61 protein-coding genes and 3 pseudogenes (2 of these 64 running past the window's edge) are annotated in these 57,671 nt (G+C 34.2%); 40 read left to right on the top strand and 24 right to left on the bottom strand.

What is annotated here, in order from left to right; genetic code table 11:
* On the bottom strand, positions 1–1,029 hold the 5' portion of the coding sequence (locus ACW8TM_RS03250) for an aldehyde ferredoxin oxidoreductase family protein (protein WP_491531840.1). The gene continues 729 nt to the left of window position 1, outside the view; the window shows 1,029 of its 1,758 coding nt (coding positions 1–1,029); its start codon is at positions 1,027–1,029; its stop codon lies off the left edge, out of view.
* Between the two features lie 72 nt (positions 1,030–1,101).
* Positions 1,102–1,320, bottom strand: coding sequence for a TRAM domain-containing protein (locus tag ACW8TM_RS03245; RefSeq protein ID WP_491531839.1), 219 nt, complete (start codon positions 1,318–1,320; stop codon positions 1,102–1,104).
* Between the two features lie 426 nt (positions 1,321–1,746).
* Here ACW8TM_RS03245 and ACW8TM_RS03240 point away from each other — a divergent pair, with 426 nt between their 5' ends.
* The 7 genes from ACW8TM_RS03240 to ACW8TM_RS03210 all read left to right on the top strand — a co-directional run bounded on the left by ACW8TM_RS03240 (position 1,747) and on the right by ACW8TM_RS03210 (position 6,421).
* Entirely contained in the window at positions 1,747–2,934 is a 1,188-nt protein-coding gene (locus ACW8TM_RS03240) for an NfeD family protein (protein ID WP_491531838.1), read from the top strand.
* A gap of 42 nt (positions 2,935–2,976) precedes the next feature.
* A complete protein-coding gene (locus ACW8TM_RS03235; RefSeq protein ID WP_491531837.1) occupies positions 2,977–3,987 on the top strand; it encodes a D-cysteine desulfhydrase family protein in 1,011 nt (336 codons plus the stop codon).
* A gap of 68 nt (positions 3,988–4,055) precedes the next feature.
* The gene (locus ACW8TM_RS03230; protein ID WP_491531836.1) at positions 4,056–4,367 is read left to right on the top strand and encodes an ArsR/SmtB family transcription factor; all 312 of its coding nucleotides are present in this window, start codon (positions 4,056–4,058) and stop codon (positions 4,365–4,367) included.
* Complete coding sequence (locus tag ACW8TM_RS03225) at positions 4,367–4,705, top strand: hypothetical protein (protein ID WP_491531835.1); 339 nt, start codon at positions 4,367–4,369, stop codon at positions 4,703–4,705. The genes ACW8TM_RS03230 and ACW8TM_RS03225 overlap by 1 nt, the downstream gene beginning before the upstream one ends.
* Positions 4,698–4,832, top strand: coding sequence for a hypothetical protein (locus ACW8TM_RS03220; RefSeq protein ID WP_491531834.1), 135 nt, complete (start codon positions 4,698–4,700; stop codon positions 4,830–4,832). Before ACW8TM_RS03225 ends, ACW8TM_RS03220 begins: the two co-directional genes overlap by 8 nt.
* Positions 4,832–5,611: a bactofilin family protein gene (locus ACW8TM_RS03215; RefSeq protein ID WP_491531833.1), complete on the top strand. Its 780-nt coding sequence runs from the start codon at positions 4,832–4,834 to the stop codon at positions 5,609–5,611. The genes ACW8TM_RS03220 and ACW8TM_RS03215 overlap by 1 nt, the downstream gene beginning before the upstream one ends.
* 102 nt (positions 5,612–5,713) lie before the next feature.
* Positions 5,714–6,421 carry an HAD family hydrolase gene (locus ACW8TM_RS03210; RefSeq protein WP_491531832.1) on the top strand — a complete coding sequence of 236 codons (708 nt, stop codon included), beginning with the start codon at positions 5,714–5,716 and terminating at the stop codon, positions 6,419–6,421.
* On the opposite strand, the gene ACW8TM_RS03205 is transcribed toward ACW8TM_RS03210, so the two are convergent.
* Both ACW8TM_RS03205 and ACW8TM_RS03200 read right to left on the bottom strand, forming a co-directional pair.
* The gene (locus ACW8TM_RS03205) at positions 6,418–6,894 is read right to left on the bottom strand and encodes a hypothetical protein (protein WP_491531831.1); all 477 of its coding nucleotides are present in this window, start codon (positions 6,892–6,894) and stop codon (positions 6,418–6,420) included. The two genes, ACW8TM_RS03210 and ACW8TM_RS03205, sit on opposite strands and share 4 nt — an antisense overlap.
* 37 nt (positions 6,895–6,931) lie before the next feature.
* Positions 6,932–7,240, bottom strand: coding sequence for an FUN14 domain-containing protein (locus ACW8TM_RS03200; RefSeq protein WP_491531830.1), 309 nt, complete (start codon positions 7,238–7,240; stop codon positions 6,932–6,934).
* A 91-nt stretch (positions 7,241–7,331) separates the two neighbouring features.
* On the opposite strand from ACW8TM_RS03200, the gene ACW8TM_RS03195 reads away from it, so the two are divergent.
* From ACW8TM_RS03195 to carB, 4 genes and pseudogenes are all read left to right on the top strand, one after another.
* Positions 7,332–7,763, top strand: coding sequence for a hypothetical protein (locus ACW8TM_RS03195; RefSeq protein ID WP_491531829.1), 432 nt, complete (start codon positions 7,332–7,334; stop codon positions 7,761–7,763).
* Positions 7,764–7,821: 58 nt separating this feature from the next.
* Positions 7,822–8,742, top strand: a complete 921-nt coding sequence (locus ACW8TM_RS03190) for a CBS domain-containing protein (RefSeq protein ID WP_491531828.1) — start codon at positions 7,822–7,824, stop codon at positions 8,740–8,742.
* A gap of 112 nt (positions 8,743–8,854) precedes the next feature.
* Positions 8,855–10,087 (top strand): glutamine-hydrolyzing carbamoyl-phosphate synthase small subunit, encoded by a 1,233-nt coding sequence (gene carA, locus ACW8TM_RS03185; protein WP_491531827.1) that lies wholly within the window; start codon positions 8,855–8,857, stop codon positions 10,085–10,087.
* Positions 10,063–13,286: pseudogene (gene carB, locus ACW8TM_RS03180) on the top strand (carbamoyl-phosphate synthase (glutamine-hydrolyzing) large subunit). Before carA ends, carB begins: the two are co-directional and overlap by 25 nt.
* 40 nt (positions 13,287–13,326) lie before the next feature.
* On the opposite strand, the gene ACW8TM_RS03175 reads toward carB, so the two are convergent.
* The 4 genes from ACW8TM_RS03175 to dapF form a co-directional block, all read right to left on the bottom strand.
* Entirely contained in the window at positions 13,327–13,845 is a 519-nt protein-coding gene (locus ACW8TM_RS03175; protein ID WP_491531826.1) for a trypco2 family protein, read from the bottom strand.
* Between the two features lie 108 nt (positions 13,846–13,953).
* Positions 13,954–15,564 (bottom strand): N-acyl-D-amino-acid deacylase family protein, encoded by a 1,611-nt coding sequence (locus ACW8TM_RS03170; RefSeq protein ID WP_491531825.1) that lies wholly within the window; start codon positions 15,562–15,564, stop codon positions 13,954–13,956.
* A 133-nt stretch (positions 15,565–15,697) separates the two neighbouring features.
* Positions 15,698–17,281, bottom strand: a complete 1,584-nt coding sequence (locus ACW8TM_RS03165) for an ABC transporter substrate-binding protein (RefSeq protein WP_491531824.1) — start codon at positions 17,279–17,281, stop codon at positions 15,698–15,700.
* Positions 17,282–17,319: 38 nt separating this feature from the next.
* Positions 17,320–18,177: a diaminopimelate epimerase gene (gene dapF / locus ACW8TM_RS03160; RefSeq protein ID WP_491531823.1), complete on the bottom strand. Its 858-nt coding sequence runs from the start codon at positions 18,175–18,177 to the stop codon at positions 17,320–17,322.
* A gap of 91 nt (positions 18,178–18,268) precedes the next feature.
* On the opposite strand from dapF, the gene ACW8TM_RS03155 reads away from it, so the two are divergent.
* Together ACW8TM_RS03155 and ACW8TM_RS03150 are read left to right on the top strand one after the other, a co-directional pair.
* Positions 18,269–19,879, top strand: a complete 1,611-nt coding sequence (locus ACW8TM_RS03155; protein ID WP_491531822.1) for an amidohydrolase — start codon at positions 18,269–18,271, stop codon at positions 19,877–19,879.
* A 50-nt stretch (positions 19,880–19,929) separates the two neighbouring features.
* The gene (locus ACW8TM_RS03150) at positions 19,930–21,285 is read left to right on the top strand and encodes an acetyl ornithine aminotransferase family protein (RefSeq protein ID WP_491531821.1); all 1,356 of its coding nucleotides are present in this window, start codon (positions 19,930–19,932) and stop codon (positions 21,283–21,285) included.
* Here the strand turns inward: ACW8TM_RS03150 and ACW8TM_RS03145 are convergent.
* Positions 21,277–22,605: a hypothetical protein gene (locus ACW8TM_RS03145; protein WP_491531820.1), complete on the bottom strand. Its 1,329-nt coding sequence runs from the start codon at positions 22,603–22,605 to the stop codon at positions 21,277–21,279. The genes ACW8TM_RS03150 and ACW8TM_RS03145 overlap by 9 nt on opposite strands.
* A gap of 224 nt (positions 22,606–22,829) precedes the next feature.
* On the opposite strand from ACW8TM_RS03145, the gene ACW8TM_RS03140 reads away from it, so the two are divergent.
* From ACW8TM_RS03140 to ACW8TM_RS03125, 4 genes are all read left to right on the top strand, one after another.
* Positions 22,830–24,431 (top strand): glutamate synthase-related protein, encoded by a 1,602-nt coding sequence (locus ACW8TM_RS03140; protein ID WP_491531819.1) that lies wholly within the window; start codon positions 22,830–22,832, stop codon positions 24,429–24,431.
* Positions 24,432–24,523: 92 nt separating this feature from the next.
* Positions 24,524–25,162, top strand: a complete 639-nt coding sequence (locus ACW8TM_RS03135) for a VIT1/CCC1 transporter family protein (RefSeq protein ID WP_491531818.1) — start codon at positions 24,524–24,526, stop codon at positions 25,160–25,162.
* A gap of 12 nt (positions 25,163–25,174) precedes the next feature.
* On the top strand, positions 25,175–25,453 hold the full coding sequence (locus tag ACW8TM_RS03130; RefSeq protein WP_491531817.1) for a DUF211 domain-containing protein: 279 nt from the start codon (positions 25,175–25,177) through the stop codon (positions 25,451–25,453).
* A gap of 34 nt (positions 25,454–25,487) precedes the next feature.
* Positions 25,488–26,591, top strand: a complete 1,104-nt coding sequence (locus ACW8TM_RS03125; protein WP_491531816.1) for a DmpA family aminopeptidase — start codon at positions 25,488–25,490, stop codon at positions 26,589–26,591.
* 6 nt (positions 26,592–26,597) lie between these two features.
* Here the strand turns inward: ACW8TM_RS03125 and ACW8TM_RS03120 are convergent, their stop codons facing one another.
* From ACW8TM_RS03120 to arcC, 4 genes are read right to left on the bottom strand one after another with little or no spacing between them, the layout of a single operon-like run.
* Entirely contained in the window at positions 26,598–27,767 is a 1,170-nt protein-coding gene (locus tag ACW8TM_RS03120) for a DUF763 domain-containing protein (RefSeq protein WP_491531815.1), read from the bottom strand.
* 56 nt (positions 27,768–27,823) lie between these two features.
* Positions 27,824–28,234 carry a toprim domain-containing protein gene (locus ACW8TM_RS03115; RefSeq protein WP_491531814.1) on the bottom strand — a complete coding sequence of 137 codons (411 nt, stop codon included), beginning with the start codon at positions 28,232–28,234 and terminating at the stop codon, positions 27,824–27,826.
* Positions 28,234–28,752, bottom strand: coding sequence for a MogA/MoaB family molybdenum cofactor biosynthesis protein (locus tag ACW8TM_RS03110; protein WP_491531813.1), 519 nt, complete (start codon positions 28,750–28,752; stop codon positions 28,234–28,236). Before ACW8TM_RS03110 ends, ACW8TM_RS03115 begins: the two co-directional genes overlap by 1 nt.
* 5 nt (positions 28,753–28,757) lie before the next feature.
* The gene (gene arcC / locus ACW8TM_RS03105; RefSeq protein WP_491531812.1) at positions 28,758–29,711 is read right to left on the bottom strand and encodes a carbamate kinase; all 954 of its coding nucleotides are present in this window, start codon (positions 29,709–29,711) and stop codon (positions 28,758–28,760) included.
* A gap of 138 nt (positions 29,712–29,849) precedes the next feature.
* Between arcC and ACW8TM_RS03100 the strand changes: the two genes are divergently transcribed.
* The 3 genes and pseudogenes from ACW8TM_RS03100 (at position 29,850) to ACW8TM_RS03090 (ending at position 30,687) form a co-directional block, all read left to right on the top strand.
* Complete coding sequence (locus tag ACW8TM_RS03100; RefSeq protein ID WP_491531811.1) at positions 29,850–30,200, top strand: hypothetical protein; 351 nt, start codon at positions 29,850–29,852, stop codon at positions 30,198–30,200.
* A pseudogene (locus ACW8TM_RS03095) lies at positions 30,148–30,432 on the top strand (hypothetical protein); the annotation flags it as partial. The gene ACW8TM_RS03100 and the pseudogene ACW8TM_RS03095, both read left to right, overlap by 53 nt.
* A gap of 87 nt (positions 30,433–30,519) precedes the next feature.
* On the top strand, positions 30,520–30,687 hold the full coding sequence (locus tag ACW8TM_RS03090) for a double zinc ribbon domain-containing protein (RefSeq protein ID WP_491531810.1): 168 nt from the start codon (positions 30,520–30,522) through the stop codon (positions 30,685–30,687).
* A gap of 40 nt (positions 30,688–30,727) precedes the next feature.
* Here the strand turns inward: ACW8TM_RS03090 and ACW8TM_RS03085 are convergent, their stop codons facing one another.
* Entirely contained in the window at positions 30,728–31,735 is a 1,008-nt protein-coding gene (locus ACW8TM_RS03085) for a DHH family phosphoesterase (RefSeq protein WP_491531809.1), read from the bottom strand.
* Positions 31,736–31,886: 151 nt separating this feature from the next.
* Between ACW8TM_RS03085 and ACW8TM_RS03080 the strand changes: the two genes are divergently transcribed.
* From ACW8TM_RS03080 to ACW8TM_RS03070, 3 genes are read left to right on the top strand one after another with little or no spacing between them, the layout of a single operon-like run.
* Entirely contained in the window at positions 31,887–32,195 is a 309-nt protein-coding gene (locus ACW8TM_RS03080) for a hypothetical protein (protein WP_491531808.1), read from the top strand.
* Complete coding sequence (locus ACW8TM_RS03075; RefSeq protein WP_491531807.1) at positions 32,192–32,902, top strand: hypothetical protein; 711 nt, start codon at positions 32,192–32,194, stop codon at positions 32,900–32,902. The genes ACW8TM_RS03080 and ACW8TM_RS03075 overlap by 4 nt, the downstream gene beginning before the upstream one ends.
* Positions 32,899–33,366: a hypothetical protein gene (locus ACW8TM_RS03070; protein ID WP_491531806.1), complete on the top strand. Its 468-nt coding sequence runs from the start codon at positions 32,899–32,901 to the stop codon at positions 33,364–33,366. Before ACW8TM_RS03075 ends, ACW8TM_RS03070 begins: the two co-directional genes overlap by 4 nt.
* Here the strand turns inward: ACW8TM_RS03070 and ACW8TM_RS03065 are convergent.
* Together ACW8TM_RS03065 and ACW8TM_RS03060 are read right to left on the bottom strand one after the other, a co-directional pair.
* A complete protein-coding gene (locus ACW8TM_RS03065) occupies positions 33,356–33,535 on the bottom strand; it encodes a hypothetical protein (protein WP_491531805.1) in 180 nt (59 codons plus the stop codon). The two genes, ACW8TM_RS03070 and ACW8TM_RS03065, sit on opposite strands and share 11 nt — an antisense overlap.
* Before the next feature lie 35 nt (positions 33,536–33,570).
* On the bottom strand, positions 33,571–34,116 hold the full coding sequence (locus ACW8TM_RS03060) for a ribonuclease H-like domain-containing protein (protein ID WP_491531804.1): 546 nt from the start codon (positions 34,114–34,116) through the stop codon (positions 33,571–33,573).
* A 69-nt stretch (positions 34,117–34,185) separates the two neighbouring features.
* Between ACW8TM_RS03060 and ACW8TM_RS03055 the strand changes: the two genes are divergently transcribed.
* Positions 34,186–34,809, top strand: coding sequence for a LysE family transporter (locus ACW8TM_RS03055; protein ID WP_491531803.1), 624 nt, complete (start codon positions 34,186–34,188; stop codon positions 34,807–34,809).
* A 15-nt stretch (positions 34,810–34,824) separates the two neighbouring features.
* Here the strand turns inward: ACW8TM_RS03055 and trpS are convergent, their stop codons facing one another.
* A complete protein-coding gene (trpS, locus tag ACW8TM_RS03050) occupies positions 34,825–35,916 on the bottom strand; it encodes a tryptophan--tRNA ligase (protein ID WP_491531802.1) in 1,092 nt (363 codons plus the stop codon).
* A gap of 105 nt (positions 35,917–36,021) precedes the next feature.
* On the opposite strand from trpS, the gene ACW8TM_RS03045 reads away from it, so the two are divergent.
* Complete coding sequence (locus ACW8TM_RS03045; RefSeq protein ID WP_491531801.1) at positions 36,022–36,387, top strand: hypothetical protein; 366 nt, start codon at positions 36,022–36,024, stop codon at positions 36,385–36,387.
* Between the two features lie 136 nt (positions 36,388–36,523).
* Here the strand turns inward: ACW8TM_RS03045 and ACW8TM_RS03040 are convergent, their stop codons facing one another.
* Together ACW8TM_RS03040 and ACW8TM_RS03035 are read right to left on the bottom strand one after the other, a co-directional pair.
* Positions 36,524–37,600 carry a branched-chain amino acid ABC transporter permease gene (locus tag ACW8TM_RS03040; protein ID WP_491531800.1) on the bottom strand — a complete coding sequence of 359 codons (1,077 nt, stop codon included), beginning with the start codon at positions 37,598–37,600 and terminating at the stop codon, positions 36,524–36,526.
* Positions 37,600–38,532, bottom strand: coding sequence for a branched-chain amino acid ABC transporter permease (locus ACW8TM_RS03035; protein WP_491531799.1), 933 nt, complete (start codon positions 38,530–38,532; stop codon positions 37,600–37,602). The genes ACW8TM_RS03040 and ACW8TM_RS03035 overlap by 1 nt, the downstream gene beginning before the upstream one ends.
* Before the next feature lie 238 nt (positions 38,533–38,770).
* Between ACW8TM_RS03035 and ACW8TM_RS03030 the strand changes: the two genes are divergently transcribed.
* The 3 genes from ACW8TM_RS03030 (at position 38,771) to ACW8TM_RS03020 (ending at position 41,705) form a co-directional block, all read left to right on the top strand.
* The gene (locus ACW8TM_RS03030) at positions 38,771–40,129 is read left to right on the top strand and encodes an ABC transporter substrate-binding protein (protein ID WP_491531798.1); all 1,359 of its coding nucleotides are present in this window, start codon (positions 38,771–38,773) and stop codon (positions 40,127–40,129) included.
* A gap of 101 nt (positions 40,130–40,230) precedes the next feature.
* Positions 40,231–40,989, top strand: coding sequence for an ABC transporter ATP-binding protein (locus ACW8TM_RS03025; protein ID WP_491531797.1), 759 nt, complete (start codon positions 40,231–40,233; stop codon positions 40,987–40,989).
* Between the two features lie 5 nt (positions 40,990–40,994).
* On the top strand, positions 40,995–41,705 hold the full coding sequence (locus ACW8TM_RS03020) for a branched-chain amino acid ABC transporter ATP-binding protein (RefSeq protein ID WP_491531796.1): 711 nt from the start codon (positions 40,995–40,997) through the stop codon (positions 41,703–41,705).
* Here the strand turns inward: ACW8TM_RS03020 and ACW8TM_RS03015 are convergent.
* Positions 41,682–42,512, bottom strand: a complete 831-nt coding sequence (locus ACW8TM_RS03015; protein WP_491531795.1) for a hypothetical protein — start codon at positions 42,510–42,512, stop codon at positions 41,682–41,684. The genes ACW8TM_RS03020 and ACW8TM_RS03015 overlap by 24 nt on opposite strands.
* An 86-nt stretch (positions 42,513–42,598) precedes the next feature.
* Between ACW8TM_RS03015 and ACW8TM_RS03010 the strand changes: the two genes are divergently transcribed.
* The 4 genes and pseudogenes from ACW8TM_RS03010 (at position 42,599) to ACW8TM_RS02995 (ending at position 45,717) form a co-directional block, all read left to right on the top strand.
* Positions 42,599–43,510 (top strand): pantoate kinase, encoded by a 912-nt coding sequence (locus ACW8TM_RS03010; RefSeq protein WP_491531794.1) that lies wholly within the window; start codon positions 42,599–42,601, stop codon positions 43,508–43,510.
* A gap of 95 nt (positions 43,511–43,605) precedes the next feature.
* A complete protein-coding gene (locus tag ACW8TM_RS03005; protein WP_491531793.1) occupies positions 43,606–44,910 on the top strand; it encodes a Clp1/GlmU family protein in 1,305 nt (434 codons plus the stop codon).
* A 63-nt stretch (positions 44,911–44,973) separates the two neighbouring features.
* Positions 44,974–45,252 (top strand): annotated as a pseudogene (locus ACW8TM_RS03000) (alanine--tRNA ligase-related protein); the annotation flags it as partial.
* Positions 45,253–45,276: 24 nt separating this feature from the next.
* A complete protein-coding gene (locus tag ACW8TM_RS02995; RefSeq protein WP_491531792.1) occupies positions 45,277–45,717 on the top strand; it encodes an alanyl-tRNA editing protein in 441 nt (146 codons plus the stop codon).
* Between the two features lie 10 nt (positions 45,718–45,727).
* Here the strand turns inward: ACW8TM_RS02995 and ACW8TM_RS02990 are convergent, their stop codons facing one another.
* The 3 genes from ACW8TM_RS02990 to ACW8TM_RS02980 all read right to left on the bottom strand — a co-directional run bounded on the left by ACW8TM_RS02990 (position 45,728) and on the right by ACW8TM_RS02980 (position 48,132).
* Complete coding sequence (locus ACW8TM_RS02990; RefSeq protein ID WP_491531791.1) at positions 45,728–46,045, bottom strand: hypothetical protein; 318 nt, start codon at positions 46,043–46,045, stop codon at positions 45,728–45,730.
* Positions 46,046–46,085: 40 nt separating this feature from the next.
* Positions 46,086–46,967 (bottom strand): polyamine aminopropyltransferase, encoded by an 882-nt coding sequence (gene speE, locus ACW8TM_RS02985; RefSeq protein ID WP_491531790.1) that lies wholly within the window; start codon positions 46,965–46,967, stop codon positions 46,086–46,088.
* 91 nt (positions 46,968–47,058) lie between these two features.
* Complete coding sequence (locus tag ACW8TM_RS02980) at positions 47,059–48,132, bottom strand: aminopeptidase (protein WP_491531789.1); 1,074 nt, start codon at positions 48,130–48,132, stop codon at positions 47,059–47,061.
* Between the two features lie 711 nt (positions 48,133–48,843).
* On the opposite strand from ACW8TM_RS02980, the gene ACW8TM_RS02975 reads away from it, so the two are divergent.
* From ACW8TM_RS02975 to ACW8TM_RS02945, 7 genes are all read left to right on the top strand, one after another.
* Positions 48,844–49,227 (top strand): hypothetical protein, encoded by a 384-nt coding sequence (locus ACW8TM_RS02975; RefSeq protein ID WP_491531788.1) that lies wholly within the window; start codon positions 48,844–48,846, stop codon positions 49,225–49,227.
* Between the two features lie 151 nt (positions 49,228–49,378).
* Positions 49,379–50,332: an ABC transporter ATP-binding protein gene (locus tag ACW8TM_RS02970; protein WP_491531877.1), complete on the top strand. Its 954-nt coding sequence runs from the start codon at positions 49,379–49,381 to the stop codon at positions 50,330–50,332.
* Positions 50,316–51,311 carry an ABC transporter ATP-binding protein gene (locus ACW8TM_RS02965; protein ID WP_491531787.1) on the top strand — a complete coding sequence of 332 codons (996 nt, stop codon included), beginning with the start codon at positions 50,316–50,318 and terminating at the stop codon, positions 51,309–51,311. The genes ACW8TM_RS02970 and ACW8TM_RS02965 overlap by 17 nt, the downstream gene beginning before the upstream one ends.
* Before the next feature lie 158 nt (positions 51,312–51,469).
* On the top strand, positions 51,470–53,575 hold the full coding sequence (locus ACW8TM_RS02960; RefSeq protein ID WP_491531786.1) for an ABC transporter substrate-binding protein: 2,106 nt from the start codon (positions 51,470–51,472) through the stop codon (positions 53,573–53,575).
* A 68-nt stretch (positions 53,576–53,643) separates the two neighbouring features.
* Complete coding sequence (locus ACW8TM_RS02955; protein WP_491531785.1) at positions 53,644–54,642, top strand: ABC transporter permease; 999 nt, start codon at positions 53,644–53,646, stop codon at positions 54,640–54,642.
* 4 nt (positions 54,643–54,646) lie between these two features.
* Complete coding sequence (locus ACW8TM_RS02950) at positions 54,647–56,086, top strand: ABC transporter permease (protein WP_491531784.1); 1,440 nt, start codon at positions 54,647–54,649, stop codon at positions 56,084–56,086.
* 3 nt (positions 56,087–56,089) lie between these two features.
* Positions 56,090–56,959 (top strand): hypothetical protein, encoded by an 870-nt coding sequence (locus ACW8TM_RS02945; RefSeq protein ID WP_491531783.1) that lies wholly within the window; start codon positions 56,090–56,092, stop codon positions 56,957–56,959.
* Here ACW8TM_RS02945 and ACW8TM_RS02940 read toward each other — a convergent pair.
* Positions 56,913–57,464 carry a hypothetical protein gene (locus ACW8TM_RS02940; RefSeq protein WP_491531782.1) on the bottom strand — a complete coding sequence of 184 codons (552 nt, stop codon included), beginning with the start codon at positions 57,462–57,464 and terminating at the stop codon, positions 56,913–56,915. The genes ACW8TM_RS02945 and ACW8TM_RS02940 overlap by 47 nt on opposite strands.
* A 105-nt stretch (positions 57,465–57,569) precedes the next feature.
* Here ACW8TM_RS02940 and ACW8TM_RS02935 point away from each other — a divergent pair, with 105 nt between their 5' ends.
* Positions 57,570–57,671 carry the 5' end (the start) of a TldD/PmbA family protein gene (locus tag ACW8TM_RS02935; protein ID WP_491531876.1) on the top strand. Its footprint extends 1,230 nt past the window's final position, so the window shows 102 of its 1,332 coding nt (coding positions 1–102); its start codon is at positions 57,570–57,572; the stop codon falls past the right edge of the window.

The following is a 57,671-nucleotide window of genomic DNA, read 5'->3' as shown; positions in this document are numbered from 1 at the left end:
ACTTATAGTGTCAAGTCCATATTCGTTGCATAGGTCGTTTAGATATATTACGTGCTCCAATTTTTCCAACTGACAGTTTATTCCTAGAGACCATATTGATTCAAATTCTGGGCCGTACACTTCAGTCTCATTAGTTTTAGTTATGATTTTACATGCAATTGGACAATAAATACAGGCTTTATGCTTTACGATATAGCTACAGACTTTATCTCCAGAGAATTTCTCTGCCCTCATCCATTTTTTCTTTTGGAAGTTTTTTGTGGGTAATGCTTCTATGTTGTTAATTATATTTGTCAGAAATGATGTTCCAAATTTTGGTAGAACCTTTCCTGTTAGAGGATTTATACTTAATCTTTCTATTGCTTTTTCTCTTAGTTTTAACAGTTCTTCTTTATTGTATACTTTGATTTCTTCATTTCCTCTAATTGCTATTGCTTTAAGTTTTTTTGATCCCATTATTGCTCCTAGTCCACCTCTACCAAAGAAATTTCCACTACATGTAGCTATACATGAGTATAGAACTAAATTTTCACCTGCGGGTCCTATACATGCGATTTTAAATTCTTTTCCATAATCTCTCTTGATTGAACTTATAGTTTCTGAAGTTTTTAATCCCCATAAACCCTCAGCATTTTCGAATTTTATTTCTCCATTATCTATGATGATTAAAGCTGGTTTTTCACTTACACCCTCTATTATAATGATGTCATATCCAGTATGCTTTATTTCAGGTCCAATGTATCCTCCCGCATTGGAATCGAATATAGTTCCAGTTAATGGTGATTTACTTATAACTGTACATCTGCCACTTGATGGTGTTAATGTTCCTGTCAATGGACCTGTGGAGAATATGATTAGATTCTCATGTGAAAATGGGTTAACTTTTGCCTTTATGAATTTAAATAAAATGTAGGCTCCCAGTCCCCTTCCGCCTAGAAATTTCATTAATGTATCTTTCCTTATTTCTATTACTTTCAGCTTTCTATTCGTTAAGTTTACTTTCAACATTCTACCTTTCCATCCGTACATTGTAATCCCCAATGTTTATTTCTTAGTATTACTTTAAAGTAATAATGTTAATTAACTTGCTAGGCTATACCTTTACTCTACAACCTTTGCAGTTGCAAATCTACTTCTAATGCTTGTTATTTCTATCTTAACACGGTCTCCAGGCTTTGTTCCTGGAACGAATATTACAAAGCCTTGAATACGAGTTAATCCTTCTCCACGTTTACTTGTCTCAGTAATTTCAACATCGTATTGCTTTCCTAATTCGACAGGTTTTCGAGTTGAAAAAGGCCTTCTTCTCGGTTTATACATTTATTTCCCTCCTTTACGTTAAATCAATCCTGGTTAGAAGAAGAATTATTATTGCCTCAACCAACCAGCCATTTAACATTGTTTTCCAATAATATAAGGGTTTTGTATCATGATTTCATTAATCATAAAAATTATCATGCGTATAATTTTGTAGGATGTTTTCATAAATCTTTGGTACAATAATTTCTTAGCATCCTGTTTTGATTATAATATATGTTTATGGGTAAGTGAATTTATTTAATGAGTTTATGGGGTTTTAGTGATTCAAAACGTAGAGAGATATAAATATATTAATATTTTAGAGTATAAATGATTGGGAATTTTATGAAAAATAATGTGGTGAGATACAGTTATAATCATGGTAAAAGGTTCTTAATCATTTTTTCACTAATTCTGTTATTTTCACTTAAATTTTATGTTGCTTCGATGAGTGAAGCAATAAATAAAGTTTACTTGGCTGAAATTGAAATGACAATTGATCATGGTGCTAGAACTTTCGTTGAAAGTGCTTTAAGTAAAGCTGAGAGTGATGGTGCACCATTAATTTTAAGGTTAAATACATATGGAGGTTTTCTAGACAGTATGGATGCCATTATAGATATGATATTAAATGCAAAGGTTCCCACTCTAGCCTGGGTTGCCCCTAAAGGTGCTAAGGCCGCTTCTGCAGGGACTTTCATTGCTCTGGCTACAGATTATATTGCAATGGCTGATGGCTGTGTTATTGGTTCATGTCAACCTAGACCTGAAGATCCAAAAATTATCAATTATGCTGCCGCTAGAATGAGAGCTCTTGCCGAAAAGAAATATGGTTTAAATGACAGTAGAATTGATATTGCTGTAAAATTTGTAACTGAAAACCTTGATTTAACAACTGAGGAGGCACTTAACTTTAAAATTGTCGATTTTAGGGCTAATTCCATTGATGAGCTATTAGAGGTGTTAGGCTGGAAGGGAGCACAGGTAATCACTCTTAAGCCAGGTTTAATTCAAAGATTCTATTCCTTCTTGAATGATCCTATGGTTATAGGTTTATTCTTTGAATTGGGTTTTTGGCTGATTTTAGTTGACATTTTTACTCCTGGTACTCAAGTATATGGCTTTGCTGGTGCTGCACTAATACTGTTGTCCCTATTTGGTATTGGAATTCTTGGTGCAAGTATGACTGCAATTGCATTGATGATTATAGGTGCAGCTCTAATTTTTGTGGAGTTAAAATATCCAGGTATACAAATTTTTGGCTTTGCAGGCCTAGTGCTATGGGTTTTAAGCATAATTCTTATGTATAGAGAGCAACCATACCTAGTTGTGACGATACCACATTATGTGGTTATTGGCCTCCTCGCAGTAGGGGGAGGCTTCCTCATATTTTATTTCCATAAGGTTCGTCGAGTTTTGAGGTTGCGGGGACGGATGTTTGATATTAAGAGACTGGTTGGAATGATAGGTGTTGCAAAAACTGATATTAAACCGGGCAAATATGGAGTAGTGTATGTTGCAACTGATAATTGGACAGCTTTTTCTGACTATGAAATTAAAGCTGGTGAAAAAGTTAAAGTTATAGAGGTGATTGGCTTTAAAGTTAAGGTTGAACCAGTGAGAGAAGAAGAATAAATGTTTTTAACCTTTATTTCCTATTGAATTTGGTGATTTGACTTGTTGTTGGCTGGTTTTCCACGTGTTAAATTAATTTCTCTTCCAACGCCATTAGAGTATGCACCACGTCTAAGCGATAAGTTGGGTATTAAACTCTATATTAAACGCGACGATGTAATGGAGTTAGCCTTCGGTGGAAATAAGGCTAGAAAACTCGAGTTTCTTGTGGCTGATGCTCTGTATAAGGGTGCAGACACGCTTATTACAACTGGTGCATTATGTTCAAATCATGCTCGATTAACTTCGGCGGCGGCAAGGAAGTATGGTTTAGATGTGGTATTGGTTTTAAGAACTGTTGGTCCGAAGGCTGTTAAGGGGAATTTACTCTTAGATTTAATGCTAGGTGCGGATGTTAGATTATTTGAGGGGGATCGAAGTAAAATTCCAGAGTTTATGGAAGAAATAGCTAAAGAGCTTTCTGAGAAGAATAGGAAGCCCTACATTATACCTGGAGGTGGAGCCAATGCTATTGGCTCTCTAGGCTATCTTAATGCTTCAATAGAACTTCTAAATCAATTTAATGAGATGAGAATTAAAGCTGATTATTTAATTCATTCAACAGGTTCGGGTGCCACTCAAACTGGATTAGCATTGGGTTTTAAGGCGCTTAACACAGATATCAAAGTTTATGGAATGTCTTGTAGTGGAAGTAAGAAACCTGTAAGTCAAGTGGTCAAGAGATTAGCTGATGAAACTTCCAAGTTAGTAGGATTACCAGTAACCTTGTCTTACGATGACATTATTGTGTTTGATGAATATGTTTGTGGTGGTTATGGAGTGATAACAGAGGAGGTTGTAGATGTAGTTAAAATGGTTGCTTGTCTTGAGGGATTAATACTTGATCCAGTTTACACTGGAAAGGCTATGCTTGGATTAATTGATTTAGTAAATAGAGGCGATATTCCCAAGGGGAGTACTGTAGTGTTTCTGCATACAGGTGGGACACCATTAGTTTTTCAGTATGAAGATGAATTAAAGAAGTATGGCTTTGAAGTTAGTTGGCCAAGCTAGTTTTATTTTTATATATAGGAATTTTTATATATATCTTTTTTAATACATATTTCTGGAGGATTATCAGTGTGGAATTTAAAAATGAAAAGGAGTTGGTTAAGATGCTGAAGGTACTTGCAAATCCATTAAGACTACAAATTCTTGCAAGTTTATCAGAGGAGCCGAAGAGTGTTTATGCCTTAGCTAGAGAATTAAATAAGCCCTATCCCCTTGTTCACATTTACTTAACTAGTCTAAAGAAGCTAGGTTTGATCAAAACAGTTAAAGTTGAAAAAAGATCTGAATCTCTTCCCCCAGTGAAATATTATGCTGTCAACGACTTTGAGATTACAATTACCCCCGATGTTATTAAAAAAATTTTAAAGAGAGGTAGAGAGTAATGGGTAAATTTTCGGCTTTCACCTTTTCATTGATAGTTATTGCGATTGGATTTGGAGTTCCAGTTGCATCCATTTACTTTACAGTTCATTACGGATTTAATGAAGTTTTGACTGGTTTACTTAGTGTTTTTGCAATTATTGGGGCTTCAGTTCTTGGTATTGTTGGTGTTGGTGAAGGAATATTTGAATCTCCATTGGAGGGTGCAAGTTCAATTGAAAGAGAAAAATTGAATATGCTTCGATCTAGTCAAAGAGCAACTCTTGAAGAGCTAGATGAAATTGCAAAAATTCTGAGAGAGATAAGGGATGCTTTAAAGGAGGTTCAAGAAATTGAGTAGAAAATTGAAATATTTGGGTGTGACTGATGAAGAGATAGTGGAGGAAATGAGGAGAAGACTTAGTGAAATTAAACTTCTTCTAATTGAAATTAGAGATTTAATTAAAGGTGCTGTAGGTGTTGAGTAATGGCTGAAAAATTTGATGAATATGAAAGAGCTTTTAAGCGTATACCTGAGGTGAAAATTAGTGGATCAGGCAGGGTTTCAAGTGATGAAGTAATTATTAGTGGTAGTGGAAGAATTCTAAGTGATTTTGAGACAAAGATTTTTAAGGTTTCTGGCTCCGCCACTTCTGAAGGTAAAGTTAAGGCTGAAATAGTTAAGGTTTCTGGTTCTGCTTCATTTTATGATGACATTGAGGCTATAGAAATAGATATTTCTGGTTCTTCTTCATTTAAAGGAAATGTCAAATGTAAGTTTCTTAAAGTTTCAGGTAGTTGTGAAATTTATCACGATTTAGTGGTTAAAGATTATCTGCGTCTTTCTGGATCATTAAGTGTAGATGGAGATATTATTTCTAATGGGACTCTAGAATTTAGGGGGAGTTTTAGAGTTAATGGAAATATGGAGGCTAATAGAATTTACATTGACATTGGAGGTAGATCTGAAATTAAAGGTTATATGAAAGCCTTAGACATTGAAGTTATAGGAAGAGAAGTAGAAAGTGGATTGATACTTTTTGGTATTACAATATTTGGCTATAAGCGAAAGAGATGGAAGCTTTATGCTTCGAATATTTATGCTGAAAGAACTGTTCGTCTTGAAAATGTTATTTGTAATAATGTTGAGGGATCAATTGTTGAAATTGGTCGTGGCTGTGAAATTAAGGGCAAAATACGGTATAGAGAGGAAGTTAAAATTCATCCTGAAGCAAAAATTGCAGGAGAACCTGAACAAATAGCTTAAATTAAAATTATTAACACTTCTAAATCTTCAACCATAATTCTTAAACATAATGACGACATAACTATCGGTGAAATCATCAGCTTTAATTTGGAGTGACTTCATGTGAGGGCAGTTTTCTTCGACTTCTGGGGTACAATGTTCATTCCAAGTGTTGATCTAGAGAAGTATTTTGAAATTAGAATTAAAAAGTTGCATGAAACCTTATGTAAAAAGCTTCCTAATTTATCCTTAAATAAAGTTGAAAATGTTTTCTGGACTATTAGGCGTTTATGTGATTCTATTAGGGAGCTTGAAGTTGAAGTACCTTTATCTTATGAGATTAAACTTATATTACATCATTTAGGTTATTATTTTTTAGATGACAACTTTATTAAGGAGCTTGCCTCCTCATATATGTATCCCTTTGTTTATTATACTAGACCTAGGGCTGAATTAAGATATGTACTTGAAGAGGTTCGAAATCTAGGTTTGAAGATTGGTTTAATATCTAATGTCATGAGTGGGCAACATATAATTGAAGTTCTCAAGCTATGGGAGTTAAATCATTATTTTGATGCCATGATTTTCTCTGATGTTGTTGGTTTTAGAAAGCCTAGACCTGAGATTTTCAATTATGCTTTATCTCTTTTAAATGTCAATGCAAGTGATGCAGTCTTGATTGGAGATGATTTTAATGCCGATGTTAAAGGTGCCCTAAATGCTGGTATGAAGGCTATATACTTGAATGTGGATAACGCTGATCTTGATTTTAAATGCACTATCAAAAATTTAAGTGATGCCTTGAAGTTTATTTTAACTTGGGTGCATTAGTATGCTGTAATTTTCTTCACGAATCTGCATCTTCTTCCTACAATTATCTTAGACAATGTCTGTGGGATTAATACTTCATTGCATGAAATTATACTGTCCACATATTTCATGAAAGTCTTCGAATCCACATCTTCATGAAATTTTAGTCTACCTATAAACATAAAGGATACTGGCTTACCATATTTTTCTAAATCTTCTTTTGAGATGTTTAATTCATCTACCCCTCTTACAATATCTATTTCAGTTTCCCTTAAACCTTCCCTGAAGGCTTTGGTTAATGTCCCTATGGTTGAGGAAAGCTTTTTGACTATTGATTCAGAACCCTTTAGCAATGTCAGATATAGTTTTATTGCCTCGTTTGTTACTTCGCCAATTGTTTTCCCCATCTCTCTAGCTACAATGGTTAATTGTCTATAAATTTCATCATCTAGTCCTCTTATGCTTATGGTTTTTGTTCTTTTCTTTTCACTCAAATTGTATCCCTTATAATACTTGTATGACTTGTAATATTTATCCCTTTTTGATGCCTAAGGCAAATCCGGTTAAGAAGGCAGCAGCAAATGGTAGATTTGCTATCGCTTGACTTATGATTGTTGATCCTTCACCCATAATTCCTCTAATCCAACCTTCAACTTTTTGGAATAATTCTTCATAATTTACGTTTAGTATCCCTTGCCATTGCAAGTACATTAAGGCGAGAATTAATAATCCAGAGATTATAAGTGTAAGTTTCAGTACTTTTTTGAATGCGTAACCTACTGCAAAGCCTGCAATTGCTCCAAAACCTAGTTGGAATATAATTGAGTTCCACTCACTCAATATATGTCCCTCTCACAACCACTACCTTAAAATAATTTATAAAGTCTTCTATACTTAATAACTGTTGACAATTTATTGCTTGAGGGTTATTATGTCTCATGGATGCATAATTGTTATGGATTTAGACCGTTTTAAAGAGTTAAGTAAAGCCAAAGGCTGGAGTGGATATACCCCAAATATTATTACAGGGACTCTAACTTTGCTTGTTGAAGATTTCATTAGAAAGCATTTTGCCGTAATGATTTATGGATTAGATGAAACTCGCGGAACTGAAGAGGTGATTTTAGAGATACCGAACTATAAAATTGAAGACTTAAATAGAATACTTGTCGATCTCGAAAATATTAGGAGGAATATTGAGAGACTTGGCGGTTCCATTTCTATAGCTGTAACTTTCGGTCCAATTTCTGGTAAACCTGTAAAGAATAGGAGAGAGGCGTACTCTAATCCTCTGTGGAGAAGAGCCTTAAAGCTGCTAAGGAAGGCAAAAAAGAGTGGTGGTAATAGAATTGTGATTGGTTAATAATTGTTGAATAATTGAAGTTTTATACTTGATTTAAATTATATGATATGGTGATAACTTGTATAAGCGGAGAGTTGAAGCCCGTTTTCTTAGAAGCAATGGTAAACCCAATTTTTCTGATAGAATTTATGAGAGGGAGCTTGAATTAGCTCTTATTTCCAAAAGACCAGTGGTGACATTATCTCAGACGGCACCGGTTAGGGAAGCTATAAGGATCGTAGTCGAGCATAATTTTCGAAGAATGCCAATAACTATGCCTGATAAACGGTTGATTGGAATTGTTACTGCTACTGATTTAGTGAACTACTTTGGTGGAGGTGATTATTTCAAGATAATTGTGGATAGACATGAAGGTGATTTATTCTCAGCTTTAGATGAACCCTTAGAATCTATAATGAAGAGAGATGTGATTAAAGCATTTATTGATGAATCCTTTGTGGATGTCTTAGAAAAGATGATTTTAAATTATATTGGCTCGGTCCCCGTTGTTGATGAAGATGATAGAGTTTATGGGATAATTACTGAGAGAGATATTCTACGTCATTTAGCTGACAAGACCACTAGTAGAAAGGTTGAAGAAATAATGAGTAGAGATGTCATCACTGCTTCGCCTGATACTATTGTCAAAGATGCTGCTCAAACAATGATTAGTTTAGGATTTCGACGTCTTCCAGTTTTGGATGAAGAGAAAATTATTGGAATTGTGGTGTCGACTGATATTGTCAAGTTATTTCAACCTAAAGTGGCGTTGAAATATTCAGCTAGAGGTAGTGTTTACGACTTAGTTAAGACTCCTCTTTCAGAAATAATGTCTTCTCCTGTAATTACAATAAATCCGGATGTGAAGCTTGGAGAAGCTGCCAGAATAATGATTGATAAAGGAATTGGAGCATTACCCGTAACAGAGGATGATAGGTTGGTTGGAATTATTACGGAAAGAGATCTACTATATGACATTGTATTGGAAGAGCGTGAATAGACAAGTACAACTCTGATTTTTGCCGTTAAGTTTGAAACAAGTGACATGTCATCCAGTTATATGTAAAACGCAATCTTTTTATTCTCAGCAGTTCACCTTTTTGGAGGCGTGGATGTCCAAGTTAACTATTGATGGTACCAACCGTCTTAAAATCTTTAAGCTTAAGGCACTTTCAAAATTTTCTTCTCCTTATGCGTTAAAGGCAATCCTAGTACTAGAGGATGGCCATGTATTCATTGGATGTGGCTTTGGGGCTCAGGGGCTTAGAATTGGTGAGGTTGTCTTCACTACGAGTATGGTTGGATATCCTGAGCAGATTACTGATCCTAGCTATGCAGGTCAAATATTAATATTCACTTATCCTCTCATTGGTAATTATGGAGTGCCTTCTAAGTCTTTATTAATTTGTAATTTTCTTTCATCTCCTTTTGAATCAAGCAATATTCAAGTCGAAGGTTTAATTGTAAGTGAGGAAACTATTCCAAGTCATTGGTCTTCAGTTATGAGTTTACATGAATGGCTCCTCTCTGAAAATATTCCCGGAATGTCAAGGGTTGATACTCGTTTTCTCGTTAAACATATTAGAGAACATGGGGCAATGATGGGTCTTCTCTATGTATGTGATTTAAATCAAAATGTAAATATTGAAACTCTTTACAATTTGCTATTAAATTCTCCTAGTTATGATGAATTGTCATTTCTCTCTAAAGTTTCACCAACTAAACCCATAATTCATGAACCTAATGGTGAGATTAGAGCTTCAGTTCTTCTAATTGACTGTGGAGTTAAATATGGTATATTGAGGGAGCTTCTAATTAGGAATTTAAGGGTTATTCGCATCCCTTATAATTATCCATTTGACAAGGCTGTTTCAGAATTTAATTTTGATGGAGTTGTCATTAGTAATGGGCCGGGGAACCCGAATCTTCTTATAAATGTTCAAAGGAATGTATCCAGGGCCATTGAGTACAACTTTCCAACTTTAGGGGTATGCCTAGGAAATCAGATTTTAGCTATTGTCATGGATGGAAGGATTTTTAAGTTAAAATATGGTCATAGAGGTGCTAATAAACCTGTAATTGACCTTAGAACTGGTTCATGCTTTGTAACAACTCAAAACCATGGCTATGCTGTTGATCCTAATAGCCTCCATGACAGTGGCTTTAAAATTTGGTTTATAAATGCAGATGATGGAACAATTGAAGGCTTATATCATTCCATGTATCCGATTATATCTACTCAATTTCATCCTGAAGCTTCTCCTGGCCCACTTGATTCTACATGGATTTTTGATTTATATTGTAAAATGGTGGTGGAAGTATGGAGACGCCAAAAAATGTATTAATTTTAGGTTCTGCTGCTATTAAGATTGCTGAGGCTGCTGAATTTGATTATAGTGGAAGTCAAGCTCTAAAGGCATGTAGAGAGGAGGGTGTCAAAACTATTCTCGTGAATCCCAATGTAGCAACAATACAAACAACCCATAAGTTAGCTGATCGCATCTATTTATTGCCATTAAAAGTTTATTTTCTAGAAAGAATCATTGAAGCTGAACGGCCGGATGGAATATTACTTGGATTTGGTGGTCAAACTGCATTGTCTCTTGGAGTAAAGTTGTATGATAAAGAAATCCTGCGACGTTATGGTGTTAAAGTTTTAGGGACACCTATTGAGGGAATAAAGAAAGCCTTAACTAGAAGTTTATTTAGGGAAACTATGATAGATGCAGGATTACCTGTTCCGCCTAGTAAGCCTGTTTCATTAATCGATGAGGCTCTTAAAGTTGCGGAAAAAATTGGCTATCCTGTTATTGTAAGGATTAGTTTCAATTTGGGTGGTCGAGGCTCATTTATTGCATATTCATCAGAGGAATTGCATAATAAGTTTCTTAGAGCAATTTCCCATAGTGAAATTAAACAGTTGTTGGTTGAAAAATATTTGAAGGGCTGGAAGGAAATTGAATTCGAAGTCGTAAGAGATTATAAGGGTAATTCTGTAGCTGTAGCTTGTCTTGAGAATATTGATCCCATGGGGATTCATACTGGTGACTCTATAGTAGTTGCTCCAAGCCAGACATTAACGAATCGAGAGTATCAAATTCTGAGATCTGCCTCCTTGAAAGTTGCTGAAGCCATTGAATTAATTGGTGAAGGAAACATTCAATTAGCTCTAAGTCCTAGGAGTGAATGTCACTATGTTATTGAAACTAATCCAAGAATGTCGAGGAGTAGTGCGTTGGCAAGTAAAGCTACAGGGTATCCATTAGCATACATTGCTGCTAAATTAGCATTGGGATATTCACTTCCAGAATTAATCAACAGTATTACTGGTGCTACAACGGCATGTTTTGAACCAAGTTTAGATTATATTGTCGTTAAAATTCCAAGATGGGACTTCTCTAAATTTTATAGTGCTAATGATATAATTTGCTCGGAAATGCAGAGTATTGGTGAAGTTATGGCTATTGGAAGGAATTTTGAAGAAGCCTTCCAAAAAGCAATTAGAATGTTAGACTTAGGTTTTCTTGGCTTGACTGGAGGTAAATGGTATGACTGTGATGAATCCCTAAATAACGTTTTAGATGAATTGAAAAAACGTAGGTCTTATTGGTTTCTATATGTGGCCAAGGCACTTAAACTTGGAGCCACAGTAGATCAAATTTCAAAGATATTAGATGTTGACAATTTTTATATTTACTCTATTAAGCGTATTGTAGATTTAAGTGAAAAACTAAGGCTACTTAAGCATTTAAGTGATGAGGATGCCGAAGCATTAATAGCTGAAGCTAAACGTTTAGGTTTTACTGATAAGCAAATAGCGTCTCTTTCAGGATTAAATGTGAAGGATTTGAGAAGAAAACGTCTTTTAAAAATCGGCTTACCAGTTGTCAAACAAATTGATACTCTTGCAGCTGAATGGCCTGCACAAACAAACTACCTATATGTAACTTATAATGGATATGATGATGACATTAATTTCACGTCAAATAAGAAGAAGATAGTGATTTTGGGTTCCGGTGTTTTTAGAATAGGTGTTTCAGTAGAATTTGACTGGGCTGTCGTAAATTTTGCTCAAACTGCAAGAGATTTAGGCTTTGAAGTAATTATAGTCAATTATAATCCTGAAACTGTGTCAACCGACTGGGATTTTAGTGATAAATTATATTTTGAAGAAATTAACATTGAAAGAATACTGGATATTTACCTTAAAGAGAAGCCTCTTGGAATCGTCACATTTACTGGAGGACAAATTTCTAATAATATTGCTAGGAGACTTGAGTCTAGTGGAATCACTCTACTTGGAACTAATGGATTATCCATCGATATAGCTGAGGATAGAGCTAAATTCAGTAAACTGCTAGATAAATTGAATATACGTCAACCATTATGGATTGAAGCTTACAAATTAAAGGAGGCAATTTCATTCGCAGAGCAAATTGGCTTTCCAGTTATTGTTAGACCTAGTTACGTTTTAAGTGGAGATGCAATGAAAATAGCATATTGCAAGAATGATTTAGTTAAATATATTGAAAGAGCAACTAAGATATCTAGAGAACGTCCAGTAATAGTTTCAAAGTTATTGAGGATGCTATTGAAGCTGAAATTGATGCAGTTTCTGATGGTAGATCTGTAGTTGGTTTAATTCTTGAACATATTGAAAATGCAGGTGTTCATAGTGGTGATGCAACCATAGTTACTCCTGCAAGAATAAGATTAACTAGGCAAACTGCAGCTAAAATCAAAGAAATAGCTGTCATATTAGCTAGAGAACTGAATATTAAAGGTCCATTCAACTTGCAATTTCTAATAAAGAACGATGAAGTTTACGTTATTGAATTAAATTTAAGAGCTAGTAGATCCATGCCATTTGCAAGTAAGTCTAGAGGTTTTAATTTAATGGACTTGGCAGCAAAAATAGTTTTGGATAAATATAAAATTGAATTTTCTAATCAAGACTTCTATGAACCTCCAGCTAGGGCATGGGCAGTTAAGACTCCTCAGTTCTCATGGCCGCAAATACATGGAGCATACCCCCATTTAGGTCCTGAAATGAAGAGTACAGGCGAAGTAGCTTCTCTAGGCTCATCTTTTGAGGATGCACTTCTAAAAAGCTGGCTTTCAGCACAGCCTAACAAACTCCCATGTAAGCAAAAACATATACTAATCTATACCTTTGTCGATAAAGACAGAAAAATACTAAGTGAGGTTGCTTCTTTACTTGCTGATCAAGGCTTCAAAGTATTAACAGTCTACGAGGGTCTTGTCTATGGGGTGAATTCTATAGATAATTCTAAGGCTAAAGAATTTGTTAAAGACGGGAAGATAGACCTACTAATAACAACTGGTTTTACACCAAGTTTTGATTATAAACTTAGAAGATTGGTTGCAGACTTAAATATTCCAATGATATTAGATGCCAATTTAAGTAAAGCTATAGTCCAAGCTATGAAGAGGATGGGTGATTCTCCTAATTTTGAAACACTTGAACTTTCTGAATATTGGATAAGGGGGGCTAAGACTAAGAAATACATCCAATTCGCATAATAGCTCACATCTCATGAATAAATAGTTGGGTAACTATAGTCTACGGCTGTATTAATCCAAAGTGTATTATGAGCTTATGTATACTTCCTTTACTGTATTTTACCTCTGCTCCTGCTTCTAACACCCAGATGCTCACTTCTCCTCCAGCTTCACCCTTACGCTTTATTCCAAAGTTTACTTCAATCTTGAAGTCTTCTAGTCTGAAGGGTGGTTGCGTTCTTTCAATTATCTTCATTATACCCCTAACTTCCTTGACTAACTTTGCAATTCCAAATTCAGGGATTTTTCTTCTAGCAATTTTTCTTTTAGGTGGTGTGGGCACCATAGTTAATGTTATTTTTTGAATCATTTCTTCAGATACTTCTGTTTCTCCATCAATTTCTATTGGTAGAACTTTAAGTCTGATTTTCCCTTCAGCTGTTTTAGTCATAATTGTTGATAGTTCTAGAATACATTTCTTAATTGTTATTTCCGGTTTTCCTGGAAGGGCTGTTGCTTGCGCAATTTCCTTTTTTATTTGCCTCAGTACCTCTTCTAAGGCAAATTCGCTTTTTTCCATTTATTTCACCTGTCTTTTAAATAGTTGATTGTTCAAAGTTATATGGGTTGTCAACTTGTAAACTAAAAATTTTATTTTGAAAATAGATTTAATTTAGTTATCTATTTTCTAATGTTGGCATGTTTTTCTTAAGACTTTTCCAGCGAGTTTTCCAGTGTGCTCACCTTTTTTAATGGTTAACATGCCGTTCACTATTACATACTCTATTCCTTCTGGATATTGATGAGGATTCTTAAAGGTTGCTCTATCTATTATTGTTTTAGGATTGAATATTACAATGTCTGCCCAGTATCCTTCACATATTAATCCTCGATTTTTTAAGCCTAATTTCTGTGCTGGTAGGGAGGTCATTTTCCTTATAGCTTCCTGTAATGTTAACACCCTTTGCTTTCTAACGTATTCTCCTAGTATTCTTGGAAAAGTTCCATAATTTCTTGGATGAGGCTTTCCTCTAGCTAATGGTCCATAGGGTGCATAGCTTGACCCATCAGTTCCAACCATCGAAACTGGATGCCGCATTATGTACTTCATATCTTCTTCATTCATCATGTGTAATATAATCCAAACTATTCCTTCTTCTTCAACTAGTAGATCGAATGCTGCATCAAATGGATTTACTTCCCTTTTCTTCGCTATTTCTGCAATTGTTAATCCTTCATAGTCTTTATTTTTCTCACAATATGCTATTACAATGTTCTCCCATCCAGCAGTTCCAGCTAGATTCTCCCATCCAGGTAACCCTTTTTCAATATCTTCTCTCATTTTATTTCTCATATGTGGATCTTGTAATCTCTTTAACATTTCTTCTATTCCTCCTTCATGTGCCCATGGCGGTAGGCATGCCGCTAGCCCTGTGCTTCCAGCCGTATATGGGTAAAAGTCACATGTGACTTCAACTCCTTCGTCTCGAGCTTTTTCTATAAGGCTTAGTACATCTTTGACTTTACCCCAATTTTCTTTACCTGCAGCTTTCATATGTGATATTTCAACTGGTATATTTGCCTCTTTTCCAATCTTAATTGCTTCTTCAACTGCTTCTAAAAGCCATTTGCTCTCACTTCTAATGTGACTTGAATATATTCCATTATATCTTGATGCTACTTTTGCAAGTTCAATTATTTCTTCAGTCTTTGCATATGATCCTGGAGTATATATAAGTCCTGTCGATAATCCGAATGCTCCCTCCTTTAATGATCTTTCTAAAAGTGCTTTCATTTCATCCAATTCATCTTTGGTTGGAGGTCTATTTTCAAACTCCATTACATTTATTCTTAAGGTTCCATGTCCAATTAATGGAGCTATATTTAATGCAATTCCTTGCTCTTCAAGTTTCTCAGTATATTCTTTTAATGTTGACCAGTCCCATACTACTTCTTCAGCTAATACTCCAGCTCTCTTCTTAAATATCTTAATTTTATCTGGAAGTATTGGTGATAAACTCGACCCGCAATTGCCTATGACTTCAGTTGTCACTCCTTGTCTTATTTTGCTCTCAGCCTTTGGATTTATAAGAATGAAAAGGTCTGAGTGGCTATGCATGTCAATGAAGCCTGGACATACAATTAAATTTGTGGCGTCAATGACTTCATCAGCTTTTGATGGGGATATTTCACCTATTTCAATAATTTTTCCGTCTTTGATTGCTATGTCTGCTTTGTACCAGGGATTTCCACAACCGCTTATAATTCGACCATTCTTAATAATTATATCATAGACCATTTTTTCACCATCAATTATCAGATTTTTTAGACGTATAATTGTTCTTTTTTAGAATACTTATAATAGCTTTTACATTATTGTTCTTGATTTTAAGGCAAAGTCATTTAAATTTAATGTTATATTAAAGTTATTCTCAATTTTCTACTATTTCTAAAAGCCAATATCTTGTCGCCTTATCAGGGTAGTAGACGTATCCTTCGAGATTTTTACGTATGAATATGATATTCTTTGGATAATACAGAGGTATGTATGGTACTTCTTCGGCTATTATTTCTTGTATTTTATTTAGAATTTCCCATTTTTCATAATTATTGATTGTATAGTGTAGTTTTTCTATTAACTCGTCTATTTCTGGATTTGAATAGTAAGCATAATTTCTCTCACCCTTGCTATGCACAATATATCTCAGCTGGTGTGTTGGCTCAGGAATTGATGATGACCATTCATATATGGTTATTGGAATCCATTCATTTTCCAATAATCTTTTATAGTAAGATTCACTTGTTTCTCTAATTCTTAAGTCTACTCCTATTTCACTCCAAGCTTTTTGAAGTATTGCCAGAATATGTATAAGATGTTTCTTCCCTGGTGGTAGGTAGGCTGTCACTCTAAATCCTTCCCTTAATCCCACTTTAGCCAATAATTCTTTCGCCTTTGATATGTTATATTGATACTTCCATACTTCCGAATTATGTCCGAACATGCCTTTTGAAAGAATGCTTTTTGCTGGAATTACATATTCTCCCATTACCATCTCAACTATTTTTTCTGTTGGAGTTGCCCATGCTAATGCTTGTCTAACTTCAGTATAATTTAGAGGATATAACTTGCAGTTTAAGACGATATATGTTACATCTGAGTATGGTTCGAATTCTAATGCTTTTATATTAGGGTCTTTCTTCATTAATTCGATATCTTTTTTGGGAAATGTAGTTGGACCAAGTGTTTCACCTGTTTTTATCATCGCTTCAATTATTGATATTTTCTCAATTATTCTGATTTCAATCTTCTTTATTTTTGGTCTTAAATAGTGGTTTTCAACAGCTCTTAGTATTATTTTCTGATTTCTTTCCCATGAAACTATCTTATATGGTCCACTTCCAGCGTCTATGGTTATTATTCCTCTTGTCTCATTAACTTGGTTTGGATTGACTATGCTTGAGGTATAATGGGAAAGATAGTGTAGGAGTAGATTACACGGTTTTTTTAGTTGTATTGATATTGTGTATCTGTCTATCTCTTTAATGTCCTTTATGTCGTTTTTTATTAAAGGATTTCTTAATAAAGACGTTGTTAGACTGTATTTGACGGCTTTTGATGTTACTGGATCGCCATTATGAAATGTTACATTTCTTCTTAAATGGAAGATATATGTTTTACCTTCATCTAATATTTGCCAGGATTCTGCTAGAGAAGGCTTGAATAATGTTATTGAAATCATGTTTTTTCCAGTATTTATTCTTACTTTCTCATAATCTATTAGTCTGTCATATATGTTTAAAATTAATTCTATCGATCTTAAATCAGTGGCTACTAATGGGTCTAAGGTTTGAGCATCTTCAGTCCATGTAATTATCAATTCATCCTTACTTATTGTCACTTTTTTTAGCAATGTAAAGTAAGTGTATGAACTTAATACTATTGCTGTTACTGTTATTATCATAAGTGAAATTATTATTGTGAATGACAGTTCTCTTTCTTCATTAGTGATATTCATATAAGTTTACTTTTGTTTAAGGCTCCTAATATCCTTTCTTAGACTTCTAATTCTATTCTTCCATGGAAGATTTTTTGAGCTGGTCCTATCATGTATAGGTCTTGGTCAATTAATATTTGTAATTCTCCTCCCTTAACTTTAACATTAATTTTTCTTTCAGAAACTTTATTTAGAAGATAAGCGACTGCTGCAGATGCTGTTGCTCCTGTTCCACATGCTAAAGTTTCATTCCAAACTCCCCGTTCATATGTTCTTATTTTTAAGTGATTTCTACCTAATACTTGAACTAAATTTACACTTATTCCTCTTGGAAAAATCCATTTATTTTTAGATATAGCTTCAGCATATTTTTCAATATCTTCCTTATCTACATCTTCAACAAATATTATTGCGTGAGGTTCCCCTGTACTTACTATTGAGATTTCAATCTCACCGATAAGTGGGAATATGGTTTTCCTATTTAATATTTCTTCATCTTCTCGTAGATTCATTTTTATGAATTCCTTTAATTCACCATATTTTGTTAAGAGTTGTCCCATATTTACTTTAAATTTGTCTCCAAGCTTCTCTACAACCTTTACTCCTGATTTAGTTTCAATTTTGACTTTTTCTCTATCTAGTTTTTCGCAGATGTAGCTTGCAACGCACCTTATGCCGTTCCCACACATTTCTGCTTCGCTTCCGTCTGGTTCAAAAATCCTCATCCATACGTCAGCTTTCTCTGATGGAACAATATATAGAACGTCATCTGCTCCTATGGAGAATCTTCTTTTACAAATAATGCTAGAAATTTTCCCTTTTAATTTTTCTGGTATCTTCTGTTTTTCTAATTCATCTATAATAATGAAGTCATTTCCACATCCATGATATTTATAGAAGTCAAATTTTAACTTCAAGTTATCACCACACATTCATATGTCATAATTGTCTATGAATTTCTTAACGATTATATTTTTTGAAGGTTAAAGTTATTGTGGAGGTATTCTCTTGGTTAGGTTGTTTGCTGATTTAGTGCTTTTGAATGGGAATATCATTACAATGGATGAGAGTAACCTAAGGGCTGAGGCTGTTGCAATCAAGGATGGTAGAATAATTTATGTTGGTTCAACTAGTCAAGTTGAGGAGCTTATAGGTAATGACACTAAAGTAATTGATTTGAAGGGAAAAACTGTAGTTCCTGGTTTTATTGACACTCATATACATTTGATTGGTTTTGGTTTTTCATTAACCTGGATTGATTTGAGGAATGTTGCGTCAATCAAGGAGCTGAAAGAAAGAGTAAAGAAGAAAGTTGAGGAAACTGTTCCGGGGAAGTGGATTTTAGGTAGAGGTTGGGATCAAGAGAATTTTGTAGAAAAAAGATATCCAAGTAGATGGGATCTAGATGAAGTTGCACCGAATAATCCAGTTGTGCTCAGAAGAGTTTGTGGTCATATTTGTGTTGTTAATTCAAAGGCTCTTGAGATTGCTGGTATAACTAGAGATACACTCGACCCTGAAGGAGGGAAAATTGATAGAGATGAAAATGGAGAACCTACTGGTATTTTAAGAGAGAGGGCAATGGCTTTAGTTTGGGAGAAAATTCCTCCTCCTACGCTTGAAGAATCATTAAGAGTTGCTGAACTAGCATGTAAAGAGGTGATAAGACATGGCATAACGACTGTTCATTTCGTTTCAGCAACACCCAATGAATTTAAATTACTACAAATTCTAAGGCAAGAGGGTAAACTTAAGCTACGAGTGTGCCTCTATATAAGCGGTAAGTTTCTGGATAACATTTTAAACCTAGGTATTATGCAGGGATTTGGAGACGACTTTTTGAAGATTAATGGTATTAAATTGCTAGTTGATGGTTCTTTGGGTGCAAGAACTGCAGCTTTAAGGGAACCCTATGCTGATGATCCAAAGGACCCCAATAATAGAGGTATTCTAGTAATGTCATATGATGAGCTTAAAGATTTGGTTGAGAAGGTTCATAGTGCTGGCCTCCAATTGGCAATACATGGTATAGGTGACCGGGCAATTGAATTGATAATTAATGCTGTAGAGGAAGCCCTAAATAAGCATCCTAGATCTGATCATAGACATCGAATCGAACATGCATCAATAATTGATTTAGACTTGATTAGAAAAATGAAGAAAATTGGAATGGTTGCAGCTGTTCAACCGAGATTTATTATATCAGATTTTTGGGCAGTTGATCGGGTTGGTGTACATAGAGCTAAATGGGTCTATCCGTTGAAGACTTTTATGAGAGAGGGTGTTTATATTGGTGGAGGTTCAGATTGTCCTGTAGACCCCTTAGACCCCATATATCAGATATATTCGGCTGTTACTAGAGGTAAATATGAGGATATTGCATTGTACAAGCTTACCCCTGAAGAATGTTTAACTTCCATGGATGCTTTGAGAATTTTCACTGTTAATGCTGCATATCTAGGCTTTGAAGAAAATGTTAAAGGCTCAATATCCATTGGAAAGTTCGCAGATCTTGTAGTATTATCCGATGATATTACAAGTGTATCTGATGAGAAAATTAGGGATATACAAGTTTTAGCAACAATCATTAACGGAGAAATTTTTTACTCCAATCTATAGTCTCCTAAACCTTTTATACCATTAAACTTAATGTTTTTTAGGGGATTTACTTGTCTAAACATGATGCTCCTAAGATTATTGTGGAGCCACCAGGGCCTAAAGCTAGAGAAATCATGAAGGAAGATGAAAAATATTTGATGCAATCCTTTGTTAGATGGTATCCACTAGTAATTGAAAAAGCCGAGGGATGCATTTTAACTGATGTTGATGGGAATAGGTATATAGACTTAAATGCAGGATTAGCTGTTATTTCTGTGGGTCATAGGCATCCAAAGGTTATTGAGGCTATAAAGAGGCAGTGCGAATCATTTCTTCACTATTCGCTGACAGATTTTCTCTACAATCCAGCAGTAGTTTTAGCTAAGAAGTTAACTGAAATTACTCCTGGTAATTTTGATAAGAAAGTTTTCTTCTGTAATAGTGGTGCTGAAGCTGTTGAGGGTTCATTGAAAGTTGCTAGAGCTTACTTTAAAGGTTCTAGGCCCTACATTATAGCTTATATTGGCTCATTTCATGGTCGTCTTTTTGGCTCGGTTGCATTAACCTCAAGTAAGCCAGTACAGAGAAAGTGGTTCTCTCCACTACTTCCATGCGTTGAACATGTACCATATCCATATTGTTATAGATGTCCATGGAAGCAAGATTTTCCAAATTGTGATTATTGGTGTGTAGATTTCATTGATGAATACTACTTTAAGAAGTATGTTCCATCAGATGAAACTTGCTGCATAATATTTGAGCCAATTCAAGGTGAAGGTGGATATGTTGTCCCACCACCTAAGTATTGGACTAAAATTAGAAAGCTATGCGATAAATATGGAATATTAATGATTTCAGATGAAATTCAAGCAGGTATGGGTAGAACTGGAAAATGGTTTGCAATTGAACACTGGAATGTTTCTCCTGACCTAATTACAGTTGCTAAAGGTGTAGCTGCAGGTCTTCCACTTGGAGCTATAATTGGTAAGGCAGACATAATGAGTTTACCTAAGGGGAGCCATGCATCAACCTTTGGTGGAAATCCTGTTTCATGTGTTGTTGCTAGTACAGTTATAGACATTATTAAAGAAGAGAAACTTTTAGATAATGCAACTAAAGTTGGTGAATACACTATTAAAAGATTTACTGAAATGAAGGAGAAAATGGAGATTATTGGTGATGTTAGAGGAAAAGGATTGATGATTGGAGTTGAATTAGTTCGAAATAAGGAGAGTAAGGAGCCTGCTGTTAATGAAACGCGTGAATTTTTAATGCGGTGCTTTAAGAAGGGGTTAGCAGTAATTTCTGCTGGAAAGTCGACTATTAGAATTGCACCTCCACTAACCATAACTGTTGATTTAATGGAAACTGCAATAAATATAATGGAGGAAGTACTGAAGGAAATTGAGAAAGAAATGCTACAGTAATTCATCAAACTTTTTCTTAATGCTATTTATTTTTTCCTTAATTTCATCATTGCTAAAGCTTTTGAGCTTTAATACGTCTATAACAATTTCCACTCCTCTCTGCATACCTTCAGGTAGATTAATCATTTTCCATAGTTCTCTTTTAATAATTGCAAGTTTAATTAGCATTTCTCTTTTTAATTTACGCTCAACTTCAAATATTCTCTCACGATTATATCCATACTCAATTCCATCAATTAATGCTTCAGTAAATTCTTCATAAATGTTTCTCGGCCTATAAACTCCTGCATGCCAATGCATTATTTCCTCCCATGTCTGAAATGCAGGGTAAGGTTCTATTTCCATATGTATTTCAGGTAAGTTGAGGAGTGTTTTTCTTCTCCTAGCTCTAATCATTTGGATTGCTGCTGGCAATGGATTCATTACATGCCAAAGACAGTAATATTCTTCCATTTTTATTCGTTCATCCTTCTTACTGTTAATTTGATATGTCATGTGATAGTCGGTCATCCATGTTTTTTCGAAGTCAATTATATGATTGGCTAAATGAGAATTTGTCATTAGGCCTGGTTCTCTAATTATTGTTCCATGTATTATATTATTGTTATGATGTTGCTTTAGGTTGTACCCACAAGACGACCCAATCCACCTTAAATATTCTTTACATTCCTTTATGTCAAGAATTTCTTCTATTCTTGGGAATAGTAGTCCATATAGAATTTCATCAACTCTTATGTCACTTTTTCCAATAGTGAAGAAGCACGCAGCTTTTCTATAATCTCTAATGTCTTTGAAGTATTTTAATATTTCATTTATATCTTTACTTTTTAAGAATTTAAACATTTCAAATCTATTTCTGAAGGTTATTGTCTTGATATTTTCATAAACTCCGTATCCTATAGGCTTTGTAGTTGGTAGTCCCATTTCATATGCCTTCTTCATCCAGTGAAACTCTCTTTCTGCTTCTTCTATTGTTAGGAATCCCCAAATTAATTGTCCACATCCGATGTATGCTTGATCGAGAAAGTATGTATATATTTGATCATCAGCATAGATTGGTCTTGAATTTCCAGTTGGAATGCCAATTCCCTTAGCTTTAAAGACAGTTCTATCTGAAAGACTAATTATTATGGATCTATTTCCACTCGTGTATGCATATCCGTGACCTTTTTCTTTATCCATAAACTGACATTGTATTGGTAAATTGTTTTTATTGAATGGGTAAACTAATTCATCCCCTAAAAATAATTTTCCTTTAATCAAATAAAACTTGACTTTACAGCCTCGGAGAATTTCAATTATTTTGTCATGCTCTGTCATTATCACCCAATTTATATCGTTAATTTGTTCGAGATAAATTTGTCTATCTATTTGCATAATGTTGTTGATTTTTTATTAATTGTAAAATTAAATTTTATAATTATGATAATTGTTTGAGGCCATTTTTTAATCTATGCCTAGTGTCTAATTATTAGTAAACCTTATATCTTTAACTTTAGCTAATGCTTCTTGCCTAAGAAAATATATTTAAGTGGAGGGATGTTATGCTTTCAGAAAGATATGGAAATAGAAAGCCTACAAATGAAACATCTACTAGAGTTCCTCTAGCAGAATTAAGCCCATTTAGCGGTTTATGTCCATTATGTATCAAAGACTGTCCATTTCCATGTGAAGTAGGAATGTCCGCAATTAGAGGCAAAGAACTAGTATATCCATCCCCAGAGTGGTTCGGATGGAGTACTGCTGCATCAAACAAGGACTATGGCTTAGACTGGTCTCACCTTCAAATTCAAGCTGAAGTTAGAGGTGCAAGGGGTATTGCAGAAGATCCTGATGTAGCAATATTCCCAAATGTATCTGTTGAAACCAAAATTGGAGGAATACCATTAAAGGTCCCATTCTTCGTGGCAGCTTTAGGCTCCACTGCAGTAGCTAAGAATAACTGGGACGGACTAGCAGTAGGAACAGCTATTTCAGGAACAATAATGACTGTAGGTGAAAACGTAGTTGGAATGGATATGAATGCAACCTTCGACAGTAACGGCAAAGTTATAGACACAGTAGACATGAAGTACAGAATCGAGACATATAAAAAATTCTGGGATGGAAAGTATGGAGATATACTAGTACAGACAAATGTTGAAGATATGCGCTTAGGCGTAGACATTTACGTCCTAAGCAAGCTAGAAGTAAATGGTATTGAAAGAAAGTGGGGTCAAGGTGCCAAGGCCATTGGTGGAGAAGTCAGAATTAGAGATCTTCAAAAGGCAATTGAGCTTAAGAAGAGAGGTTACATTGTAATTCCAGATCCAGAAGATCCAGTGGTACAGGAAGCTTTTAGAGATGGAATAATTAAGTCATTTGAGAGACATAGCAGAGTGGGAATGCCAAAAATGAGGGATTTTGTCGAAGATATTGAATGGCTTAGAGAGCAAGGTGCAAAGTATGTTAGCTTGAAAACCGGCGCATATCGACCTGCAGTTGTTGCATGGACCCTAAAGGTTGCCTCTGAAGCTAAAGTCAACTATGTAACTTTTGATGGTGCTGGCGGTGGTACAGGTATGAGTCCAGTTCCAATGATGCAGGAAATGGGTGTTCCAACAGTATATCTTGAAGCAATAGTACTGAAATGTTTAAGAGTTATGGACAAGAAGGGCATGTACATACCTGACATTGCAATTGCAGGAGGCTTCTCGAATGAAACCCAAGCATTCAAGGCTATTGCACTAAGTAACTTTGGGCAAGGACCATATGTAAAAGCCATTTCAATGGCAAGAGCTCCAATAACTGCAGTAATGAAGGCCAGATACTTTGTAGAGCTTGCTGAGAAGGGTAAGCTACCAGTCTGGTTCAAGAAGAAGTACGGTGAAGATCCATACAGATTCTTCGTAAATATCCCAGATTTAAAGGCAAAATATGGTGATAAATGGAAGGAAATCCCATTACCTGCCATTGGGCTTTACAGCTACTTTGATAAAATGGCCTTTGCTTTGAAGCAATTAGTTGCTGGTTGTAGAAAATGGAAACTGGAGTATATTGACAGAAATGACTTGATGGCCTTAACTGAGAGAGCAGCAAAGGTAACTGGGATACCATTAATTGAAGAATGCGACACCGATGCTATTGAAGAAATACTTGGACATTAAACTTCTATTCATTCTTTTTATTTTAATTACCCTCCTAATCGCAATATTTAATAGTCCTTAGAGTGATGATATTTATGGAGGTCAATTCTTAATTGGGTGAAGAAGAGGATACCGCTTCCTCAACACTTGTGGAATTTATAGGAGAAAAAGCTGGTAACTTCAAGTACTACTTGAAGGTTTCAGGTGTAAGTGAAATTGCAAGAAGATACTTTGTAATGAATGCATTCGATGGTGCAGTTACAATTTTAGGTGTACTAATAGGTGCATTAATCGGTGGAGTGTTATCTCCAAGAGTAATTTTAGCAACGGGAATAGGTGCGGGAATAGCTATGGGCGTGTCTGGATTTTTCGGTGCTTATTTAGCTGAGGAGGCTGAGCGATCAAGAAAAATTAAGGAACTTGAGAAGGCTCTTCAAATAGATTTGGACGACTCTGTTATTGATAGAGCTGCTAAAATTGCAGCTATAACTGCTGCAATCATAGACGCAATGTCTCCAGTCATGTCTACTACCATTTCGTTAATTCCCTTTGTCTTTTCAATATATGGACTAATTGATGCTTGGACTGCTTTAGTTTCTTCAATCGCAGCAATACTTATATTACTATTGGTCTTAGGCCTCTTTCTAGGAAAGATTTCAGGTGAAAGGATAATATTCTATAGTCTAGCTACCACTTTAGCTGGAATAGTTACTGGCCTATTAGGCCTCCTCCTACATATATTGTTTAGTTAGAGGTGAAGGTTAATGGGTGAGGTTAAAATTAAAAAATTAATTATTGACTCTTTGAAGCCTAGGGAAATATCTCTTGTAGATTTATCTAAGGCTCTATGTGAAGTTTTTGGTGCTGATAATGTTTCCATAGTTGTAAATGAAGTAGATGCAAATACTGAGACAGTTACAATTACTGTTGTTGGTGATGATGTTGATTTTGAGGATTTAATTGAAACTATAAGTGAGTATGGTTGTGCTATTAGGAGTATTGATGCAATTGAAGTTTATAAGGATAAGGGCAAATCTAAATAGTATTGTAACTCAACTTGTATTTTGGTGAATGTTATTGGAGAGATGCAGATTAAGGGATCTTGGATTGAGAGTAGGGTTTTTTGAACCAGGTCCTTATAATAGTATATGTGATGTTCATGGAGTTAAGGTTGGTCATTATACTATTATAAGAGGAAAGGGAAAGTTAATTCCAGGTGAAGGGCCGGTTAGAACAGGTGTTACTGTAATACTTCCTCATGATGGTAATCTATTCAAGTTAAAGGTTAGGGCAGCTTCAATTGTTATAAATGGTTTTGGCAAACCTGTTGGCCTAATACAGTTGAATGAGCTGGGACAGTTAGAAACTCCAATAGCTTTAACAAATACTCTCAATGTAGGTATTGTAGCAGATGCCATTATAGAGTATATGTTAAATTTGAATCCTGATATTGGCGTAACTACCGGTTCTGTTAATCCAGTGGTTCTTGAGTGTAATGACAGTTATTTGAACGACATTAGAGGAAGACATGTTAAACATGAACATGTTTTTGAGGCTATTAAAACTGCCAAATCTAACTTGATTGAAGAGGGTGCTATAGGAGCTGGAACTGGAATGTCTGCTTTTGAATTTAAGGGTGGAATTGGAACTGCTTCGAGAAAACTTCCATCGAAATTTGGTGGGTATACTGTGGGTGCATTAGTTTTATCGAATTTTGGACGAAGGGAAGACTTAACTATACTTGGTGTTCCAGTTGGCCTAGAACTTAAGGATTATATGAGAAGTAGTATTCCCCAGAGTGGTGGTTCAATAGTAATGGTTATTGCCACTGATGCTCCTTTAACTTATAGACAATTGAGGAGATTAGCTATTAGAGCTACTCATGGTCTAGCTAGAACTGGAAGCTTTTCTTCTCATGGAAGTGGGGATTTTGTGATTGCATTTTCAACCACGATTAAGATTCCACATTATTCCGATGACAAAATATATTCTCAAAAATTTCTTGTTGACTCAATGTTATCTCCATTATTTAAGGCTACAAGTGAAGCTATAGAGGAGGCTATAATAAACTCTCTTCTTAAGGCAGTAACTATGGATGGGAGAGACAATCATATAAGACATGCTTTACCAATTGATTCTCTAATTGAAATCATGGTTAAGTATGGACGATTAAAAAGATAGTGTAACCTAAGTTACTTTAACATTCCATTTCTTAGAAATTAATCTCAACCTTTCAAATGCTCTAAGTTTTTCTTTTTCTCTTATTTTCATTTCATTTATAATGTTATTCAACTCTAGAATTACGTTGTCATAATGTCTACGGTTTATGGGATAGGGTATTCCATCTTTCCCTCCAACAGTATATGACCATTTTATTGGATCATATATATGTGTAACTGGATCTTTTTTGGATGGAGGTTCCTCATATATTAGCTCTGAGATTAATGCTAATGCTCTGAGTGTTGCTGGTCCAACTCCTCGGAAGAGTAGTAATTCTTCAAAGTCTCTTGGTTTTATCCTACATATTTGATCTAAAGCTTTCCAATTTACTTTTACTTCTTCTAGTGGCTTATAGTGAATTATTCTTTTATTCTTTGATTCGATGTTAATGTTTAACCATTTAGTTATGGGATAGCTTTTTCTTAGATATCTTCTTATTTCTCCAAGATCTCTTCTTATTTTTTCTTTACCTGAATCAACTATTTCCAGTATTGTTTCTTGACACTTTCTACTTTCCTTCGCCACTAAATTCAGTACAATGTTTCTCGTTTTTATATCTACAATTGCATTATGGGGATCTTCAATGTAACTTTTTATCTTTTTTGAAAGCCAGTGATATCTTCTAGCCATATTTTCATTTACATTCATACCTTGCTGAATAATAGTCCAGGATCTATTCTTTGATATTATCATTGCGTGGTGATAAATTGAATAACCATCTTGTATGGCTGAATTGTCGATTTTAGCTACAAGTTTGCTTGTCTTAATTAATTTCTCACTTTCTTCTTTACTTAAATCTAGTTTTCTCATTAGTTGATTTATCTCTATTGGTGTTGACAATCCTTTTCTTCCTTTTCCTCCAGCAACATATATTCCAATATTTTTTCTATTCAACACTTCTCTTAAAACTCCACAAGTAACTGTTGTTGATCCTGATGAATGCCAATCGAATCCAAGTACATTGCTGAATGCTTGAAACCAGAGTGGATTTGCAAGTCTTTCGATAAGTTTCTCTTCTCCAAAATTTTCAATAAATATTATTGCGATGGCTTCTGCAAGTTTAACCATTCTTTTAAATAGCCATCTTGGTACAGAGCCATAGTGTAATGGTAGTTCTGCTGTGCCCTTGAATTTCATTCTTCCCCATATAATCATCGAAGTTATAATCTAATATTTCTTGTTGAACTTTGATATTAAACTCGGTATATCGCCTTACGTTTTAGGGCGGTTAACTCTTCAATTGATGTCAATCTTTCCCTAGACATTAATTTTCCAAGCATCCTTCTCCAATGTCTTTCAATTTTTATTCCTCTTTCTTCTAATTGATTTTCAAGTTTCTTTGATATTACTTCTCCTTCTCTATCATAATCGAGTAAAATTGCTATTTTTCTTCCCTGATACTTCTCAACTATATCTTCTACAAATAAGTAAAATGGTTTTCTTGAATTGCTAAACCTTAGTACTTTCTTTTTAAATCCAAATCTTCTAAGGGCTTTTTCATCATGCATTCCTTCTACAATAACTAGATCAACATTATAGTTTAATTCTTCTATTAGTTCTTCAATTTTTTTCATGAGTTCATATTTTGATTTGTTTTTGTGCATTATCCCTTCCTCGCATGTAAGAGTATGTGGCCTATTTCAGGAAGTAATATTTTTTCGAGGGCTAGTTTTACTGCTTTTGTTGATCCCGGTATACATGCTATAAGTTTTCCATTAAGAACTCCTGCGAATGCTCTAGATAAAATTGCAGAGCTTCCAATCTCTCTGTAGCTTAGAAGTCTAAATATTTCTCCAAAACCTATGATTTCCTTTTCAACTTTTTTCTTTACTACTTCATATGTATAGTCCTTTACTCCAATTCCTGTTCCACCTATCAGAATTATTGCGTCAACTTCCTTTACTGCCCTATCTATTTCTGAGCTGATTACTTCTACGTCATCTGGAATTATTATTTTGTCTCTGACATTGTATCCATATTGCTTTATCATTTCAATTGCAAGTTCACCAGATTTATCAATTATACTGTTTCCTTTAACTTTCTTCTCATACCTTGAGCTACTTACAACTACTATTTTAAAGGTTACTTTCTTTAATGCTTTTTCTTTATGTTCCCTACTCATTTCAGTTAACCTCTATAGATATGTGTTCCAGCGTCTCCTATTAAAGCCTCTAGTGCCTGATCTAAGGCTGCAATTATTGCTTTTTCTCCTCCCCATTCAATAAACCTTATACATGCAACTACTTTTGGCTCCATACTTCCCGGAAGAAAATGCCCCTCTTTTAAGTATTTTCTTGCTTCACTGACAGTCATCTTATCAATTGGCTTTTCATCTGGTTTTCCGTAATTTAATCTCACTTTATCAATATCTGTTAAGATTAAAAGGATGCTTGCCTCTACTACCTCTGCTAGCTTCTCACTAGCTAAGTCTTTATCAATTACTGCCTCTATACCCTTTAACTCCCCATTTTTTAAGATTACTGGTATTCCTCCTCCACCGCATGCTATTACTATCATTCCTGCTTCAACCATCTTCTTAATTGCTTCTCCTTCAATAATTTTTATAGGGTCAGGGGATGGAACAACTACTCTAAAAGTCTTTCTACCACTTGGTTTAACCTTTTTGATGGTATATCCTCGTTCCTTAAGCTTTAATTGCTCTACTTCTTCCTTAGTAAAAAATGGTCCTACTGGTTTGCTTGGATTTTTAAAGTCAGGATCATTCTTTCTAACTAGAACTTGAGTTACTACCGTTACAACTTGCTTATTTATTCCTTCTTTTTTAAGCATGTTTTGTAATGTTTGTTGCAACATATAACCGATTTGACCTTGAGTCATTGCACCAAGTACATCTAAAGGTTGAGGTGGAATTCTTTGTTTGGATGCTTCTTGCTGTATCATTAAATTTCCAACTTGAGGTCCGTTTCCATGAGTTATTATAAGCTCATATCCCATTTTTATTAGCTTTATTAAATGTGTGCATGTTCTTTTAACATTTCTAAGCTGTTCTTCCACTGTTCCTCTTTCATGAGCCTGTTTAATGGCGTTTCCTCCTAAGGCCACTAAAATTCTCTTTACCAACTGATCAACCACCATAAATAGTATTGACATTAATCTAATTGTTAAATTGAGACTATATTCTTTACTATGTGAAGCATAATGAATAAATTATGAATGCTAACCTAATAATAAATTAGTATAAAGGATTGGTGATGTAGTGTGGTTAAGATTAGTTACGGACAAGTTGCAGTTGCTCTTCTCTTCCTCTACCTAGGATTATCCCTAGTTCTCTTTTCAACTGGTGTTTTAATGGATATTTTACTATTATTCGCTGGACTATTAACTTTAATAGGTGTCTGGACATTAATTTATGGCTTTGTTTTAGGTAGAGATTTAACTTATTGGCTTTCGAATGGTGCTTTTATAACATTGGTTTCACTAGCTTTTTTCACATATAGATATACTTACAATATTGGAATTTCTATGGCAGTAGTGTTAATTGGAATTGGAGCCTTAACTGCTTTATTTATATTTAAAAGATCCTCTCAAAAATCCTCCAATACCAAGTGAACATAAACTCAAATTCAAAATTACTGCCAGCCCAACAGAAATTTTAGCTGATGGAAAGTCAAGGTCTAATATAAAGATAGAATTGGTAAATGAAAAAGGAGAATCGACACCTGCTAATTCAGATATAAAGGTAAATCTTAATACAACTTTAGGTAAAATAAGTGCTCCACAGACAGTTATAATACCTAAAGGTAAAAGCTCTATTAATATTACATTAACGTCTTCAACTGAAGCTGGCTTGGCCAAAATATCAGCATCCTCAAGTAATCTGAAGAGTGCAAGTACCACCGTGATTTTCAAGGAAAAGGTGAGATATTGTATGCATTGTGGAGCTAGAAAGCCGCTTTATGCTGATGTTTGTCCTGTTTGTGGAAGGGAACCACCGTCAGGTATTGATGTAAAAGTTTGTAAAAATTGTGGAGCAATAATTCCAAGTGTGGCTAAATTCTGCAGTGAATGTGGTTCTGCTCAACCTATTAAATCTTAACTCCCATATTTTTCTAGATTATGATAATATCATCACCTTATCAGATTTCACTTACCACTTTTTCAACAACTTCTAATGCTTCTTTAGGTATGTATCTTCTCCCAAATATGATAGTTGCAATAGTGCTTTTTATTGAGACTTTTATTTTAAATCCACAGGCAAATCGATGTCCTCCTCCACCATAATGTAAAGCTATTGGGAGCAAGTTTACATCTGAATTTTTTCTGCTGTAAATTGATATTGCATTTATTTTTCTCATAACAACTATGAAGTCTACATTTAATTTCTCTGCTACTTTTTCAGCTATCCAACTTTTAGGATAGTTTACTCCTCTTAAATTTATTAGAGTAAACTTTTTACCGCTCTTAGTTTTCAATATCTTACTTTTATTTATTACTTCTTGTATTATTAAGTCTATTTTATCTAAATGTTTCTTGAAGGATGTTTCAATTTCTTTATCCCAGAAAACTCCCTTAACAAATTTATTCATCAAGTATTTTCTCCATTTTGAATTGATGAAGAGAAGTATTCTATATGCAATTGTCTCTTTAAAATTATCACTCAAAGTATCTGCATCATCTCCAAACTTCATAATTCTTAAGGAGACTTCATCGTCAGGCATGTACTCTTGAAATATTAGTCTAGCTGTGCTTGGAGCATTACTTACAATTAATCTTGAAACTTTAGAGTTAATTTTCTTTATAAATTCCTCTCTCCAATAATGATGATCTATCCATTCAACAATATTTCCATATTTCTTTAATTTCAATAATGCTTTTAAAATAATATTCTCTTTGTTTACATTGGGAGAAATATCACATATGAATATACGCTTATTTTTAACTTTTAATGTTTCTAAAAGTTTTGGTAGATCTGATGGTCCTGAAAAGATTACCATGTAATTGTCATTATTAAGCTTATGTTTTATGTAACGTATTAATATCGATGCACATGCGATTCCATCAGTATCCTTATGAGTAATAATTAAAAATTTAGGTTTCCTTAATTGTATTACTAAGTTTACAATTATGTTTTTTAGTATATTCACTTTTATCTACATCCTCTTACATTCGAGTAATAGGTATTCTTTCTATTATTATTTCTCATTACATTAGCTTTACATTTAGATGTAATGTTTTCATGTTAGTTTTTAGCAAAATTTAAATTTTTATTTTCTCATTTTATAGCGGTGATCTTCTTTGATAACTGAGTCTAGAAAACTTGGTTTATTACTTTTTATTATTGGTTTAGCTTTGCTATTGGTTTCTTTTGGACTAGCGTATAATGCATATGTTTATAGTGAAGTACCGTTGAGTGTTGGTGGTGATATCTTAGAGGTTTTTACTGCTCTATTACGAGTTGTAGCAATGATTTTACCCAAACTTATATGGATCGCAGTTATGGTGGCTATTGGAAGTTTACTTTTATCTAAAGGTATAGGTCTGATTACCGTTAAGCCTGCTGAAGAGGAAGAGTATGCGGAGACTCTCAGTGGGGAGCAAGTATGATTAGCTCAACATTAAGAGCTATTTCTTCTCTTCTCATTTTAACTTCTTTAGGTGCCACAGCATTTGTCCTATATTTTATGGCTAGTGACTTATCTTCGATGGGTGTTTCTCTAACTATTAAAGGTTTAGAGATTGATGATGAAAATTTGTATTTTAATTTATTTTTGAATTTTTCCTATGATGGTATGTACCCAATATATGGTTTCCAAGTAAAAATGAAGCTGGATGGATTTCAATTTTCATCTAAGTCAGTAGTTTTGGAAAGAGGATTAAACGTAATTAATATTCCCTCTACTCTTAACATTAACTCTATAGGTAAAAATATCTCTGCAATTATGACCATTGCTGGTAGCTATGCTAAAATATTGCCTTTTTCAGTTACTATTACTCCAAGAGACTATTTCAAAATAGATGTTTTTCCAAGAGCTATAGAAATATTTGTTAGTGAGCATAACAGTACACATGCTCTAGTTTTAGGGCGTATTATTTCTGTTGCAGAAATAAATGTTAGAGTTGTTGCAGTTATAATAGCTGGTGATGTTGAGGTTGATAGGATAGCTATTTCTCCACCTATAAGTGCTGGTGAGACTATTGTGCTTAAATGGTATGTAGAATATGAATATTTGGAGAACTTGAGTAAGGTAGATCTCTATTTATCTACGGCTAAGGGGTTAATTAGAATTTATAGTTGGAGGTTAAAGGGATGAGTAAGCATTATTTTTCAGTTATTATTAGGAGGTTGATATCTGGTGTTTTATCAGGAGCTTTTAATTATGTACTATATTTTATTGTTCCAAGTTACCTGTATATGCTTTTGAAGCAAACTTTACCTTCGGTTTACCCTGAACTGGGCGAATCATTACTTTATTTACCTTCACCTACAATTGAAGTAATACCCCTGATAGTCTTTATTATTTTAAGCTGTGTTTCTGCTCTACTTGCTGGTTCATGGCTTGGCTTTATGGTTGGTAGAAGTGTTGCTTCATACTTTATGGTTTATGCATTTACTCTGTTGAATTTTGGTAGAATTTCAGCACAATATGAGGGAATCAGCATTACTATTGATATTTCACTTCTAATTATGATTTGGTTCTGTACATTTTTATTAGATTCTATAGCTAAAGCATTTGATTTAATTCGACATGAAGCTGGTTTTTTCCCTACCTTCTAAGGCCTTTACTAAGTCTTCTTGTAGCTGCTATTGCGGTTCCAAAGACACCTATTATCACTAAAATTATTCCTCCATCTACATCTGCAGCAAGTAGAATACCTCCGAAAACTGCTGTTAATGTTCCAATTATCAGCAGGAATTTAAATTCTTCTCCTCCTCTATCTCTCATTTTAATCTCCAAAATGATTTACATCTAGGTTATATTCATAGATTTTCTTTTTCTCTAAGTGCGTTGACTATCTTCCGCATAACTTCATATACTCTTCTTAGTGCATTTAAATCATCATAGCAGTGTTCTTCGATGAGTTTTAGTGCTTCTATATCTCCTGAGATCGCTTTCATATATATTGGAGGCATGTCCTTTCCCTTTAATTCTACTTTTTTGGGTATATTGAAGAATTTTGCCACGGAATCTAAGCTATAATCTCCCAGTCTTAATACTTTCCTAGCGTATGTACATAAGTCAATATGCTCCTTTAATAGTATTTTCGTGGGGTCTATTCTATGGACTAGACATCTAGAAATAATCATAGGTATATCGAATCCTTCTCCAAACCACGTTATAATAGTGTCAACATCTGATATGGCATCTAAAAGTTTTATTAAAATTTCCTTTTCACCTTCTATTACACCTCCTTCTAAGAATTCATGGATCCAAGTTCCATCTTCATACATTAACCCAAAACCAACTATGAAACCGCTTTCAGCTGTTAAGCTTGTTGACTCAATATCTAGAAATGCAATCTTCATTATATAGCCTCCATAAATGTTTTAAGGAAGGGTTTATTCTTAACTTTTTAGTTTGAGGTGAATTTATAGTTGGAATCATTTATACTTGAAGTTATTTTGATAACTTCAACAGGGGCTCTTTCTCCAGGACCATTAACAGCCGCTGCTATTCGAAAAGGTTTAGATGATGGCTGGAGGGCTGGTTTGCTTATATCTATTGGTCATACATTTGCTGAGTTTTCATTAGTTCTTGCAATTGCCTTTGGTATTGCTCAAGTATTAACTATTGAATATGTCAAGTCCATTATTGGTCTAATTGGCGGGTTAATTTTACTTATATTTGGATTTCTTCAATTGAAGACAGTTAAATCTGCTAATTTATTTGAAGTAACTGGTAGTGAGAGGAGTTCAATTGGTATAGGCTTCTTTTTATCGGCATTCAATCCGTATTTTATTTTATGGTGGTCTACTGTGGGATTGAAATTAATTCTCGACGCACTAGTGTATGCCTCTTTCCTTGGACTGATTATAATGTATGTTTCACATGTATGGATGGATTATGCTTGGCTTATCTTTCTCTGCCATTTAGCATTTAAAGGTAAAGAATTGGTGAGTGAGAACATTTATAGATTGATTTTGTTTATTTTAGCTTTAATAATGTTTACCTTTGCATTTTATTTTATTTTTACCTCCATTGCTACTCTCTTCTATTAATGAGGAAACTGCATGTCATATTTCATGGTCGAAGTAGTCTTGGATTTTATTTCTTATCATTTTCTTTCTTTTTTGATGTTTTCGAATGAAGCTAATTAATGCATTGTAAAGTTTTTCTTTACATGTACCGCATATTAGTTCCCCCATAGTACATTTCATCTTATGTTCTAAGGCTTCTCTTACATCTTTAAATTCATATACCATTAGCCATTCGTAAACAACACATTTTTCAGGTTCTCCTCCTAATTCTCTTTGCTCTTTTATTGTTGCTCTTCCACCTGTAAGTGCATTCCACACTTTTTTCTTAATCACCTTAGGAGTGTCATTAATGAATATGCATGTTTCAGGTTGAGATGCAGACATCGGTTCTCCTGTAAGGCCTCTTAAATATTTAGAGTATATTGATGCTGGTTTGAATACCTTTATTTTTGCTGCAATATCTCTTGTTAGCCTCATATATGGATCTTGGTCCATTCCAATTGGAACAACTACAGGATAATTATACTCTATCGTTGGCATTAATATGTGGGCTGCCTGTACTGCGGCGTAAAATATTATCCCTGGATTGACACTATCTGTCAATCCGAAGGTTGCTTTAACAGTGCTATATGTTAAGTGTCTTGACAATTTCAGTGACATTTCGTAAACCCATACGGTTTTTGAAGAGATGTACATATGCGTCTTTTTGGGATTATATCCTAGTGCTGCGATATCTAGTGCATTATCTATAGCATATTTATGGGCTTCTTCTAATGTTGCAACCTTGTTGAATACATATTTTTCATCATCTGATAATGGGATGTAGACTTGAGCATTTAACTCTGATTGCAACCATCTAATGAAGTCGAATATTATTAGATGGCCAAGATGAATATAGTTGGATGGTCCTCTACCAGATACTATTGCAACTTGTTTCCCACTTTCAAATATAGCTAAATATTTATCGAAATCTCTATGTGCAAAGAAAAATCCCATTTCAATAAGTTTATGTTTCTCTCCTATAGCTCTAATGATTTCTTGAGAAAATGGCTTTGCCCCAAATTCTCTTATCAACTTGATGTAGTCAGCCTGTTTCTCTAATATTTCCGCCTCACCAAACGTGACCACCCATGAATTAGGCACCTCAAAGCTATTATTTCACCACTCAACTTAAATTTATCGTTTTATTCTAACTTTAAATATTTTCAGTCACTAGAAGTATGTGGTGTCTTTATGGTGAAGATCGTGTATAAACCGATTAAGGAAATAGTTATTTCAGAGTGTGTTTTTTATCCCAGTATTGACTTTCTAGTAGATAATTTGAAAGTTTTGATGAAAATGGGGCAAACACGATTGTTAATGTGGGCAGAAGGAATATTATTTATTCCTTCCCCTCTTCCTCCGACAACAAATAGACTTGTAGATGAATTGTTGAATGGACGAATTTATTGGTTATCTCTATCGTACACGGTAATGCCGGAATATAGGCCAAATATTAGGGTTGATGCCCTTGAAATTCCAATAATTAATGTTTCATTCAATCCTATGCTTAGAGAGATAGCTAAATGGTTAAAGGAGCGTACTACTCAGAAAACATAGTATTATAGTGTTATCCTTAATACCTTTTATTAGAAGAGAATTTAGGTCTACTTCTATTATCTTCAATTAGATTCTAGTTTAAATGGCTGTATAAATATTCCAGATTACTACTAGATTAATTGGAATAAAAATATGTTTATTGTTTATTTTTCAATTCTCTTAGCTTTTTTACTTTTTCAAGTATTTTTCCATAATCTTTTATTCCTCTAACTTTTGTTGGCTTTTCAGGTATTAGTCCCTGAGGTCTGAACATTATTATGAATATTAACAGTAAACCTAGCATTATTTGTTCAAGCCAAATTACAGAGAATGGTATAAACTCTTCTATATCATGTTTATAGTATGTTATAAGTCTCCTTACAACCATGATTACTATTGTTCCTATAGCTGCTCCCACATTATTTCCTTTACCGCCTATCATTAACATTAACCATGGCCAAAATGTCCAATCAGCTCTTGTATATGCTGCTGAAAGTACTACTTCAGTATAAAGTGACCACATAAAGCCTGCAATTGATGCAATTACAGCTCCTATAACTATTACTTTAATTTTTAATCTTACAACATCCTTTCCAAGTGCTTCTGCTGTTATTTCATTTTCTCTTACAGCTCTTATCAGTCTTCCGAAAGGTGATGTTGAGAACATTTGGATAAGTAGAAACATGAAGGCTGCAGTACCAATCATTATCCCTATAACCACATATGTTCTTATTGGACCTGCCCAGGCGAAAAAGTCTGGTACATGAACCCAATAGGTTCCACCAACTAGTGGATAGTATCTTAACCCTATAACTCTGATGGCTTCTGCCATTGCAATCAATGTCATTATTAAGTAATCCGCCCTAAGTCTAATGGCAGGGTAAGCTGCAATAAAACCTAGAAATGCATTTATTGAAATTACAAGAAGTATTACTGTCAAAAATAGAAGTATTCCGCCAACAGGATCATGTGCAATTCTCTCATTTACCATTGATATTATAAATGAGTTTTCATCGATATAGTCAAGTCCTGCACCGACACCATAGCACCACATTGCTAGTCTTCCAGCTAATGCTCCTGTAACATAGGCTCCACCCGCAACTGAATATGCTAATCCGAAGTTAGGTATTCCTGTATATCCATATTGGAAGTTTAGGCTAACAACTACAATTAAGTAAACTGCAATAAATGCAGCTATATCTAAAGCCCATTTTATTATGGCTCCGAGTTCCATTATTTCCTCTCCCTACGAACAGCTCTTTTCAGTTGAATTGTCTCAATTAGTCCTAGAATTCCTTGAGGTGAAATTAAAAGTACTATCGAAAGTATAGTTAATGGAATTAAGGTTCTATACGCCGCAACCCATGGGCCTAATATCTTAGACAGAAAAGATGTTCCTAGAACCTCCCCTAATCCCACAACATAACCTCCAATCATCGCTCCATAAATGCTTTGAATTCCACCTAGTACACTTGCTGCGAAAACACTGGTCATCAACATGTTTCCTGTTCCGGGACTGCTCTGGAACCATAGAGGAAATAGACTACCTGCTAATCCTGCTAGACCTCCCGTTATAGCCCATGAAACTGTTGAAACAAATTCAACATTTATTCCAAACATTGATGCAAGTGCTGGATTCTCAACGGTGGCTCTCATTGCTATTCCAAACTTTGTTTTTGTTAGAATTAAATGAATTATTGTTATTAATGAAACTATGAGTAAAGTAGACATTATTAAAACTCCTGGCAAATTGAAAAATTTTAAATCTGCATATCTCAACAGAAAGACTCTTGAATAAACTCCAGTTACAGTTCTTATCCAATCCGCATAAATGTTTATCACTGCACTAATAATTATTTGTAGTGCTATAGTGGATATGGTTAGAGAGATGGGTGTGGCTCCAAATTTTTTCAAAGTTCCTATAACAACCACATATAGGAATACGCTTATTGTAGCTCCTAATGCGAAGGCTATTGGACATGCAATATATGGATTTATTCTTAAAATTTTAACAATATAAAATGTTACGTAAATTCCTATACCAGCAAAGGTTCCATGGGCAAAATTAGGTATTTTAGCTGTTAAGTATGTTGTTGTGAAGCCTATTGTGAGCATTAGAATTAGATTTGCATAGACTAATGCGTCTCTAAATATAGGTGGAATCATTCAAACACCAGTATAAATAGGTAATGGACATGTATAAAAGTATAACTAACTCTTCTTAGAAAGCTAAAATCAAATACATGTTTTATCATATTCTGTGTTTATCTATTTCAAAGTAACTTTTTATTAAATGTTAAATTAGTAAAGATGTTTTTAACGTAGGTAAATAATTCCTTAGTAAGGCTTATAAAATTATTAGATCATATTTATTCTCTGACAGTTGCTTCTAGGTGAATAAATTATGGAAGGTACAAAATTTTATGCCGTCTTGTTAGGTGCACTAATTGTCGGCCTCATAATAGGTTATCCACTAGGATACTATACCGCTCCCGTAAAAGAAGTTCCAAAGGAAATTATAAAGGAAGTACCAGTCCATCCATTGGCTGGAAAAACAATATATATCGGCTTAATTGGTGCTTCTGTAGCAGGAATGGAATGGGAAGAACCAGTAGCTAAAAAGGCTATAGAGGATGTGAATAATTATCTTAAAGATGCTGGATTAGATGTTAAGTTTGATATTTACATCGAATGTGCTGAGGGCTCTGCTCCAAAAGCATTACAATTAATTCAAGATCTACATGCAAGGGGAGTCAAATTTATAGTTGGGTTAAGATGGAGTAGCCATTGTAAAACTGTTCTAGAATACGCTAATGAACAGAAAATTATATGTGTAAGTGATGGCTCAACATCACCACTACTAGCTATCCCCGATGACTTCTTATTTAGATTGCCCACTGACGATAGATTTCAAGGTAAAGCTATGGCTAGAATGCTAATTGATTATGGTATTAAGTATGTAGCAGTAATTCAAAGGGGAGATACTTGGGGGAAGGGATTATACGAAGCCTTTAAAGATAGATTCGAAGAGCTTGGAGGAGAAATAATTTTCTATATTGAGTATGATCCTGAAAAAACAGAGTTTTCGTCTGAAATAGAACAAGCCAACGCTGCTGTTGAAGCAGCCATACAACAATATGGAGCTGATAAAGTAGCAGTCGAAGTCATTGGCTTTGAAGAAATTGTAACAATGCAAGCTACAGCTTCAGATTATCCCGCTTTAATGAGTGTAATGTGGTTTGGAAATGATGGCTATGTAAGATCTACCAGGCTATTAGAAGAGCAACCATATCCTGCAATAATTACTAGACATCCCTCAACTTATGTTGGACCAACAGAATCTGCAGCCTATAATGAGTTTGCTGAGTGGTTCACCAAGACTGTTGGATATGTCCCTGCAGCATATCAATGCTACTTATATGATAGTATTTGGATAATCGCTAAGGCAATTATTGAAGCTGGAACAACTGACACTGAGATTGTCAGAAAAATACTTCCGAAGGTTGCTGCCTCCTACTTCGGTGTAAGTGGTTGGACTGCTTTAAATGAAGCCGGAGATAGAGCATTAGCTGATTACAACATATGGGGTATTGTCACAAGACAAGAGGCGGAGCAATGGAATCTAAAGACTATGGGTCAATGGTATAATGTTACAGTTAATGATCAGTTAATTGAAATTACTTGGGCAGTCGTGGGCGTTTATAGATCTATCACTGATACAGTTGAATGGTTGATACCAATACCATTACCAAAGCCATTCTAAGTATATTGAGCCTAAACTTCATATTTTTATTTATTGTCTGATTAAATTTTATAATTAATTTTATAAGTTAAAGATTCTCTAAATTCACAATAGGTGAAAAATTGCCCAGCAATATTCTCAAAGTATCTTCATTGACAAAGTGTTTTGGAGCGTTGAGAGCTGTTGACGATGTCGATATGGGCTTTGAAGAAGAGAAAATAACTTTAATTATAGGTCCAAATGGAAGTGGGAAAACTACTTTAATTAATTGTATTACTGGTATCTACAAGCCTGATACAGGTAAAGTTATCTATAAAAATGAGGATATAACTGGTAAACCTCCACATGAAATTGTAAAGAAGGGCTTAGTGAGAACTTTCCAAGTGCCAATGCCCTTTCTCAGATTAACAGTTCTTGAAAACCTACTGGTTAGCTATTATAATAATCCAGGTGAAAATGTTTTGTGGTCTCTTTTCAAGGGTAAATGGTTAAAAAATGAACTTGAAGCAGTTGAAAAAGCCTTTGAAATTCTAACATTCCTAAATCTAGATCATTTGTGGAATCGGCCTGCATATGAGTTGAGTGGAGGTCAACTAAAACTTTTAGAAATAGGCAAGGCGCTCATGACTAATCCCAAAACAGTTTTAATGGATGAGCCTGCTGGAAGTATAAATCCCGTTTTAGCACACGAAATTTTTGAACACATATTGGAATTAAGAAGCAAACTGGGATTAACCTTTGTAATAATTGAACATAGATTAGATATAGCTGTAAAATATGTTGACTATGTTTATGCAATGGCAGCTGGAAAAGTTATATCAAAAGGTGATCCAAATAAAGTGTTAAATGATCCTAAAGTTATTGAGTCATATTTAGGGTGAAACATATGATTGAAACAAAAGATTTGAACTCTGGTTACGGCAAAATTCACGTACTATATGATGTAGATTTTCTGGCAAGACCTAAAGAAATAACAGTTATAGTCGGCCCAAACGGAAGTGGAAAATCAACATTACTCAAAACAATCATGGGTCTCACCACAATTTACTCTGGTGAAATTAAATTTGAAGATAGAGATGTTACAACCTTGCCACCACATGAAAGAGCTAAGATAGGTATAGCTTATCTTCCTCAACTTGAAAGTGTTTTCACCAATTTGTCAGTAAAAGAAAACCTAGTGATGGCTGGCTATATGATTGATAAAAATGAATTTAAAGATCGATTAGAAATGGTTCTCAATGTTTTCCCTGTTCTCAAAGGATTCATGGAAAGGAAGGCTAAAACACTAAGTGGTGGTGAAAGACAAATGCTCGCCATGGCGATGGCACTCCTAAGGAAGCCGAAAGTAATGATGTTTGATGAACCTACTGCACATTTAGCTCCTAAAATTACCTTTGAAGTTTTAAGTAAAATTATAGAATTGAGAGATACACTTGGTTTAACAATAGTTGTAGTCGAGCAAAGTGCTAGAAAGGCGTTGGAAATTGGAGATAGAGCTTATTTATTAGTTAGTGGTAGAATAATGTTCGAAGGAGATGCTAAAGAATTATTAAGACATCCTGAACTAGGGAAATTATACCTTGGAATAACGATGTAAATTGCTTATAAATATTCTACTTAGTATCCTAATCTTTTCATTAAAGCTATGTTTTCTCTCAATTTTATCATTTAAATTCTCTAATATTCCATAAATTATTGGATAATGTTCAGTAAGTAAATATTTCGTATACTCTTTTATTTTTCTCATAATACTTTCATTAATTTTAGCTAATGGAAGTGCACACATTACTGTTTTCAAAATTGACGCTATAGCTATAGCTGTAGCTTCCAAGCTAATATTACTTAAGACATATTCACTAATTTCCTCTTGGGTAGGTGTTAATAAATATTCTATGAAGGAGGTTTGTTCCACAGTAAAGTTTAGTTCCAATAGAAATTGTGTTACTTCATAATCTTTTAGTGCAACTGAAAGTAAATATGTTATTTGTGATGCGATTTCCTTGTTAAAATTTTCTTTTAATATTTCGGGGCATACAAAGATGTAATATTCTAATTTTCCATGTAGAATTGAATGTGCCACTTCATGCAGTATAGCGCCTACGCATACCTTTTTAGGCAGTTCTCTTAATATATCGACTCCAATCATTATTCTTGGATTTCCACACCATGCGTCATGTAGAGCATAGAATTTCTCAATGCCTAAAAACATTCTTCCTCCTATTTTTTCGCTTATATAGTTTAGAAAGTTAATCATTTGACTTCTATTTTCGAATAAGTATAAATCAGTTATCAATGGTTTTATATTTGATTTCTCATAGCATTTATGAATTATCTTTAGAATTTCATTTATCTCTTTATTTCTAATCTTCCCAAATTTTTTAACTATAATTTTATAGTTAGCCATGACTATACCCTTTCATTTTAACATTAAATTTGAATGGGCAATTAACTTATCTATCCAATTTATTAATTACTTTTGTGTGAGTTACAATGAATATAAGTGTATTTTCACCTTCAGCTATCTCTAGCTTTTTTGCGTCATATATTGTTAAGGATCCATTAAAATGTGGTGCTTATGGTGGAGGTTTCACTATTGATAAGGGCGTATATGTTGATGTTGAAGTAGACTTTAATAGTGATGAAACTGTAATTGAAAATTATATTAACAAAGTTAAAGTGGACTCATTTATTTTGAGGAAGATTGTTGACTTAATGTTGCCTAAGGATCTTAAACCGTATCGACTCATTGTTAGACAGAAAATTGAAGTTCCAATTGAATGTGGATTTGGGACTAGTGGGGCAAGTGCATTGGCTATTTCATTAGCTTTAGCTAAGGCATTTAACTTAAAGATGACTTATCTTCAAATTGCAAGAGTAGCACATATTGTAGATTTAGAGTGTAAAACAGGTTTAGGAACTGTGGCTGGTATTATTGGCGGAGGATTTAGATTAGCGTTAAAACCCGGTGCACCTGGCATAGGTGTTGTTGATAGAATTCCTATCTGTGAAGATGAATACTTAGTTATCTCCGCAGCATTCGGCCCTATATCTACGAAGAATGTTTTGGCTAATAAGCAAAGACTCAAATACATTAACAGACTTGGAAAGCAAACTCTAAGAGAAATTCTGAAGGATGTCTCACCCGAAAATTTCATGAAGTGTTGTAAAATATTTGCTCTAAAGTCAGGTTTAATGACAGATAGAGTTAAAAGGGTTATTGAAGCAGTTGAAGATGCAGGGGCAATTGGAGTTACTCAAAACATGATAGGTGAAGCTGTACATGCATTGGTTAGCATAGCTAATTTCAATAGAGTATTCAACGTATTTAGAAACTTCTTTCGTGAAGAAGATATCATTGTAGCAAAATTAGATGTTAGAGGTCCTAGATATCTTGCAGTTTAAATCCTAGAGTTTATAAGTTAAAATTTGTTACAGTTAATTGAAAATTGCAACTTCCACTGGTAATACACAGTTAATACCCTATTGGAGGATCACTATTGGGTACAGCGAACACTTCATTACAAGTTAACGTAAATAGAGGATGTACTTTAATTGTTGAAGGGCCATCTATAGCTAGGATAAAATCTGGTGAAGTGGAGATTTTTGGAGCCATTTTTAAAAAAGGAGCTGAAATTGAAATATATCCTTACAAAGCCTTGCCACTATATTGTTTAAAGAGGAGTGAAATTGAAGTTTTTAATGGTAAAATTTCATTAATTGCAAAGGATACTATTCCTTTCGACTGGAGATCTCTTGCAGATACACTCTCACTGACTAAGGATAAAACTGTTAAAATAATTGTTCTTGGTGGATTGGATGTTGGTAAAACTAGCCTGGTAACTTTTCTCGCAAATAAACTTTTACAAAAAAGTTCGAAGATTGGAATAATTGATGCTGATGTAGGGCAAAGTGATATAGGTCCACCTACAACGATAGGGTTAGGTGTGATTGAAAAGCCTGTGGTCTCTCTAAATAAAGTTAAAATGATAGATGCTGTCTTTATAGGTTCAACTTCACCTTCCGGTTTACTTCATCGAGTATTTGCAGCTATTATTCAGTTGTTAAATATGGCAATTTACGATGAAAATTGCGATGCAGTCTTAATTGACACTACTGGCTGGATTTCTGGGAAGGGTAAAGATTTCAAGATTTTTAAGATAGCTACTATTCAACCTGATTACGTCATTGGTATACAGCGAAAAGACGAGCTTGAACCAATCTTAAAATGGGCTGAGAAAAAATATCAAGTTTACCGTGTAAGCACAGCAGAACATGCTAAGTCTAGAAGTAGAGAGGAGAGACGTCTAATTAGAGAATATATTTATAAGGAATGGTTTAGCGGAGCAACGGTTAAAGAATTAAACTTTGACAAAGTTACAACTATTGGAACAATACTGCTAACTGGTAATAGGATTTCACCGTCCAGTTTCGAGTACTTATCAAAAATACTCAAAACAACTGTGATTTACGGTGAGAAAACTTCTGATTCACTTCTCATAATAACTAGTGAGGATAGCTCAGTAAATGAAGTTGTTAAAAGTAAACTTGCAAGACTTTTTAATGTTAAGCAAGTACAGATTCGATCTAAGTCCTACTTTAAAAATTTTCTAGTAGCTTTTCAGAGTAAAGAGAAATTCTTAGACGATTTAGGAATAATAGTTGATATTGACTTTGAGAATCAGAAATTTAAAGTTTTAACTAATGCAAATTTCAATAATGATACAATAATGTTCTTCGGCCAACTTAAAATTAATGTGAATACATTTAGAGAGGAGGAATGGATTAAACCTCAATTCATTTAAAATGATAGAAATAAAATTATGGCTGTCCAATAATTAAATTATTGATATGGGCGGTGGTTCTTCCTGACTACAAAGAAAATTTATCTTAATGATTCCTACGTTAAAGAATTTAGTGCGAGAGTACTCAACATTAAATATTTTAATGGAAAGGCAACTCTAATCCTAAATGAAACAGCTTTCCATCCTATAGGGGGTGGACAGCCTCAAGATACAGGTGTTATAATTGGCCAAAATGGAAAATTAATAGTTGAACAGGTATATGAAGATGACCTTGAAAGAATAATTCATGAAGGAACACTTGAAGGTTTAATAATCAATGGTGAAAAGGTTAAAGGGATAATAAATTGGGATAGAAGATACAGATTAATGAGGATTCATACTGCTGCTCATCTATTAATTCAAGCAGTAAGAACCTATTTTAGCTCACCTATAGCGTGTGTAAGTGCAGGAAAAAATGTTAGGGGTGGACGACTTGATTTCAGAGCTTTAATTAAGAGAGAAATGCTTCCTGAAATAGAGGAAATAGCAAATAGAATAGTAAGTGAAAATAGAATTATTACTATAAAATATATGACGATAGATGAGGCAATTTGTTATCTAGAAAAATATAATGAAAGTCTAGATCTATATGGAAAAAAGCATAAATTGAAGGGTAAAATTAGGATTGTTGAAATTAAAGATTGGATTGCAATTCCATGTGGAGGTACACATGTAAGAAGAACTGGGGAGATTGTAAAAATAAAGCTTCTCAAGAGAGCAAGTAAAGGTAGAGGTATTGTAAGAATAGAATTTACAGTTGAACCCTAACCATAAACTATTATTTTTCTTGAAAGCATTCACATTTTACAATCCTTTCTCTTGCATCTATAATTACTCCAAGTCTCATACATTTAATTTGGTTTCCCATTTTCTTTGAGTATATGCAGTATGTACATATTTGATCATTTTTTCTATTTTTACTTTCAATGTCTGCTGGATTGATTTTTATGGTTTTTCCGCATTTTTCACAGAATAATACTTCGATTGTTGGTTCTATTGGTGGTGCTAAAATGAATGTTTCAGTTATAATGTGTCTTGTGGTATCTAATTTAAGTTTTTCACCGCAATTAGGACATTTTAAATTTGTTTTTATCATTTCAAGATTATCTCACATTATTGAATAAATATTTTTACTTTTATATCAATTCATATGTTTTTAGTTTAATAGTTTTTCTCATAATTTGGAGTGCGATATGTACTTCTGGATTATAGTATTTCGTTTTTATACTTCTTCTTTTAAATCTTTCTTCAAGCTCCTCTTTCTTCATTTCCATAACATTATAATGATCCGATGCAAATACAAATCCCCATCTATTACAGAATGATGGTATGAATACATAGTAGAAGTCAACTAGCTTGAATACCTTTTTTAAATCGTAGTATATTTTTTCTAATGCACCCTTATGTTGTTCTAATCCTAATGCCTGTGTTATGAATATACCTCTGTCATTTAGAATATTTTTTACTGATTGATAAAATTCAACTTTGTATAATGGAACTGATGGGCCTATGTCGTCTGTTGCATCCATAATCACTACGTCATATTTTTCATTTGTATTTTTAATGTACTTAACTCCATCTTCAATTATAATTTCAGCTCTTGGGTCTTCAAATGCATTTTGAGGTATGAAGGGTAAATATTCCTTAACCGCCTTTATAACTTCCTCATCTATCTCTACCAGAACGGCTTTTTCAACTGTGTTATGCTTTAATACTTCTCTAAGTACGCCTCCATCTCCTCCACCTATTATTAGTATTTTTCTTGGGTTTGGATGACTCAACATTACTGGATGAACGAAGACTTCATGATAAATGTGTTCGTCAATTTCTGAGAATTGTGAACTATGATCTAAATATAGTCCTTTTCCATAGTCATAACTTTCAATTACTTCAATTAACTGGAACTTCGATTTTTTTGAGAAATATATTTTCTTTATCTTTGTTAATGTGAGGGTGTGTTTGGCCAATGGTTCAACATAAAATTTTTCTCCATTTAATTCAATGATTCCCTTTTCCATCTTCATCATTATTCTATTGTTCTTCCAGTGTTATAATGGTTATTATGAGTTCTTATAGGGCTAAAAGATTATCAACAAAAATTTGGGGTATTTATTTTAGGATAAGCCATTCACCGTTCTTCATTACTAATTTTCCATCAAAGTATATTTCCCCATTCTTGCGGAGGTCTTTAATCATGTCCCAATGTATTGCAGATTCATTTCTGCTCAGTGTTTCTTTATAGCCTCTTCCGAGGGCTAAATGTATTGTTCCACCTATTTTTTCATCAAATAATATGTTTTTGACTGATCTTGTGATGTTGTAATTTAAACCTATTCCAAATTCTCCGATTCTCCTTGCTCCTTCATCAGTATTTAACATTTCTTCAAGGAATTTTTGATTTTTTGATGCTTTGGCTTCTACAACTCTTCCATTTTCAAACTTTAACATTATGTCTTCAACTACATTTCCAAATCTTACCGCGGGGATTTCATATTTTATGTAACCGTTTACACTATTCTCAACTACGCTAGTATATACTTCTCCATCGGGCATGTTTTTCTTTCCGTCAGCTACTAGGGCATTCCTTCCCTTAATGCTAAATGTTAGGTCTGTTTCATCTCCAATTATTCTAACTTTATCTGTTGCATCAAGTAGTTTTTTGATTTTCCAGAGTTTTTTAGATAATTCTTTCCAGTCTACTAGACATGCATTGAATACGAATTCTTCAAATTCTGGTAGAGACATTTCAGCTTCTTGTGCAAGCGCATTTGTTGGATAATAGAATACAACCCATCTTGTCTTTTCAACTCTCCAATCTCTAATTGGCTTTAAAGTTTTTAGTCTTTCACTTAGTCTTTTAGGATTAATGTTTATGAATTCTCTTAAGTTTGTTGGTGCTCTAATTGCAAAATAGACATCTGTATTTTTTATTTCGAAGTATTCATGCTCTGGAAACCATTTCAATTGCTCTTCACTTGCATACTTATAGAAAATATAGTCTTGATTTGGCAAAATTATTTTGATCCATGGATGAGCGCCTCTTAATAGGCTCAATCTATAAATTTCAAGAGCCAAGTCTTTTGCTTCAAGGTCAGCTCTGATCAGTATTCTATCATCCTTCTTTACTTCAGTTGAATAATCAACAAGGATTTGTGCTACTTTTCTGAGTTTTTCATCAATCATTATGTTCTCACCAATTAAATTTTAGAGTCAAACTATTATTTCTATTGCGATTATAGAGTTTAGTTTGTAGCTTATCAATTCAAAATTTAGTACTTCAAGTTCAATATGTACTAGATTAATGTTATCGTTAAATTGGGGAGTAGAAATGTATCCACATTTTAGATCGAATTGTATGGATATGTCATCAAGAGCTATTGGTTGAATATGTACGTCCTATATGTGGTGAGTCAAGCTCATTTATCTTTAAGAGATTGTGATAAAGTTTATATTACCTTAAACATGGTAATGAATGGTAATATATAAGTCTAATAGAGAATGTGAATTTTCATGAATTATTAGAAAATGCAGAGTTAATTTCTATCACACTTTTACCACTAAATACCCATTCATTACCCGTACACTTGCACAAGAAGGAACCGAGAGATCATAGAGAAACACTGTAAAGTAAAGTCTCCACTTCCTTTGATTTTACTTATTTAAGCATTATCGTTATTTAAGCGCATCATAACAATAATGAAAATAAAGTAAATATGTTTCCATCCAGTATGTGGAATTAGACAATACGATGAAAATTAAATGTAGCCAGATAAACAAGACTTTATTCTATTTCTGCAAGAATGATCTTTGCAGTGTTTGAGGAATTAATATTCTAAAATTTGTGTACAATAAATTAAATAACTCTATTATCTTTTATTCTATTGTGGTGATTAAGTGAGCGGTAAGATATGTGATATTCTAGAAGGAGTAGACGATTTTTCAGTTTTAATGGGGGATATAGTGAGAATTTTAAGCCTATACTTTGGTCAATTATGGCTAAGTGAACTTTTTCTTGAGTTAGGCGGCTTCAGGGCTAGTTTAGGTGACAATAAACCAGTAGATGAAGATGAATTTGAAAGAGCTATTGATCAATTGAAGAATCAAAATGTTATACATGTGGAGGAAAGGTTGAGAAGTTCTCTTTTGTCTGGGAGTGTACCGGATAAGATGATTAAGCTAATTAATTTTGACGAAGTCTTTAAAGCCGTGAAGAATGATAGCCGATATACTAGATATATAGAACTTAGGGAGAGAGTACTTGAAGAATTAAGGAAGTGATATATTATTTCCATAGGATGGAGATTTTGATGTCAACTAGAGTTGTTAAAGATATATATTACGAGTGGAAAATATGATTAAATTAATTATGGTTTTGACATCTTGAATGATGGGGGCGTTATATTTGCTACTTGAAGTCAAAGACTTGAAAATGTACTATGAAATTATGGGTAAAGGGGAAGTTCATGCAGTGGATGATGTTTCATTTTCCTTGGATAGAGGAGAAACTCTTGGCATTGCTGGTGAATCGGGTTGTGGTAAGAGTAGTCTTGCAATAACTATTCTTAGACTCTTGCCGATTAATGGTAAAATTTATGGTGGAGAGATACTTCTTAATGGTGAGGATATTCTAAATATGGATCTTGAAAGGTTTAGAAGAGAGATAAGATGGAGGAGAATTTCAATAGTCTTTCAAGGTGCAATGAACGCGTTAAATCCAGTTATAAAAGTTGGTGATCAAATAGCTGAGGCAATCATGATCCATAAGAAAATTAGTAAAAAGGAGGCTATGAAGAGGGTTTTAGAATTACTTGAAATGGTGGGTATTAACCCCTCTAGAGCTAAGAGTTATCCGTTTGAATTTAGTGGTGGTATGCGTCAAAGAGCAATGATTGCTATGGCCCTTGCTTTAAATCCTGAAATACTTATTGCTGACGAACCTACAACTGCACTTGATGTAATTGTTCAGGCTCAAATACTTAAACTTATAAAGGATATTCAAAGAAAATTGAGATTGTCTGTAATATTAATTTCTCATGATATTTCGATGATTAGTGAGCTTAGTGATAAAATTGCAATAATGTATGCTGGGCAGATCGTTGAACTTGGAAATATAATTGATGTTTACGATAATCCTTTACATCCATATACAAAGGCTCTCTTATCTTCTATTCCAAGTGTAAAAGAGAGGAGACGTAAACTTAAATCTATACCAGGTGTTCCTCCCAATTTACTTAATCCTCCAAAAGGTTGTAGATTTCATCCTAGATGTCCATTTAAAATTGACTTATGCTCTGAAAAGGATCCTGACTTTACTAAGGCGTTTAAAGGTCACTATGTTAAATGTCATAGATTTGAGGAGTTGAAGGATGTTGATTTCAGATAAAGCTGTTGTAGAGGTAATTAATTTAAAAAAGTATTTTCCAGTAAGACCTAGTATAATAGACTTAATAATGAGGCGGCCTAAACTCTATATTAAGGCTGTTGACGGGGTAACCTTCACCATTTACGAAAAGGAAATTTTTTGTTTAGCAGGTGAATCTGGATGTGGTAAAACTACTACTGGTAGAACTATTTTAAGGTTAATTGAACCCTCAGCTGGTAAAATTTTCTTTAAAGGTGAAAACATTCTTGAGTATAACCGTGAAAGACTTAAGGAATTCAGAAAAAGAGCTCAGATAATCTTTCAAGATCCCTATGAGTCGCTTCATCCAAGAATGAGTGTATATGACATAGTGGAGGAGCCATTAAGAATTCACAAAATTGGGGATAAGAAGGAGAGGTTTGAACTGGTTACTAAAATTCTTGAAGATGTTGAATTAAAGCCGCCTGAAGAATTCCTTTATAGGAGGCCACATGAACTGAGTGGAGGACAACGTCAAAGAGTTGCTATTGCTAGAGCATTAATTCTTAATCCTGAATTCATTGTAGCTGATGAACCTGTATCGATGTTGGATATGTCAATTCGAGCTGAGATACTAAATTTAATGTTAAAGTTAAGGGATGAGCACAAATTAACATTCTTATTTATTACGCATGATTTAGCAGTTGCAAAGTATATTTGTGATAGAATTGGAATTATGTATCTTGGTAAAATATTTGAACTTGGATCAGTGGAAAAAGTTATAGATCATCCTTATCACCCCTACACTAAAGCTCTAATATCTGCTATACCAACACCTGATCCTCATGAAAAGATAGGTGATATTCCAATTAGGGGTGAAATTTCTTCGCCAATTAATGTGCCCAGTGGATGTAGTTTTCACCCTAGATGCATATATGCCATGGATATTTGTAGGAAGATTAAGCCAGAGTTAGTTGAGGTTTCAAAAGGACATTATGTTGCCTGTCATTTACATAAATGATTGCTAATCATCTATTCCATTTAGATGATTGGAATGGAATAGGGAATAGTATAACCGTTCATTTACAATATATATTCTACTCTAAAGTGCACAAATTTATAAATAGAAGTTAAAGACTAAGTGAATTATAGCCTAAGTATATGAAAGGGTGAACTAAGATGAGGAAACTATGTGGAACTTTAGGATTACTGTTAGTTCTTCTACAGATTATAATCATCATGCCTATAACATATGCTGGAGAAATTCCACCTGAACAGGAAAACTGGAAATGGGAGCCCTACGGCCCAAGAGTCGACGAATATCTATACACTATAATAACTGACTATGATGCTGAGCTTATGGCTTTCAAGGCAGGTGAAATTGACACTGCCTATATTCAAGCAACAAGACTTGAAGAAGTAAAGGATGACCCCAACATTTACATATTATCCTATCAAACATTTAATTTACAATTTCTAGGTATAAACACACAACAGTACCCTTGGAATTATACAGCTATTCGACAGGCAGTTGCACACCTAATCGATAGAAATTGGATCATTAGAGAAGTTTTCCAAGGATTTGGTTATCCAACAGAGTCACCTATTCCACCAGCTTTCGGTGCATGGTCAAATCCTAACGTCAAATCCTATCCGTATAGTAAAGAGTTGGCGAAACAAGTGTTGCTTGATGCAGGTTTCACTTATAATGAAGAGGAAAATAAGTGGTACGACCCCAATGGAAATGAACTCCCAACATTTTATATTCAAGTTCCACCAGCAGAGCAGGCTCCATGGCTCTTCCAGGAGGCTCAGCATATTATTGAGGATGCGAAAAGTATTGGACTTCCCCTCGAAATTGAGGCCATCGAGTTTCAAGCACTTGTTTCACAAATTTATGCTAAGACCTTCAAGTCATTTATCCTATACTTGGGTTGGGGACGAATCCCAACTCTAGCTTATGAGTTATTTAGAACTGGCGGTTCATGGAATTTCTGGGGTATAAGTGATCCAGAGTTAGATGAATACTTAGAGAATTTCTATTATACTGCAAATATAACTGAAGCTCAGTATTGGTTATGGAAGGCACAAGAGAAAGTTTCAGAGCTACTGCCTTATATTCCAATTTACATGGGACGTGGAAATGTAGGCTTTAGAAGTGATGTTGCAGGAATAGTTCTAAATCAACCTGTAGGCGGTCAACATTACTTTACTTTACTCGACATACATAAGATTCCAAAGCCATTTGGTGGAAGATTTAGAGAAGCACTTGGATCAGATCCAAGAGTATTTAATCCATTTACAGCGTTGACTGGGGATGAATGGCAAGTTTTAGGAATGGTCTACGAAAGCCTCTTCCTCGCAGACCCAGAAGAAGTATCTTCAGATTATCCATGGCTTGCTGAAAAGTGGATCATGGAGGAAGTTGATATTAATGGATCAAGGGGAACGAAGATAACCTTCTATTTAGCTAGAAATGCTACTTGGCATGATGGTGAACCATTCACAGCTTATGACGTTAACTTTACATTCTGGTTTATAAAAGAAAACAAACCGACGCAGCAGTATGCAAAGGCTTTTGAAAAAATGGTTAAAACTGAGGTAATAGATGATTATACTATTGCTGTATACATTAATGGTACAAGTTGGGCCTATCTATATGACTTAAACGTGGCTATAGTTCCAATGCACATATGGGGTAATGAAACTTTACTTGCAGAGCATGGTGGATGGGAGGCTTGGGATCCAAGTAAAGTTGATCATCCAACAATTGAAGGCTTAACATGCCTGATTGGAACTGGACCATTCATCTTCAAGGAGAGAAAGCTTGGTGAATACATACTGTTAACATGGAATACGAGGTATTGGAAACGTCATCCTGAGAAGGGTCTAACTGCCGCTATAAGCAAATATGATGAAGTTGTATACTCAGGTGACAAATTGAAGATTGAGCTTACAGTAACAGATTATACAGGAAATGTTGTTACGAATGCTACTGTTACTATTGAACTTATAAGTGATGGTAAAGTTGCTAAGTCTGTAACCGCTAGTCATGTTGGTAATGGTGTGTATTCTGCTGAGATAGATACTGGAGGGCTTGAAGGCGATTATGAACTGAGAGTTACAGCTACTCAACCATTAGATTTAGGTGAGCTTCGAAGAACAGTTTCAGTAACTGTGACAGTTTTACCGCTATGGCAAAGATATCTGCCTCAGATATTAGCTGGGATTGTAATAGTAATCATAGTGATAATTGCACTAGTATGGTTAAAGAAGAGGTCATGAGTTAGTAGCTGAGAAAACCTTTTTTCTTTTTATACTTTTAATGATTATGGTCAAGTGGTGTCAATAATATGAGTGTAGGAGGCGCAGGTTTACTTAAATATATGGGTAAGAGGGCTATAGATCGAGCCGCAGTTATAATGTCATCCCTGACTCTCCAGTTCCTCTTATTGAGAGTATTGCCATATTATGTGTTAGGTATTGATCCGTCTTTCTTTTTCTTAAATCCAAATTTAACTGAAGCTCAAAGGGAATTAATAAGAAAACAATTTGGATTAGATGAATCACTTATTTCTCAATTTGTGAAATATGTCCTCTCCTTATTTGCAGGTAATATGGGGTACTCTTTCTATACTAGGAGACCTGTCTTTATTGAATTGATGGAGCGTCTTCCTAATACAATACTTTTGTTTGGTACCTCTACTGTATTGACAATAATATTAGGTTTAATTATTGGGATTATTGTTGTTTCTAAGAGGGGAACTCGATTCGATGCATCTGTTATTGGAACAAGTATATTTGTAAGCGCTTTCCCCCTTTTCTATGTTGGTCTCTTAATGCTACTAATCTTTGGTTTTCATTTAAGATGGTTTCCAATTGCTGGAACTATAAGTAGACCTCCTCCAAGAGACCCTGTAAGATATATTTCAGATCTTCTATGGCATATGGCGCTTCCACTTACAACTCTACTTATCACAAGCGTAGGTGGATTTGCACTTTTCATTAGAAACCTTTTTCTCACCCAGTTAGGTGAAGATTATGTTTTGACTGCTAGGGCTAAAGGATTAACTGAGAGAGAAGTGATGATCAAACATGTTTTAAAGAATGTTCTTGCACCAGTAATAAACATTCTAGCATTAGAATTCCCAGGAATAATTTCTGGTGCAGTTATCACTGAAACTGTTTTTTCATGGTATGGTGTTGGGAGATGGCTTTTTACTGCTGCTACACAATTTGACTACCCTGTGGTACAAGCAGTACTTTTCATTCAAGTCATTCTGACAGTTTTTGCATTATATATTGCTGATATAGTGATCGCTTTTATTGATCCTAGAGTGAGGTTGAGGTAGAATTATGAAGCAATTTTATCGAGGAGGAAAAATCATTGCTTTGAAAAGCTTTTTGACTGAGCTTAGACTCCATAAAACTGGTCTCCTTGGCTTTGGCATTCTATTACTATATATATTTGTAGCTATTTTTGCTCCTTTAATAGCTCCAGTTGATCCAAATGAAACAGGATTAGCCGACAGCTACGCGTATCCTGAATGGTTTTCAATTTTTTCTGATTATAGTAATCTTCCTAGGAATATTTATTTAAAAATAGATTTTGATGATTGGAATATTAAGAGTTTAAGTGAGGGTCTAGATCTAAGTAATGACAACGAAATGATTGAATTAATAGCATTTTCCAATGATAGTTCTCCCATTAAAACTGCAGTGTTTGAATATAGCTTTGATTATACTTATAAACCGCCCGACCGGTTTAGTGGAAAGATACCATATCAAATTGCTATCTACAATTCAATTGGAAGCTATGTAAGAATAAAATGCTACATTATTCATCCTAACGGAAAGGAGTTCGAAGTTTATGATAGCATGTCCATAGCTGTTAATTTGACTCGTCTCGACACACCTGAAACATACGATGCTCGTGATATTTCACTTAAACTTAAACTTGGTTATTCTCCTCATGATGATCTCGGTGAAAAAATATTTGACACACAGGGTACTTATACATTGAAAATAGTTGCTTCCATATTTACTGCCAAGGGAAACGGTTATGTAAAGGTAAGGTTTGGGGCTAAAGAGTTTAGAATTTATGGTAAACTTTATGGTGTGCTTGGAACAGATAATCTCGGATCAGATCTATTTTCAAATTTAGTTTATGGAACTAGGGTCTCTCTACTTGTTGGAGTGCTAGCTTCAGTTATCTCTGTTTCAATTGGCCTTGTTGTCGGTATTATCGCAGGTTATAAAGGCGGCGTAGTAGATCAAATTTTAATGTACTTTACTGATACACTGCTATTTACCCCTATATTACCATTAATAATTGCAATAAGTGTCTTTATAGGGAAGAGTCTCTATTTGGAAATAGCTTTAATAGCTCTATTTAGCTGGATGGGTTTCGCCAGAAACACACGTGCATATGTAATGTCTATAAGAGACAGCATGTATGTAGAATCTGCTAAAGCTATCGGCGCCCCAGATATGTACATCATCTTCCGTCATATAATGCCGCAACTGACTCCAATTGTCTATATAAATTTAGTTATGAGGGTTCCAGGTGCAATACTTTTAGAGGCGACTCTAAGTTTCCTAAACCTAGGAGATCCATCTGTTCCTTCGTGGGGTAGAATGCTTTATGGCGCTCGATATGCTGGGGCTTTCTTCAGATTTATGTGGTGGTGGATAATTCCTCCAGGTCTAGCAATAACCTTTTTAGCGTTAGCCTTCGTACTTCTAGGACATGCTCTAGATGAAATTTTAAATCCAAGATTAAGGGTTAGGCGCTAAGAAATGAGAAAAAAATACTGGTTATTCATTGCGTTTAGCTTACTTTACTCTCTTTCCTTTTCATACATACTATTTGATCATGTTTTCACAGGTAGAATTGATGCTCAATCATTAATATATGCTGTAATTTTTGGTTTCATTTCCATAGTCTATGGTTTTTTAGTAGGAGATTTGAAACATGCCTTTTTAGGCTATCTTTCTTCAATAGGCTTCGGTATACTTCTCACGCTTTTGCTAATTAGATATCCTATTCAAGCTAATATTGGAAATCTTGCTGCGGAATTAGTAACCCTGTATTCTCTTAGAAATTCTGTTGTATATGTATTGTTTGTTATTTCTCCAATTTCTCTAATATCTCTGCCAGTTGGTATTTATTTATCATCAATAATTAATAAGACAGTAATTGTGAAGGTTGGCTATATAGCAATATCACTATTTCTCATATTCTCACTAACTTACAATTATGCTGACTATAATTCGACTGTATATTCAATTAAGTTATTAAAGCTGGAAATAAGAGAAATAAATCTATATATTGAATCTGAGAAAGCTTACCTCAATTTGACTTATATGCTGATAAATCATGGATCAAAAGAAATTGAGTTTTCAATGATCATATATAAAATATTTTTTGGAGACGAAATAGCACGAACATATACTGAAAATTTCTATGGTTCAGAGTTGATGTCTCATCCCTTTAAAGCTTTATCAAGGAATATTGTAATTGAAGTGCCTCTATTTAAGTTAAAAAGAAATTTGATTGATGGAAGAGTTCAAACTTCTCTTATCATTGAAATTTACATTAAAACTAGATTTGGGACAACTCCTATAACCTTTCAACGTCAAATCTTTCTCTCAATCTCACAATTCTAAATCCTGTGTAATAATATCCATTTACTCCTGTTATCGACGTGAAATAATATATTTTTCCCTTCAATTTTCTTTCAGTCCCCTTAACATATATGTAATGAGTTAACTCTGAAAAACCATGCCCACAGAATACACCTAATATTAAGCCCAATCCTACAACTGGACTCAGAAACATTATTATAAAAGGCATGATGGTTAGGATCATTATTTTTATAAAAAATTTGAAGTATTTTTCACCCTTACGTTTAGATTGTATGTATCTATCTTCTTTTTCAAGTTTAAAGATTATTTTCTTTGCTTTGAAAATTTTGAATACAGTTAAGAATACATATGAAGATGGAAATGCTAATAAAAAGCTCAAGATGAATTCTGTCATTATAGTGTTAAGTAAGAGATATATCGATATGGTTGTAGATAGCATGACTCCAAATACACGTATATACAATCCACTTTTTGAGAAGGGATAGGGAATTAACATTTCTTCTCTAAAAATTTTATACTCCGACATGTTATCTAATCCTCTATTATGTCCATTTCGACTATTAATGCCTAAATCTACTTTTAAACTATTCCAATAAACTTATTTCTCTTCAGTGAGATTAATCCATTGAATATGCTCCAAGATGAAAAAGTCCTAGAAAAAGCATTATCCTTTGGAGCTGAATATGCAGATATAGTGACTTATGAGTTAATTCAAATAGAAGAAGCATTAAGA

The organism is Candidatus Culexmicrobium sp., assembly GCF_058356305.1.
The sequence above is the reverse complement of the archived record's forward strand: the minus strand, read 5'-3'. Positions and strand labels throughout refer to the sequence as shown.

Excerpts from the sequence above, each read along its gene's own strand:
- ACW8TM_RS03245 (WP_491531839.1), bottom strand. The coding sequence starts at position 1,320 with ATGTATAAACCGAGAAGAAGGCCTTTTTCAACTCGAAAACCTGTCGAA.
- ACW8TM_RS03240 (WP_491531838.1), top strand. The coding sequence starts at position 1,747 with ATGAGTGAAGCAATAAATAAAGTTTACTTGGCTGAAATTGAAATGACA.
- ACW8TM_RS03225 (WP_491531835.1), top strand. The coding sequence starts at position 4,367 with ATGGGTAAATTTTCGGCTTTCACCTTTTCATTGATAGTTATTGCGATT.
- ACW8TM_RS03215 (WP_491531833.1), top strand. The coding sequence starts at position 4,832 with ATGGCTGAAAAATTTGATGAATATGAAAGAGCTTTTAAGCGTATACCT.
- ACW8TM_RS03195 (WP_491531829.1), top strand. The coding sequence starts at position 7,332 with ATGTCTCATGGATGCATAATTGTTATGGATTTAGACCGTTTTAAAGAG.
- carA (WP_491531827.1), top strand. The coding sequence starts at position 8,855 with ATGTCCAAGTTAACTATTGATGGTACCAACCGTCTTAAAATCTTTAAG.
- ACW8TM_RS03175 (WP_491531826.1), bottom strand. The coding sequence starts at position 13,845 with ATGGAAAAAAGCGAATTTGCCTTAGAAGAGGTACTGAGGCAAATAAAA.
- ACW8TM_RS03170 (WP_491531825.1), bottom strand. The coding sequence starts at position 15,564 with ATGGTCTATGATATAATTATTAAGAATGGTCGAATTATAAGCGGTTGT.
- ACW8TM_RS03165 (WP_491531824.1), bottom strand. The coding sequence starts at position 17,281 with ATGAATATCACTAATGAAGAAAGAGAACTGTCATTCACAATAATAATT.
- ACW8TM_RS03145 (WP_491531820.1), bottom strand. The coding sequence starts at position 22,605 with ATGACAGAGCATGACAAAATAATTGAAATTCTCCGAGGCTGTAAAGTC.
- ACW8TM_RS03140 (WP_491531819.1), top strand. The coding sequence starts at position 22,830 with ATGCTTTCAGAAAGATATGGAAATAGAAAGCCTACAAATGAAACATCT.
- ACW8TM_RS03130 (WP_491531817.1), top strand. The coding sequence starts at position 25,175 with ATGGGTGAGGTTAAAATTAAAAAATTAATTATTGACTCTTTGAAGCCT.
- ACW8TM_RS03120 (WP_491531815.1), bottom strand. The coding sequence starts at position 27,767 with ATGAAATTCAAGGGCACAGCAGAACTACCATTACACTATGGCTCTGTA.
- ACW8TM_RS03115 (WP_491531814.1), bottom strand. The coding sequence starts at position 28,234 with ATGCACAAAAACAAATCAAAATATGAACTCATGAAAAAAATTGAAGAA.
- ACW8TM_RS03110 (WP_491531813.1), bottom strand. The coding sequence starts at position 28,752 with ATGAGTAGGGAACATAAAGAAAAAGCATTAAAGAAAGTAACCTTTAAA.
- ACW8TM_RS03090 (WP_491531810.1), top strand. The coding sequence starts at position 30,520 with ATGCATTGTGGAGCTAGAAAGCCGCTTTATGCTGATGTTTGTCCTGTT.
- ACW8TM_RS03075 (WP_491531807.1), top strand. The coding sequence starts at position 32,192 with ATGATTAGCTCAACATTAAGAGCTATTTCTTCTCTTCTCATTTTAACT.
- ACW8TM_RS03070 (WP_491531806.1), top strand. The coding sequence starts at position 32,899 with ATGAGTAAGCATTATTTTTCAGTTATTATTAGGAGGTTGATATCTGGT.
- ACW8TM_RS03065 (WP_491531805.1), bottom strand. The coding sequence starts at position 33,535 with ATGAGAGATAGAGGAGGAGAAGAATTTAAATTCCTGCTGATAATTGGA.
- ACW8TM_RS03060 (WP_491531804.1), bottom strand. The coding sequence starts at position 34,116 with ATGAAGATTGCATTTCTAGATATTGAGTCAACAAGCTTAACAGCTGAA.
- ACW8TM_RS03045 (WP_491531801.1), top strand. The coding sequence starts at position 36,022 with ATGGTGAAGATCGTGTATAAACCGATTAAGGAAATAGTTATTTCAGAG.
- ACW8TM_RS03040 (WP_491531800.1), bottom strand. The coding sequence starts at position 37,600 with ATGGAACTCGGAGCCATAATAAAATGGGCTTTAGATATAGCTGCATTT.
- ACW8TM_RS03035 (WP_491531799.1), bottom strand. The coding sequence starts at position 38,532 with ATGATTCCACCTATATTTAGAGACGCATTAGTCTATGCAAATCTAATT.
- ACW8TM_RS03030 (WP_491531798.1), top strand. The coding sequence starts at position 38,771 with ATGGAAGGTACAAAATTTTATGCCGTCTTGTTAGGTGCACTAATTGTC.
- ACW8TM_RS03020 (WP_491531796.1), top strand. The coding sequence starts at position 40,995 with ATGATTGAAACAAAAGATTTGAACTCTGGTTACGGCAAAATTCACGTA.
- ACW8TM_RS03015 (WP_491531795.1), bottom strand. The coding sequence starts at position 42,512 with ATGGCTAACTATAAAATTATAGTTAAAAAATTTGGGAAGATTAGAAAT.
- ACW8TM_RS03010 (WP_491531794.1), top strand. The coding sequence starts at position 42,599 with ATGAATATAAGTGTATTTTCACCTTCAGCTATCTCTAGCTTTTTTGCG.
- ACW8TM_RS02995 (WP_491531792.1), top strand. The coding sequence starts at position 45,277 with ATGAGGATTCATACTGCTGCTCATCTATTAATTCAAGCAGTAAGAACC.
- ACW8TM_RS02990 (WP_491531791.1), bottom strand. The coding sequence starts at position 46,045 with ATGATAAAAACAAATTTAAAATGTCCTAATTGCGGTGAAAAACTTAAA.
- speE (WP_491531790.1), bottom strand. The coding sequence starts at position 46,967 with ATGGAAAAGGGAATCATTGAATTAAATGGAGAAAAATTTTATGTTGAA.
- ACW8TM_RS02980 (WP_491531789.1), bottom strand. The coding sequence starts at position 48,132 with ATGATTGATGAAAAACTCAGAAAAGTAGCACAAATCCTTGTTGATTAT.
- ACW8TM_RS02970 (WP_491531877.1), top strand. The coding sequence starts at position 49,379 with ATGTACTATGAAATTATGGGTAAAGGGGAAGTTCATGCAGTGGATGAT.
- ACW8TM_RS02965 (WP_491531787.1), top strand. The coding sequence starts at position 50,316 with ATGTTGATTTCAGATAAAGCTGTTGTAGAGGTAATTAATTTAAAAAAG.
- ACW8TM_RS02960 (WP_491531786.1), top strand. The coding sequence starts at position 51,470 with ATGAGGAAACTATGTGGAACTTTAGGATTACTGTTAGTTCTTCTACAG.
- ACW8TM_RS02955 (WP_491531785.1), top strand. The coding sequence starts at position 53,644 with ATGAGTGTAGGAGGCGCAGGTTTACTTAAATATATGGGTAAGAGGGCT.
- ACW8TM_RS02950 (WP_491531784.1), top strand. The coding sequence starts at position 54,647 with ATGAAGCAATTTTATCGAGGAGGAAAAATCATTGCTTTGAAAAGCTTT.
- ACW8TM_RS02945 (WP_491531783.1), top strand. The coding sequence starts at position 56,090 with ATGAGAAAAAAATACTGGTTATTCATTGCGTTTAGCTTACTTTACTCT.
- ACW8TM_RS02940 (WP_491531782.1), bottom strand. The coding sequence starts at position 57,464 with ATGTCGGAGTATAAAATTTTTAGAGAAGAAATGTTAATTCCCTATCCC.